The 55,320-nt window shown below is 58.7% G+C and carries 68 protein-coding genes and 2 tRNA genes (2 of these 70 cut by a window edge); 60 read left to right on the top strand and 10 right to left on the bottom strand.

Going from position 1 to position 55,320, the window contains the following annotated elements; translation table 11 throughout:
* Positions 1-749, top strand: partial view of a tyrosine-type recombinase/integrase gene (locus tag BBCT_RS04100; RefSeq protein WP_003835013.1) — the 3' portion only. Its footprint begins 472 nt before the window's first position; 749 of the gene's 1,221 nt are visible here — the last part of the coding sequence; the start codon falls outside the window, past its left edge; the stop codon is at positions 747-749.
* Positions 750-837: 88 nt separating this feature from the next.
* The gene (locus BBCT_RS09260; protein ID WP_003835012.1) at positions 838-1,254 is read left to right on the top strand and encodes a hypothetical protein; all 417 of its coding nucleotides are present in this window, start codon (positions 838-840) and stop codon (positions 1,252-1,254) included.
* 397 nt (positions 1,255-1,651) lie between these two features.
* Here BBCT_RS09260 and BBCT_RS04110 read toward each other — a convergent pair whose 3' ends face one another.
* The 6 genes from BBCT_RS04110 to BBCT_RS04130 form a co-directional block, all read right to left on the bottom strand.
* Positions 1,652-2,359, bottom strand: coding sequence for a hypothetical protein (locus tag BBCT_RS04110; protein ID WP_003835009.1), 708 nt, complete (start codon positions 2,357-2,359; stop codon positions 1,652-1,654).
* Positions 2,356-2,577: a type I restriction-modification system subunit M N-terminal domain-containing protein gene (locus BBCT_RS04115; RefSeq protein ID WP_003835006.1), complete on the bottom strand. Its 222-nt coding sequence runs from the start codon at positions 2,575-2,577 to the stop codon at positions 2,356-2,358. The genes BBCT_RS04110 and BBCT_RS04115 overlap by 4 nt, the downstream gene beginning before the upstream one ends.
* A gap of 51 nt (positions 2,578-2,628) precedes the next feature.
* Positions 2,629-3,903, bottom strand: a complete 1,275-nt coding sequence (locus BBCT_RS04120; protein ID WP_003835005.1) for a DUF262 domain-containing protein — start codon at positions 3,901-3,903, stop codon at positions 2,629-2,631.
* A 175-nt stretch (positions 3,904-4,078) separates the two neighbouring features.
* Positions 4,079-4,228: a hypothetical protein gene (locus BBCT_RS09120; RefSeq protein WP_231858092.1), complete on the bottom strand. Its 150-nt coding sequence runs from the start codon at positions 4,226-4,228 to the stop codon at positions 4,079-4,081.
* 93 nt (positions 4,229-4,321) lie between these two features.
* Positions 4,322-5,410, bottom strand: coding sequence for a type I restriction endonuclease (locus BBCT_RS04125; RefSeq protein WP_003835002.1), 1,089 nt, complete (start codon positions 5,408-5,410; stop codon positions 4,322-4,324).
* A gap of 15 nt (positions 5,411-5,425) precedes the next feature.
* Positions 5,426-5,773: a helix-turn-helix domain-containing protein gene (locus BBCT_RS04130; protein WP_003835001.1), complete on the bottom strand. Its 348-nt coding sequence runs from the start codon at positions 5,771-5,773 to the stop codon at positions 5,426-5,428.
* Positions 5,774-5,906: 133 nt separating this feature from the next.
* On the opposite strand from BBCT_RS04130, the gene BBCT_RS04135 reads away from it, so the two are divergent.
* From BBCT_RS04135 to BBCT_RS04140, 3 genes are all read left to right on the top strand, one after another.
* Positions 5,907-6,101, top strand: coding sequence for a helix-turn-helix domain-containing protein (locus tag BBCT_RS04135; RefSeq protein WP_128805887.1), 195 nt, complete (start codon positions 5,907-5,909; stop codon positions 6,099-6,101).
* 17 nt (positions 6,102-6,118) lie between these two features.
* Positions 6,119-6,241 (top strand): hypothetical protein, encoded by a 123-nt coding sequence (locus BBCT_RS09605; RefSeq protein ID WP_269447014.1) that lies wholly within the window; start codon positions 6,119-6,121, stop codon positions 6,239-6,241.
* Between the two features lie 141 nt (positions 6,242-6,382).
* A complete protein-coding gene (locus BBCT_RS04140) occupies positions 6,383-6,700 on the top strand; it encodes a hypothetical protein (RefSeq protein WP_003834998.1) in 318 nt (105 codons plus the stop codon).
* A 45-nt stretch (positions 6,701-6,745) separates the two neighbouring features.
* Here BBCT_RS04140 and BBCT_RS09125 read toward each other — a convergent pair whose 3' ends face one another.
* Positions 6,746-7,138 (bottom strand): hypothetical protein, encoded by a 393-nt coding sequence (locus BBCT_RS09125; RefSeq protein ID WP_128805886.1) that lies wholly within the window; start codon positions 7,136-7,138, stop codon positions 6,746-6,748.
* 673 nt (positions 7,139-7,811) lie between these two features.
* Between BBCT_RS09125 and BBCT_RS04155 the strand changes: the two genes are divergently transcribed.
* Genes BBCT_RS04155 through BBCT_RS04165 form a run of 3 tightly spaced genes read left to right on the top strand, consistent with a single transcriptional unit; the run spans position 7,812 to position 9,267 of the window.
* On the top strand, positions 7,812-8,114 hold the full coding sequence (locus BBCT_RS04155) for a hypothetical protein (protein ID WP_003834995.1): 303 nt from the start codon (positions 7,812-7,814) through the stop codon (positions 8,112-8,114).
* Positions 8,111-8,947, top strand: coding sequence for a phage antirepressor N-terminal domain-containing protein (locus BBCT_RS04160; RefSeq protein ID WP_003834994.1), 837 nt, complete (start codon positions 8,111-8,113; stop codon positions 8,945-8,947). The genes BBCT_RS04155 and BBCT_RS04160 overlap by 4 nt, the downstream gene beginning before the upstream one ends.
* A complete protein-coding gene (locus BBCT_RS04165; protein WP_047750623.1) occupies positions 8,947-9,267 on the top strand; it encodes a hypothetical protein in 321 nt (106 codons plus the stop codon). Before BBCT_RS04160 ends, BBCT_RS04165 begins: the two co-directional genes overlap by 1 nt.
* Here BBCT_RS04165 and BBCT_RS04170 read toward each other — a convergent pair.
* Complete coding sequence (locus BBCT_RS04170; RefSeq protein WP_003834992.1) at positions 9,191-9,868, bottom strand: hypothetical protein; 678 nt, start codon at positions 9,866-9,868, stop codon at positions 9,191-9,193. The two genes, BBCT_RS04165 and BBCT_RS04170, sit on opposite strands and share 77 nt — an antisense overlap.
* A 120-nt stretch (positions 9,869-9,988) precedes the next feature.
* On the opposite strand from BBCT_RS04170, the gene BBCT_RS04175 reads away from it, so the two are divergent.
* The 52 genes from BBCT_RS04175 to pyrE all read left to right on the top strand — a co-directional run bounded on the left by BBCT_RS04175 (position 9,989) and on the right by pyrE (position 53,026).
* Positions 9,989-10,222: a MerR family transcriptional regulator gene (locus BBCT_RS04175; RefSeq protein ID WP_003820448.1), complete on the top strand. Its 234-nt coding sequence runs from the start codon at positions 9,989-9,991 to the stop codon at positions 10,220-10,222.
* Positions 10,223-10,224: 2 nt separating this feature from the next.
* Positions 10,225-10,449: a hypothetical protein gene (locus BBCT_RS04180; RefSeq protein ID WP_003834991.1), complete on the top strand. Its 225-nt coding sequence runs from the start codon at positions 10,225-10,227 to the stop codon at positions 10,447-10,449.
* Positions 10,450-10,609: 160 nt separating this feature from the next.
* Positions 10,610-11,326 (top strand): hypothetical protein, encoded by a 717-nt coding sequence (locus tag BBCT_RS04185; protein WP_128805884.1) that lies wholly within the window; start codon positions 10,610-10,612, stop codon positions 11,324-11,326.
* Positions 11,326-11,859, top strand: coding sequence for a single-stranded DNA-binding protein (locus BBCT_RS04190; protein ID WP_003834989.1), 534 nt, complete (start codon positions 11,326-11,328; stop codon positions 11,857-11,859). Before BBCT_RS04185 ends, BBCT_RS04190 begins: the two co-directional genes overlap by 1 nt.
* 9 nt (positions 11,860-11,868) lie before the next feature.
* Positions 11,869-12,777, top strand: coding sequence for a helix-turn-helix domain-containing protein (locus tag BBCT_RS04195; protein ID WP_003834988.1), 909 nt, complete (start codon positions 11,869-11,871; stop codon positions 12,775-12,777).
* Positions 12,774-12,965, top strand: coding sequence for a hypothetical protein (locus tag BBCT_RS04200; RefSeq protein WP_003834987.1), 192 nt, complete (start codon positions 12,774-12,776; stop codon positions 12,963-12,965). Before BBCT_RS04195 ends, BBCT_RS04200 begins: the two co-directional genes overlap by 4 nt.
* Positions 12,962-13,366, top strand: a complete 405-nt coding sequence (locus BBCT_RS04205) for a hypothetical protein (RefSeq protein ID WP_003834986.1) — start codon at positions 12,962-12,964, stop codon at positions 13,364-13,366. The genes BBCT_RS04200 and BBCT_RS04205 overlap by 4 nt, the downstream gene beginning before the upstream one ends.
* The gene (locus tag BBCT_RS04210) at positions 13,363-13,941 is read left to right on the top strand and encodes a 3'-5' exonuclease family protein (protein WP_003834985.1); all 579 of its coding nucleotides are present in this window, start codon (positions 13,363-13,365) and stop codon (positions 13,939-13,941) included. The genes BBCT_RS04205 and BBCT_RS04210 overlap by 4 nt, the downstream gene beginning before the upstream one ends.
* A gap of 64 nt (positions 13,942-14,005) precedes the next feature.
* Entirely contained in the window at positions 14,006-14,257 is a 252-nt protein-coding gene (locus tag BBCT_RS04215) for a hypothetical protein (RefSeq protein WP_003834984.1), read from the top strand.
* Between the two features lie 521 nt (positions 14,258-14,778).
* The gene (locus BBCT_RS04225; protein ID WP_231858093.1) at positions 14,779-14,916 is read left to right on the top strand and encodes an antitoxin; all 138 of its coding nucleotides are present in this window, start codon (positions 14,779-14,781) and stop codon (positions 14,914-14,916) included.
* Between the two features lie 71 nt (positions 14,917-14,987).
* Positions 14,988-15,848: a hypothetical protein gene (locus BBCT_RS04230; RefSeq protein WP_003834980.1), complete on the top strand. Its 861-nt coding sequence runs from the start codon at positions 14,988-14,990 to the stop codon at positions 15,846-15,848.
* Between the two features lie 245 nt (positions 15,849-16,093).
* A tRNA-OTHER gene (locus tag BBCT_RS09130) sits at positions 16,094-16,196 on the top strand.
* A gap of 25 nt (positions 16,197-16,221) precedes the next feature.
* Positions 16,222-16,395 (top strand): hypothetical protein, encoded by a 174-nt coding sequence (locus BBCT_RS09135; protein ID WP_155812146.1) that lies wholly within the window; start codon positions 16,222-16,224, stop codon positions 16,393-16,395.
* On the top strand, positions 16,396-16,731 hold the full coding sequence (locus BBCT_RS09610) for an HNH endonuclease (protein WP_033512883.1): 336 nt from the start codon (positions 16,396-16,398) through the stop codon (positions 16,729-16,731).
* 121 nt (positions 16,732-16,852) lie between these two features.
* The gene (locus tag BBCT_RS04240) at positions 16,853-17,272 is read left to right on the top strand and encodes a hypothetical protein (protein WP_003834978.1); all 420 of its coding nucleotides are present in this window, start codon (positions 16,853-16,855) and stop codon (positions 17,270-17,272) included.
* A complete protein-coding gene (locus BBCT_RS04245) occupies positions 17,250-18,683 on the top strand; it encodes a hypothetical protein (RefSeq protein WP_003834977.1) in 1,434 nt (477 codons plus the stop codon). The genes BBCT_RS04240 and BBCT_RS04245 overlap by 23 nt, the downstream gene beginning before the upstream one ends.
* A 5-nt stretch (positions 18,684-18,688) precedes the next feature.
* The gene (locus tag BBCT_RS04250; RefSeq protein WP_157835507.1) at positions 18,689-20,149 is read left to right on the top strand and encodes a phage portal protein; all 1,461 of its coding nucleotides are present in this window, start codon (positions 18,689-18,691) and stop codon (positions 20,147-20,149) included.
* Complete coding sequence (locus tag BBCT_RS09140) at positions 20,146-20,286, top strand: hypothetical protein (protein WP_003834975.1); 141 nt, start codon at positions 20,146-20,148, stop codon at positions 20,284-20,286. Before BBCT_RS04250 ends, BBCT_RS09140 begins: the two co-directional genes overlap by 4 nt.
* Positions 20,287-20,307: 21 nt before the next feature.
* Positions 20,308-21,576 (top strand): VG15 protein, encoded by a 1,269-nt coding sequence (locus BBCT_RS04255; protein ID WP_003834974.1) that lies wholly within the window; start codon positions 20,308-20,310, stop codon positions 21,574-21,576.
* Positions 21,577-21,662: 86 nt separating this feature from the next.
* Positions 21,663-21,744 (top strand) — tRNA-Tyr (locus BBCT_RS04260).
* A 61-nt stretch (positions 21,745-21,805) separates the two neighbouring features.
* Positions 21,806-22,309 carry a hypothetical protein gene (locus tag BBCT_RS04265; protein ID WP_047750629.1) on the top strand — a complete coding sequence of 168 codons (504 nt, stop codon included), beginning with the start codon at positions 21,806-21,808 and terminating at the stop codon, positions 22,307-22,309.
* Between the two features lie 22 nt (positions 22,310-22,331).
* Positions 22,332-23,345 (top strand): phage major capsid protein, encoded by a 1,014-nt coding sequence (locus BBCT_RS04270; protein ID WP_003834972.1) that lies wholly within the window; start codon positions 22,332-22,334, stop codon positions 23,343-23,345.
* Positions 23,345-23,734, top strand: coding sequence for a Gp19/Gp15/Gp42 family protein (locus tag BBCT_RS04275; RefSeq protein ID WP_003834971.1), 390 nt, complete (start codon positions 23,345-23,347; stop codon positions 23,732-23,734). Before BBCT_RS04270 ends, BBCT_RS04275 begins: the two co-directional genes overlap by 1 nt.
* Entirely contained in the window at positions 23,727-24,068 is a 342-nt protein-coding gene (locus tag BBCT_RS04280) for a hypothetical protein (RefSeq protein ID WP_003834970.1), read from the top strand. The genes BBCT_RS04275 and BBCT_RS04280 overlap by 8 nt, the downstream gene beginning before the upstream one ends.
* Positions 24,069-24,071: 3 nt before the next feature.
* Positions 24,072-24,392: a hypothetical protein gene (locus BBCT_RS04285; protein WP_003834969.1), complete on the top strand. Its 321-nt coding sequence runs from the start codon at positions 24,072-24,074 to the stop codon at positions 24,390-24,392.
* A gap of 78 nt (positions 24,393-24,470) precedes the next feature.
* Entirely contained in the window at positions 24,471-24,806 is a 336-nt protein-coding gene (locus BBCT_RS04290; protein ID WP_128805883.1) for a hypothetical protein, read from the top strand.
* Between the two features lie 9 nt (positions 24,807-24,815).
* A complete protein-coding gene (locus tag BBCT_RS08600; protein WP_003834967.1) occupies positions 24,816-25,439 on the top strand; it encodes a phage tail tube protein in 624 nt (207 codons plus the stop codon).
* Positions 25,440-25,555: 116 nt separating this feature from the next.
* Entirely contained in the window at positions 25,556-25,891 is a 336-nt protein-coding gene (locus BBCT_RS04300) for a hypothetical protein (protein WP_003834966.1), read from the top strand.
* A gap of 44 nt (positions 25,892-25,935) precedes the next feature.
* Entirely contained in the window at positions 25,936-26,301 is a 366-nt protein-coding gene (locus BBCT_RS04305; protein ID WP_003834965.1) for a hypothetical protein, read from the top strand.
* A 20-nt stretch (positions 26,302-26,321) separates the two neighbouring features.
* Positions 26,322-30,368 carry a tape measure protein gene (locus BBCT_RS09445; protein ID WP_128805882.1) on the top strand — a complete coding sequence of 1,349 codons (4,047 nt, stop codon included), beginning with the start codon at positions 26,322-26,324 and terminating at the stop codon, positions 30,366-30,368.
* Between the two features lie 10 nt (positions 30,369-30,378).
* Positions 30,379-31,260: a hypothetical protein gene (locus BBCT_RS04315; RefSeq protein WP_003834963.1), complete on the top strand. Its 882-nt coding sequence runs from the start codon at positions 30,379-30,381 to the stop codon at positions 31,258-31,260.
* A 29-nt stretch (positions 31,261-31,289) separates the two neighbouring features.
* Positions 31,290-32,237, top strand: coding sequence for a hypothetical protein (locus BBCT_RS04320; protein WP_003834962.1), 948 nt, complete (start codon positions 31,290-31,292; stop codon positions 32,235-32,237).
* A gap of 10 nt (positions 32,238-32,247) precedes the next feature.
* Positions 32,248-33,465 (top strand): hypothetical protein, encoded by a 1,218-nt coding sequence (locus BBCT_RS04325; protein WP_003834961.1) that lies wholly within the window; start codon positions 32,248-32,250, stop codon positions 33,463-33,465.
* 16 nt (positions 33,466-33,481) lie between these two features.
* The gene (locus BBCT_RS04330; RefSeq protein WP_034248599.1) at positions 33,482-35,731 is read left to right on the top strand and encodes a hypothetical protein; all 2,250 of its coding nucleotides are present in this window, start codon (positions 33,482-33,484) and stop codon (positions 35,729-35,731) included.
* 22 nt (positions 35,732-35,753) lie between these two features.
* The gene (locus tag BBCT_RS04335; RefSeq protein ID WP_033512881.1) at positions 35,754-36,041 is read left to right on the top strand and encodes a hypothetical protein; all 288 of its coding nucleotides are present in this window, start codon (positions 35,754-35,756) and stop codon (positions 36,039-36,041) included.
* Between the two features lie 75 nt (positions 36,042-36,116).
* Positions 36,117-36,269: a hypothetical protein gene (locus tag BBCT_RS09145; RefSeq protein WP_155812145.1), complete on the top strand. Its 153-nt coding sequence runs from the start codon at positions 36,117-36,119 to the stop codon at positions 36,267-36,269.
* Entirely contained in the window at positions 36,244-36,651 is a 408-nt protein-coding gene (locus BBCT_RS04340; RefSeq protein WP_003834958.1) for a hypothetical protein, read from the top strand. The genes BBCT_RS09145 and BBCT_RS04340 overlap by 26 nt, the downstream gene beginning before the upstream one ends.
* The gene (locus BBCT_RS04345; protein WP_003834957.1) at positions 36,648-37,301 is read left to right on the top strand and encodes a hypothetical protein; all 654 of its coding nucleotides are present in this window, start codon (positions 36,648-36,650) and stop codon (positions 37,299-37,301) included. The genes BBCT_RS04340 and BBCT_RS04345 overlap by 4 nt, the downstream gene beginning before the upstream one ends.
* 63 nt (positions 37,302-37,364) lie before the next feature.
* Positions 37,365-38,009, top strand: coding sequence for a hypothetical protein (locus BBCT_RS04350; protein ID WP_003834956.1), 645 nt, complete (start codon positions 37,365-37,367; stop codon positions 38,007-38,009).
* Between the two features lie 15 nt (positions 38,010-38,024).
* On the top strand, positions 38,025-38,279 hold the full coding sequence (locus BBCT_RS04355) for a hypothetical protein (RefSeq protein WP_003834955.1): 255 nt from the start codon (positions 38,025-38,027) through the stop codon (positions 38,277-38,279).
* A 165-nt stretch (positions 38,280-38,444) separates the two neighbouring features.
* Positions 38,445-38,882: a phage holin gene (locus BBCT_RS04360; RefSeq protein ID WP_003834954.1), complete on the top strand. Its 438-nt coding sequence runs from the start codon at positions 38,445-38,447 to the stop codon at positions 38,880-38,882.
* Positions 38,883-38,974: 92 nt separating this feature from the next.
* Positions 38,975-39,790, top strand: coding sequence for a peptidoglycan recognition protein family protein (locus BBCT_RS04365; protein WP_231858095.1), 816 nt, complete (start codon positions 38,975-38,977; stop codon positions 39,788-39,790).
* 373 nt (positions 39,791-40,163) lie between these two features.
* A complete protein-coding gene (metE, locus tag BBCT_RS04370; RefSeq protein WP_003834952.1) occupies positions 40,164-42,470 on the top strand; it encodes a 5-methyltetrahydropteroyltriglutamate--homocysteine S-methyltransferase in 2,307 nt (768 codons plus the stop codon).
* Positions 42,471-42,499: 29 nt separating this feature from the next.
* Entirely contained in the window at positions 42,500-43,339 is an 840-nt protein-coding gene (gene metF, locus BBCT_RS04375; RefSeq protein ID WP_033512877.1) for a methylenetetrahydrofolate reductase [NAD(P)H], read from the top strand.
* Between the two features lie 91 nt (positions 43,340-43,430).
* Positions 43,431-46,523, top strand: coding sequence for a bifunctional [glutamine synthetase] adenylyltransferase/[glutamine synthetase]-adenylyl-L-tyrosine phosphorylase (locus BBCT_RS04380; protein WP_081450281.1), 3,093 nt, complete (start codon positions 43,431-43,433; stop codon positions 46,521-46,523).
* Positions 46,524-46,632: 109 nt separating this feature from the next.
* Positions 46,633-47,646: an aspartate carbamoyltransferase gene (gene pyrB, locus BBCT_RS04385; protein ID WP_003834949.1), complete on the top strand. Its 1,014-nt coding sequence runs from the start codon at positions 46,633-46,635 to the stop codon at positions 47,644-47,646.
* Positions 47,646-48,071, top strand: coding sequence for an aspartate carbamoyltransferase regulatory subunit (locus tag BBCT_RS04390; protein WP_003834948.1), 426 nt, complete (start codon positions 47,646-47,648; stop codon positions 48,069-48,071). The genes pyrB and BBCT_RS04390 overlap by 1 nt, the downstream gene beginning before the upstream one ends.
* 3 nt (positions 48,072-48,074) lie before the next feature.
* Positions 48,075-49,493: a dihydroorotase gene (locus BBCT_RS04395; protein ID WP_003834947.1), complete on the top strand. Its 1,419-nt coding sequence runs from the start codon at positions 48,075-48,077 to the stop codon at positions 49,491-49,493.
* Positions 49,493-50,455 carry an orotidine-5'-phosphate decarboxylase gene (pyrF, locus tag BBCT_RS04400; protein WP_003834946.1) on the top strand — a complete coding sequence of 321 codons (963 nt, stop codon included), beginning with the start codon at positions 49,493-49,495 and terminating at the stop codon, positions 50,453-50,455. The genes BBCT_RS04395 and pyrF overlap by 1 nt, the downstream gene beginning before the upstream one ends.
* A gap of 76 nt (positions 50,456-50,531) precedes the next feature.
* A complete protein-coding gene (locus BBCT_RS04405; RefSeq protein WP_033512874.1) occupies positions 50,532-51,350 on the top strand; it encodes a dihydroorotate dehydrogenase electron transfer subunit in 819 nt (272 codons plus the stop codon).
* 1 nt (position 51,351) lies between these two features.
* A complete protein-coding gene (locus tag BBCT_RS04410; RefSeq protein WP_003834944.1) occupies positions 51,352-52,302 on the top strand; it encodes a dihydroorotate dehydrogenase in 951 nt (316 codons plus the stop codon).
* Positions 52,303-52,330: 28 nt separating this feature from the next.
* Positions 52,331-53,026 carry an orotate phosphoribosyltransferase gene (gene pyrE / locus BBCT_RS04415; RefSeq protein ID WP_003834943.1) on the top strand — a complete coding sequence of 232 codons (696 nt, stop codon included), beginning with the start codon at positions 52,331-52,333 and terminating at the stop codon, positions 53,024-53,026.
* A 126-nt stretch (positions 53,027-53,152) separates the two neighbouring features.
* Here the strand turns inward: pyrE and BBCT_RS04420 are convergent, their stop codons facing one another.
* Together BBCT_RS04420 and thiC are read right to left on the bottom strand one after the other, a co-directional pair.
* Positions 53,153-54,076, bottom strand: a complete 924-nt coding sequence (locus BBCT_RS04420; protein WP_003834942.1) for a LysR family transcriptional regulator — start codon at positions 54,074-54,076, stop codon at positions 53,153-53,155.
* Between the two features lie 445 nt (positions 54,077-54,521).
* Positions 54,522-55,320, bottom strand: the 3' end of a protein-coding gene (gene thiC, locus BBCT_RS04425; protein WP_128805900.1) for a phosphomethylpyrimidine synthase ThiC. Its footprint extends 1,844 nt past the window's final position; 799 of the gene's 2,643 nt are visible here — the last part of the coding sequence; its start codon lies beyond the right edge, outside the window; it ends in the stop codon at positions 54,522-54,524.

Below are 55,320 nucleotides of genomic sequence, written 5' to 3' on the forward strand. Positions count from 1 at the left end.
ACGGACTCATCGCCGACGACCCGATGGAAAACGTCGGACGAATGCCGGAGGACCGGTACGAACGCCCCATCCTCGACGTCGCCGACCCAGCGAAGGTCATCGAGGCCGCGCTCGCCGAGCCCGATCCGGCGGTCGCAGTGTTCGACAGTCCGGACGAGCGTGAGAAGTGGGCACTCATGTTCGAACTTGCCTTCACCACGGGCATGCGGCCGGGGGAGAGGTATGGCCTGATGCCCTACCAGCTGGAACTGCATCATGGGATTCCCGTCATCAACGTGTGCCAGCAGGCCAAGCCGATACCAGCTGGCGCTACGATTCCGGATTGGATGGAAGCCGAGCATCTGGATGGGGCGATCTGGCTGACCAAACCGAAGACCGCCAAAGGCGTGCGGACGGTTCCCATTCCGCAGGGGCTTTGGGACCGGCTTTGGGCGCATATCGTCAAATGGGGCGTGCCGTCCCATGGATTGGTGTTCACCAATCTTTACGGCCGTCCGATCAGGCGGGACAACGAGGAGAAGCGTTGGCGCCGCGCCCTGAAGATGGCGGGACTGCCGTACGTCGACATCTACAGCGCGCGGCACTGGCTCGCCACCGAACTCGCGGCTGCCGGCGCGAGCGACGAGGAGCGCACCGCCATCATGGGCCACACCGACATCCACACCACTAGCGTGTACACGCATTGGAGGGAACGGCGGCTCGCCAAGACGCTCGACGCCGCCCTGCCAGACCTCCGCGACGGCCAGTGACGGACGTCGACGGCTTTTCCGCAACACGAAAGAGTATTGACACACCCCGCGCTCGCCGGTAGATTGAGATACGAAACAAGGAGGTGCCGTGGACGATGAGCATGAAGACGATGATGAGAATGATGACGATTCCAGGACTGAGCGGGACGCATCAGCTGGAGAACCGTCGCATGGAGTCGATGAGGAACGCGCAGGCGAACCTGTCACGGCAGACGAGAAGCCGTCTCGTGACGTCGGCGATCAGCCGGATGAAGGTGGAGAAAGACAAGGCGAGATAACGCAGCCGAACGACGAGGAGCTGGTCCGCGCCATATCCATGCTGGTGCAATCCGGAATCTCGGAATCCTACTCGGGCATGCTCCCGCGGCCAAGCGATTTCAACAAGTATCCGGCTGACATCCAGGAACGTATGTGCAGATGGAACGACGCCTTCACGGTCGACGAATCGAACCGGCAGAACCAGCTCGTCAAGGCGGAGATAGATCAGAGCCGCAAAGGCATGTGAGTCAGCGCAGGTTTATTCGCGGTCGCATTGCTGATGAGCTTCATATCGTTCTTGGTCACATCGAGTTCATGGTCGTTTGGTTTCCTGGCGGTTCCGGTGGCGACTATAATCGCCAACCTGTTCGAGCCGATCGCGTCAAGAAGTAGCCGCGACAAGGAAAAACGCACCGAACGCGAACCGGGGAAAGAAGACCGACAAAACGCGTGACGTTCACTTCATGAATGAGACAGAAGACCCCGGCGCTCGCGGTATGCGGGCGCCAGGGTCTAGATTTATTTGGGGTATGTAAAATTACTGGTTGAAGGTTGTTAAATTGCTGGTTGGAGGTCGGGAAGAGCATTGGATATCTTCAACCTTGGATTTAACAAACAAATCTATTAGAGATTCAACCCGATATTTAACAAATATGTTCTCTATTTCGAAGCGGTCGAAAATCGGTGACGCCAATCCTATCGAACCCCTTTTTGCTCGAGTATTCTCGATTCCTCTCAGGGCATTCCTTCACGAATCTGGCGACGCCTTTCGCCATCCGCGATATCAACCCTTCAAGGCTGACGACGCAGTCGTAGGAGCAATTCTCGAGCTGCTCTATCCCGTTCGCCGTATGCCCGAATTGCGCAACGAGCTTGTCTGCTCCGAACCCTGCGGACACGCCGATGACCCGATAAGGGCTGTAAGCAGAGCCTTTGCCGTCGATAGAGGAAGAACCTGCATGAACGACCGCGCAGCGAAGCTGGTAGAGATCCGAGGCCGTGAAGATGCCGTTCGATAGAATCTCGTCGAACCCGCGCTCGACATCTGCCTCAGATTTCAAATCATTCCTCTCGTCGTCCATTCTCTTGCCGTCGTTTTCTAGATGCAAGTACTCCGCCGCCCATGTCCGGTAATCCGTGCCGTCTATGCGGGAGCAGACGTCGGGAACCGTCACTACGAGCGTTAAGGCGGCAAGTACCAGCCCGTCGTCGTAAGCCATCTCGCATTCTCTCATGAGGTTCACCGGAGTTCTCGGGACGACGGTCGGCAGACCGAAGGCGTTCTCTCGGCTTTGGAGCCCAGGAGAAGGTTTCGGGCACCAGCAGTCGATCGCGTCGGCTTCCTCGCTCATTCGAGCACCTCCCCAGTGTCGGCGTCGTCCCACATGGCGGCCTTCTTGCGGGCGAGCACCTTGTCGCGGGTGGGCTCGAGCGCACACTCGAATCGGCGCAGCACCGCAAAGGGAAGGATGAGCTTGTTGTAATCGGCGGGGCGGATGACGTCGCGGACGTAGTCGGCTATGGACCAGATGTCGTTGACGTAGTCGAAGGCCTTCTTCTCGGCAGCCATGGCGGACCTTTCGGTTGGTTGTCTTTCCAACCCACTTATTTTACATACCCTTTATTTGGCTATGTTGTGCGCGGTGTAGTATTCGAAAGCGGAGTCGAACGATTCGGTGAACATGCGTCGTAGAATCTCGATTGCGTCGACGTATGCGGTGCGGGAGGATACGCGAGATGTGCTCCAGAACAAGGCTCGGTACACGCATGCCTTCCGCGTCTCGAAGTTCTCTTTGTCTAGGGTGTATTCGTCTCCGAAATATTTCGAGAAAGCCACTTGATCGGAGTCGCTGGTGTTGAACGCGGCAAGCTTTGACGACAATTCGCAGACGGCCTGCAATCTGGAGAATGCATCTGTTGTGGAGAAGTATCCGGGAGCATGCAGCGCCAATCCAAAGACGAGTTTGAGCATGCGTTTGGACGATCTGATCTTCTGCACTGCGCCAGGCAGTTGAGAGATCGCGATGATTCCGGAGTTCAGATTGTTGATATGCGCAATCTGGGTTTCGGTGAGGTCCGGCATGTTCTCTACGAAGGAGATTACAGTTTTGTCACTGGCATTGAGCTGGATCTTGTCGAACCATGCGCCAAGGACGGAATAGTAGATTTTCTCCAGTTCCGCACGTTTGAAGCTCGAGCATCCCGTCCTCGCAAGGAACGCCTCGGCTGGAATCCGGTCGAAGTATGTGCTCATCGGATTGTCCGGAAGCGCGTTGATGATCTCCCCGGCTCGTAGCTTCTCCTGATTCTGCAGGACCTTGAAATAGTTGCGGATCTGTGCGGGGTCAGCGGCTTGCATTGTGTACACGGGAATGTTGTATGCGTTGAAGTTCATCTGGATGCTGCTTGGCAGGTCGGAGAATGCCAGGCGTTTCGCCCTGTGCATGCGAGCGAGCCCGTCGGGGTCGGAGTCTCCGACGATGCGGTCGATGATTTCCTTGGCCTGGTCCGATGTCTTTTTGCTGAGCTGGAACCAGTCATCGTAGCTGTCGAGCCATTGTCCGACGTTGCCGCCCTCCATAAAACGGAAGATGGTGGTGAGGCGTTGCTTGCCATCCACGAGTTCCTGTTTGGCATTGCGCTGGTTAGGCTGGTTGAGGTAGTTGATGACGATGTTGCCGATTGGGTAGTTCAGGATGATGCTGAGGATGAGCTGGTCCTTGTACTCGTTCGACCAGATGTATCCTCGCTGGTAGTCGGGTGACAGGTCGAGGCCGTTAGCCCTGACGTTTTTGATGGATGCGATGAGGGAGATGATCGGCATCGATGACGGGGTGATATTCAACTTTTGGAAGACCACGTGCCGTTTGCGGGAATTGTAAGGAGTTTCGTTCATATTTATGACTATAACACATTGCTTAGAATCTAAGCTATAAAAACTTTTAGATTCTAAGGATTGATAGCTGGAAACATTGAAAATACGGCGATAAGGACTACTGTGTGTAAGCACATGAAATATGTAGAATCTCTAACGTTCCGGCATTCGTAATATACGAGTGCCGGGGATTTCTTCACTGCACGCACACGCCGGAATCGTACAATAGCTGCCGGTAGTCGTTCAACACTTGGATGGTGACTCTCAATTCCACTGCCATCATCCACGTGTTGCCCTCGTACACCGTTTCGGCCATGCCGTAATCCACCGGCGATATCAACGCCAACGCGGTATTCGTAGGCGCGGGCGGCTTTTAAGGTAGAGTCCCGACATTCATTGAGCTGTACATCGGGACTCGAACTATTTTCAAATGATGCTGTTATAGAAGGCGGCGCACCTCTTCGCGAATCTGCTCAGAGTAGGCATAGATACCATTAAGCGTATTGATAGGCATGCGCTCGCAGTTCTTGTTTTCGTCGAAAACACCGAGATATTTCTGCTTAGTGTTGAAATAAAGACGAACAATTGGCTTACGGTTGTTATCGTCGAGGAATATTGCGCAGTATTTCTTTGCATCTCTCATCGTTACACGTTCCGGATCCACATCGCTGCATGCGATGGCTTTGATGATTCGGTAACCGGCGATTTCCTCCTCGGTGGTGACGATTCCATCGTCGTCGTTGCCATTGGATTCGTCTTCGTCGTTTGTTTCCTCGTTTGCGTCTGGCTCAATTGTATCGATCTTGATATCATCCGCGCCGAGTGCCGTCTTGAGTCGATCGTTGACCTGATCTGACAGATACTGCTTCAGCGCCTTCGCCACCAATGGCCTGAACTTCTCCATGACCGACGCATAGAACGCGCCTTCGTACACGTGCGAGGCGAGCAGCTTCACGAACTCGTCCGACGGCTCTTTGAACTCGTCGCCGACGGCCCTCTTGAGTGCACCCACGTATTTGAGCTCTTCGGCACTGCTGGCGATGGAATCAAGGTCGAACGCCGGCTTGGTCAGCTTCTGCAACGCCGGGATTATTGTCGGGTCGATATCCAATAGATCCAGCACCAGGAACGGCTTCGAGTCCATGCGGTTCGGCTCATCGATGTCCATGTAGAAATTCCAAACCTGGCCATTGGTCAGAACGCCGATGCGCGCGTTCGTCACCGCGAAATACCGGTACAGCTGGCTTGCGTTCTCCAAGCTGAGCGGTACGCCGATCTTCTTGCATTCGATAAGAATCTGCACTTGATCGTCGTGCACGAGCGCGTAATCGACCTTTTCGCCTTTTTTGACTCCAACGTCGGCGGTGAATTCTGGTACGACTTCGGTTGGGTTGAATACGTCATAACCGAGTACCTGACCGATGAACGGCATGATGAACGCGTTCTTCGTGGCTTCCTCTGTTTCGATGCCCTCTTTGAGGTCGCGTACCTTTGCGGCGACCTGGTTAATGCTCTCTTCAAATTCCATTGTTGTTCTCCCTTCCTATCTGGTTTTAATGGAATCTTCGGTTCTGATGCGGTCGGCCCACTTATCGATGTCGATATTTTCGTGAGATGTCTCAAAATCGCTTATAACTTCTGGGTCTTTGCTGAGTTCATCAGCGTCGGTGATGATTTGCGATAGCGGCATCTTCAAAGCGTCCGCAATCCGATGCAGTTGCTCGTAATCGGCAACGGTGTTTAAATCAAATATTTTACGAAGCGTGCTGTATGGCACACCTGACTTCGCAGCCAACGCTGGGCCTTTGATCCCTCGCGTTGCCATTGCTCTCTTGATTGCTATCGATAGCGCCTTTGATTCGATAGTTGGGATTTTCTTTCCTGTTGCCATAAGTGCAACTTTAGACCCAATTGGGATATAGATAACTCATATGGGACACGCCGAAGTTGACATGAGTCATGTGTAATATAACATATCCCATATGGGAACAAATAAGCTCAATTCACAATATCTGGGAAAAGCTATGAAGTTTGCAATTAAGCAAGCTGGATTCACGCAGGACGAGGCTGGAATCAAAGCTGGTATTCCACGCAACAGTCTTAACCGCAAACTCAATGGTGGGACGTTCAACTTCGACGAGCTTGTCCGTATCGGTCAAGTCACCGGACGCAAGCTCTCCGACATCATCAAAGACGCCGAAGCGCTCGCTGACGCATGAATCGAAGGGAGAACCCAATGAACAACGAAATCCAACGATTCGATTTCAAAGACGCATCATTACCTGATGACGGACAAGGACAAGCCGCGCTCGCCAAGGAACTCGGCATGAGCGAGAAAACCGTCAGCGAACGACTGTGAGGCAAGGGAGCATTCGATACCGAGCAACTCGAAAAGACGGCGACGATGCTCGGCATGAACTCCACGCAACTCATCATGCTCCTCATCCAACCGATAGACGGCATCACCAAATTCCACGTCTGACACCAAAAAGGAACCACAATGACAAACCGCATCAATTACAAGACGCGACGAGCCATCGTCAACGCCATCATCAACGAAACAAAAGACCACGGCGACGCCATCCGACCACTCAACTGCGAACGATGGGACGACATCACCATAGATGAATACGAGCCGCACTGTCCCGTCATCACCGGTGAAATCATCATCGACCTCTACGACCTCGCGGACCTCATCCTCGACACCATCGGCAGGGAACCCTCCGACCGGTCCCCGGTCGGAGCCGACTCTCACGTCTCCGAACCGCTAGAACTCCTCACGGACGAAACCGGCATCATCGCTGCGAACCAGAGGTGATTGTGGTGACAATTCTGTTCTACCGAGCCAACAGGTGCATGGTTGTCAGTCCTGTTGAGGATTTTCGTCGAGTGTTGGATCTGCCAACTCCGAGTGTTCCAGGAGAACCTCGTCCACGAAATAATGCACTTCAACGTCTGTGGAACCGTATCCGAGGTCGTCGCTCCACTTCCTCATATATTCCCAGACAGCGCGTTTTTCCCGGATGTCCAGAAGACGCCGTGCTGGCAATCGATATGGCAGGAGGATGCGTCTGGATACGTGGGACTTCTCCAAACGGGTGGGTTCCTCTAGATATTCCAGGGTTACACGCACGGATTCCCGAGCAGTTTCGGAGGTCGGAAGAATGATTGCCACAAAAGCCTCTCCGGGTTTTAGCAGGGCCACGTCTTCCACTACCTCGAATCCCCTCTCGTATTGCGGGCCTTCGAGCATCATGAGGACTTCGCAGGAATCGTCACTCGACAGTTTGATCGCGTGCGCGGTTCCGTCTCCATCGTTCCGCCAGTCAACGAACAATGTGGGACGTCTAAACCCGCATATCGCGATCAAAGGCACAAGTCGTTTATCGGCATGCCGAAGAACGCCTTCTCGCGGATTGATAGCGACTCTTCCGCGAGTATGCCAAGGCCACCAGATGGTAACTCCAGTAAGGATTGCAGACACAATGGCAGCGATAATCGCGACCACGACACCGGCCCATGTGGCCACGACGGACGAATCCATAACCCACCAGCTTCCACGACAAAGGGACGACCAATGAGAACAACAGTACAGCAGAAGCACACCGACGGAACCATCGCGACCCTGCTCAGAACAGCCCTCGCCAACCGGCACGACGGAAACACGAAGGCATACCACCAAACCCTCAACACGCTACGCCTCGCCATCGAAGCCAACATCCCCAACCCCGAACCGGCACCACCCGAGGAACCGGAGGAACCCGGACTGTACATCACCTCCGGCGCACCATACTTCCTGCTCTTCCGCACCGCCGGAGGCGACTGGGTGCGGTACACGCTCGAATTCGGCGACGATGACGATCACAGCCACTCAGCCCCACCCATTCGTCAGGACGGGGCACACAACGACAACAAGCAAAGGAACCACAATGAAAGTCACCGCACCAAACGAAACCAGACAACAGAAGCTCAAATACCTCACCGACAACGGCTACCTGCACAATCTGCGAGGAGAGTTAGGCATGTCTACTAAAACGCTAAGCCTCCTCACAAAACTGCCAGATGACATGTTCACAGCCCTCATCCCAAATGATGCGAAGAACGGAGCTACTGGAAACGTGATTCTTCCAGAAGATTTGGTGAAAGCCATGCGCAGAGGCTCCAAAGAACTCCAAGCCAAATACAACACCACCGACATGATCGACATTCTCTACGCGGAGGCAACCAAATGAACGGCGATATCGTCGAAGTCCCATTCAACGGGAGCATGATGATCGCGCAAAGGTTCGATGACGGTGAAATCTACGCGGCATTGAAACCGATTTGCGAGAACATCGGCATCGCATACAACGGACAGTGGGAACGGCTCAACAGAACGCCATGGGCAACCGTTCGTATCATACGAACAGTTGGCGCAGACGGTAAACAACGTGACATGGTGGCAATCAGCCGCAAGACGTTGACCATGTGGCTCGCCACCATCGACACGAACCGACTCAGCGACGAGCAGGCACGCCATAACGTGACCGTCTACCAGAAGGAAGCCGCAGAAGCCCTCGACAAGTACTTCAACGAGGGTGGCGCAATCCGCGTTTCCGATGCTGATTCGGACGAGGACATCATGGCCCGTGCCGTGCTCGTCGCGCAGAAGACCATCAAACAAAAGAACCAGCAGATCGCTTCGCAGCAGTCGCGCATCGACGAACTCCAGCCCAAGGCGTCCGCGTGGGACAACTTCGTCGATATCGACGATGCGCTTTCCGTTCGTGATTCCGCGAAACTGCTCAGCAACCTGGGTAGGACTGTCGGGCAGACGGAACTGTTCGAATGGCTTGACCGGCATGACTGGATCTTCCGTGAGAACAAGCATTGGTCCGCGCGTCAGAGCCGTATCAACGCCGGGCATCTGATGATGGTTCCGTCGAAGTCGCATGGGACGCACAAGGACGGGACTCCGTTCGCGTTCCCGCCGACTGTGAAGGTCACGAGGAAGGGTCTTGCCCTGATCGCCCGCCGGTTCGGCGAGGAAACGCTCCAGCTCGAATATCCGAAGGCTGGTGCGTGATGCCGGTCGACAACTCTCTTATTCCGTGCCGTATCGACAAACCGAATCCGTTCGAGGCGATGTTCGCGCTGATCTACATGGGTGTCGGAGCGTTCTGCCTGATTGCCGGCCTCCGACGGATGGAACGTTGGGAGATCCTTTTCGGATTCGCGATGCTGATGATCGCCTCGCAGGCATCCAACAGGTTTCTCGCACGCAAGCGGCTCTACGAGGACTGCTTGGTGTTCTGCAAGCCGCCGGAAGTCACCCGGGAAGCTGAAGGAAAGATGCCCCGGACGCGACAAGCTGACGGGCACCCTCGGAAAGAAGCGCTGAAATGAACGGTTTCGCTATCTTGCTCTTCAGGTTCTCCCATACAGTGGGCTTCCCGGTCTGTGATTCCGCCATGTACAGCACTCCGAACAGGGCCTGCAGGGAGACCTTCAGGTCGAACTCTTTCCCGGCCGCGTATTCGTCGAGGTTCCTTCTCGCTTCGGAGATGAGGTCCAGTACGTACACTCGCAGCGATGTCGGCAGACTGTCATCCTCTCGGACCGCCTTCAACGCCTCGTCCAGGAACTCGGAGATTGTCTTGCGTTCCTCTTCGGCGATGGAGATCGGTAGCGATGGCGACTTGTCGGCGATGATCTCCAATGCCTGCGCCTCGGCCGCATCCAGAGGGATATCCCGTTGCTGGGAAGTCGAGAAACCGGCCCAGTATCCGGTTCCCGAAGAATTTGTGTATGACTCCCACAGCTTCTGCCATATCTGCGGCATGACGCTTTTCGTTGTGCCCAACCGTCTGACATTCATCTTGATCAGATTGTCCAAGCACGTTTCGGCGTCATGCATTCTGCTGAACGATGTGGATATCCCATCGTCGAATCCATCGTCCCTTTCCTCGATCTTGAAGAACTGCAGCATGTACTCGGCTGGGTTCATTGATTCTTCTCCTAACTGTTCGGCCCGCACGTCGCATATGCGGGATGGCACCGATTTTAGGAGGGGGCCGGGCGGTTCTCCTAACGCCGCCCGGCATCACACACGCAAAGGAGACGCGTGATGGTTTTGCAGAACGAGCTCAAGGATGCGAGCCGTATCCCGTTGAAGGACAGGCTCGCATGGACCATCCCGCAGGCCGCGAGCCTGTACGGGATCGACTACGACGGCCTCCGACAGGCTGTTAACCAGGGCGACATAGACACGTTTCGTCCGCCAAGCAAACGAGGAACGCCTTCCCGCCGTCACATCAGACGCGAGGAAATGGACCGATACGTCAAATCGTTGGAGGAGTAAACATGAACGACATGGTTGACGTCAACACGCTGCGCGACGAAATCCGCGACAGGCGTGCCCGCAGGAGGCTCGCGCTGCTGTGCGCGTGTTCGTTGATCGTGGGCGTCGGATTGACGTTGGCTTTGACGTGGAGGCCGGACTGGAGCGATTGGCTGAAGCTGGCCGTGATCGTGCTGCTTCCACTGTCGGGCGGCGTCGCTGGTGGCATGCTGTCCGGCGACCTGTGAAAGCCTCCGCCCCGCGAGGGCTGCGACAAGGCCAAGTCGTCAACACCGAAAAATCAAGCATGGCCGTGCGCGTGAATCCTTCTTCTGCCTAACTCACATCACGCGTATGGCCGCCCGCCGTGAATGGCCTGCCGTCCGCGTCCGGTCGCGGAACGGCCGCGTGGTTCGATTCCACGCCACGGCACGAAAACACAGCAGGAATCCGAAAGGAAGTGGATCGATGGCCAATTACAGCTACGAGACGTTGCAACGGATGAGCGCCCACCCATGGGAGGGACTCAAGCCCGGCCAGCGCAAGGCCGTACGCAACTTTAACAGGAAGGAGGGAGCGTCCGAACCGGACATGCTCGAGGCGGAACGCATCCTTGAGGAGCATCCGAACCTGAGCATGGACGAGGCCCTGAACACGAGCACGAACCCCTCGTACCGCAAGGCCAAGGCCGACACCGACAGGCGCATCGCGGAGACCCACGGCACCGCCAAGACACCCAAGCCAGCCAAGACGGAAAAGCCGAAGAAGGGCGTGGCGGAACTGGTCGGCGAGGCGTTGAACGCGAAGCCCGCGGCCACGTCGACCGGTCCCGACTGGCAGTGGATCGACAGCCTGCCCCACGACTGCGCGCCGGTTCCCGAGCAGGGCGTCTACGCGTCGCTCGCCGCGGCGATGCGCGCCAATCCCGGCATGTGGACCAAGATGCGCGGCTTCGCCCGCTGTGACCTCAAGTGCGCGCGCAGCCGTGCTCGCGCGCTGGCGAACCGCGTGAACTCCGGAGGCATTACGTCGATGCGTCCGAAGGGCTCCTTCGAGGGCGCGTTCCGCACTTTGGAGGACGGTTCCGCGGTCTGCTTCGCACGCTACGTGGGAGAGGGGGAGTGATGGCAGGGGAGACCGTCATTACGATCGTCGGCAATCTGACCGCGGATCCGGAGGTCCGCACGACGTCCGCGGGCGCGCAGGTCGCGTCGTTCACGATCGCCAGCACGCCGCGCTCCTGGAACCGTGGCACGAACCAGTTCGAGGATGGTCAGGCTTTGTTCCTGCGCTGCAGCGCGTGGCGCGATCTGGCCGAGCATTGCGCCCGCTCCCTCGCCAAGGGCATGCGTGTGATCGCCCAGGGCAGGCTTACGCAACGCTCCTACGAGGCGAAGGATGGCACGCAGCGCACGGTCGTGGAATTGCAGGTGGATGAGATCGGCCCAAGCCTGCGGTATGCGACGGCGCAGGTGGCCAAGTCGCAGCGGGGTACGGCTGGAGCGTATGGGAATCCGTCTTCCGCTCCGGCTGGCTATACGGGTGGCACCACCGCAGCTGCGGCTTCGTTGCCGCCTTCCGACCCGTGGGGTTCGGTTTCGGGTTCGTCGTCTTCGTTCGGTGATTTCGGCAAGCCGGAATCCGAACCGGATTTCTAAGGAGAAATCATGAGCATGAAAGCATTGGAGTGGGCCATGTACGACGTGCCCGCCGAAATGACCAAAGGAGCGCTTCTCCGCATCCTCCTCGCGCTCGCCGACCATGCCGACACCGAAGGAAACGGCGCGTTCCCATCCCAGAAACGCTTATGCGCGCTCACCGGGTACAGCCGCCGCACCATCCAGCACGGACTCCACGACCTGGAGGCATCCGGACTGATCGTCAAAGGCGACCAGAGACTCACCGAACACTACGGACGTCACCGACCGATCGTATGGAACCTCACCATGGAGGATTTCAGGGGCGTAAAAACTGCGCCCCTGAAAAAGAACGAATCCGAGGCGCAGCATACTACGCCTCAAAACAGCCAAGAGGCGCAATTAGGGGCGCAAAAAACAGTCGTTAGAGGCGCAATTAGGGGCGCAATACCACTACGCCCAAACCTATATAAGGAAGAAAGTTATATAGAACCTAGAGAGAGTAACGCGCGCGCGAGAAAACAAATCCCAATACCAGCCGACTGGAAACCCACCGAAGAACACCAGGCGCTCGCCGACAGGCTCGGCATCGACTGCGACGTCGAAGCGGGGAAGTTCAAGGACAGGGCACTCGACACCGGCGCCACATCGGCCGACTGGGACGCGAAATTCCGCATCTGGCTCATGCGCGGCCACGAACTCGGATACACCACCGTCAAAAACCAGCAATCAGCGAGGAAGTACACGTGGGCGAGCGACGAAGTGAAACGCGTCATCGGCACCGACCTCGAAGGCACCGACGACTACATGGAGCTCGCGTGCAAGGTCGCGGACCTGCTCAACCAGGGCGTGGACCCGGACATGCTGCGCCGTCAGCTCGCAAACGTGCCCGACACCGCGTGGGTCGAACAATTGTTCGAACAGGAGGCGGCGGCATGAACGCCATGACCATCGCACACATGGCCGGCGTCCTCACCTCGGCCATCCAAGACGCCGACCGATTGGAACTCGACGCGCTCAAAGGCCCAGCGCTCGCCGATATGGACCTTGACCGCATCCGCAATATCAAACGCGACTGCTCGACCTGCATCAACCTGCTCGACCAGCTCGGAAGGGAGCGACGATGAGCGACCGGCAATTCCAGGAATCGAAACGCGTCGCCTTGCAACGTCAGGGTTGGCATTGCATGCGTTGCGGACGCAACCTGCACGACCCGACCGTCTGGCCGGGCAGGAGCGGCCACCACCGGCAGTTGCGCCGTCGGGCCGACCCGACCGTGCGTGACCTGCCGTGCAACATCGTCGAACTGTGCGGGTCGGGCACGACCGGCTGTCATGGTTGGGCGCACGCGCATCCGGCCGAGGCGGAACGGTTCGGCTACATCATCCCGAGTTGGCGTGGTCCGCTCAACGCGCCGATACGCGACTGGAACGGCGACTGGTGGTGGCTGTTGGATGACGGCACGGCGCAACGGCTCACTCAAATCGAAATCATCGAATGGCAAAGCGATTGGAAGGAAGAATCATGAGGAAACAGGACGAAGACCGGAATGGGAAGCCGGAGGCGCTGCTCTGGCTCGACTTCGAAACGACCGGTACGGACAGGAATGACAGTCTGCCGTTGGAGGTCGGCATGGAATGCACCGACGTGCTGGGCGAGCATTCGTATGGATCCCTGCATCGCATCATCAGACCGGACTATCTCGACCTGTTGGACATGAGTCCGATGGCGTTCTCCATGCACACGGACAATGGTCTCCTGTTCGAACTGCTGAACGGCTCCGACAGGAACGACTGCGTGGAAGCGGTCGTGAACGCTGTGGAGGAGTATCTCGAATCCCTGTCGCAACGCTTCACCTTGGTTCCGGCCGGAACGAACGTGGACTTCGACCTCGACTTCCTGAAACGTCTCGACCTGAACCCGGACAGGTGGCTGTCCTACCGCAAGTTCGACCTGACCACGCTCCGCCGGTATTTGAGGTTCATCGACTGTCCCGAGGATCCGTACGAGGGGCATCGTGGCACGCACAGGGTGCGCGACTGCATCCGACGCGACATCAACGACTACATCCGATACCGCAAGCTCCTGAAGGGAGCATGGTGATGACAGCGGTCTCCATGATGCTCCTGTGCGCGGCCGTCCTGGTCGCTTGGATCGGAGGCCGGCCATGACGGTCCAGACGCATATGGCGTGGCGGTACCGGAATCCCGCCGACCTGATCGGCCGGCGATGCATCGCGCTCACCGGCATGGATGTCACGTTGGACGGCCCATTGGATCTGATCCGGTTGAGTCCGGTCCACGCGGTCCTGAAATACCGGGGCATAGGACTGCACGTCATCGACTGCGACCTACGCCATCACACGAACAAAACCTCGGACGGCATCCGCGCCGTCGTCATCACGGAAAGCAAACCATGAAACACACCACATCGCATGCCAGGAAATGGCATAGGACCAGTCCATGCCCATACTGCGGCACGAGGAAACCCGGCATCGAACCCTACGCCCGGATCATCGGAGCCAAGATGCACTGCATCTGGATCGCCAAATGCCATGGATGTCCGAACGCCGTCTGGATCACCACCCCGGACGACAGCATCAAAACCGCGATCCGCGGATGGAACCGATACGCCAACGGCGGATGGCGCAAACACCAGGAGGAAACGAAATGAGAAAAACAACACGCATCACACTCAAGGACACAAAATGAGCAATCGAAGTTATTTGGTGCCAAGGCCGCCAGCGTTCGACCATGAGCATCCCAGACCGAAGGAGGAAGGCGAGGTGCTGTACTGCGGAAATTGCCAAAAATGGTACGTATCATGGTTTCCCCTCACCGAAGTCAAAACCATATGGGGCCGCCGCCCCGAATGGTGGATACGCATCTTCCACCGCAAACCATACGAGACGATCATCCAGCAAATACGAAGGGAAACGAAATGAAAGTGAAGAAAACCCTCACGGACATGATCATCAAATGGCATCAGGCCGGATACAGCCTCGATGAGATCGCCCCACTGATGCCACAAGTCCCCAAAGAGGAAATCAAAGCCATCATTCAACAACACCACGAATAACAAGAAACCCGACCTTCCGGCCGGGCTCCTGACACCACCAGAAGACTACCACGCCGGAGGGAATCGAACAAATGAACGAACAAACCAACGAATCCCAACCAACACCAAACCAGACACAACCAGCACAAACCAACCAAAACAAGCCAGCGCTCGCCGGCGTGTGCCTCGTCTGCGGCGGAGAATGCGCTGTCGGCGACACCATGTGCGCGAGATGCGATGGGCTGATGCGCGGCTGGCTGCGGGAATATCCATCATGGTTGGATTCGCTGCATGAGTTCCTGGACTCGACCGCGCACTACGGAGGCCGCCAGCCTGGACGCGTCAACCTTCCATCCGCGCCTACGCCAATCCGATTGCCGGTGCTCGACCACATGCAGGCCATCGAGGATGCCGCAATCGCACTCTGGCGCCGGTTGTACGCTCCGCCCGCCATGCCTTGGGCTACCTGTGACGTGCATCCGCCGCTGGTGGACATGCTGCGTGCCTGCGCCGGCAGTCCTCGACTGCGCCGCATGCCTGACATCGCCGACTTCTACCATGAGTGGGAGTCGATGGTTCGAAAGACGCTGGACATCATCGACGTGCCGCCTGCGAAACATGGCATCGGAAGATGCCCGAACCCGCTGTGCGGAGTCGAATTGACAGCGGCGGTCGGCGCGGTAAGCGTTGCATGTCCCGTGTGCGGCAACACTTACCTTGTGGCGGATGTGCGGTTGGGGTTCCTGAGGGAATGCGTTCGGTCGGGACGCGCGTTCACGGCGGGGGAGTGTGCGGAACTGCTGCGCGAATGCGGATTCCAGTGCAACGCGAACACGATTCGCTCATGGCGCAAGCGCGGCAGGCTCCAACCGGTTGGTGAAAACGTGAAGGGGCAGCCGTTGTACAGGCTTTCCGACGTGCATGGACAGGTCGTGCGACGCGACTCGATTTGACAAAATCGAAAGTGCAACGCACAATTGTCAGTGGATTAGAGGGTTCAAACCGAGGCGACTTGGTTTGAACCCTTTTCATATCCACCTTGGATTCTCCTAACTCCTTGGGCTACGTAACACCGTCCTGTCTGAGCGGCATATCGGACACGCTCCGCCCACTCACGTCAGAGTGGGCATACACCAACAGTGGCAGGCAAGCCAATCCCGCGACTCGCGATGCAGTGAAGCTCAAACCGCCTGTCCATGCCTTCGTAGGAATCAGTGGCAGATCGCACCGGTCGCAGATCTTCGGATCCTCTTCCTTGCGGCCGTATGTATGCGCGGGTTCGACTCCCGCCGAAGGCACCAACCAATCCGAAGCAAAGGAGCAACAATGAAAGACGTACTTCAAGAGATTGCTCACCAGCTCAAACGCATCGCGGACCAAGGCGAGCAAACCACCATGCAGCTCAACCGCGAAGACGCCCTCGCCGCATGGGGACTCCGCATCTACCAAGCCGATTACCTGCGCGCACTCCAACAACTCGGCATCGACATCACGGATTAAATGCGCAGACAACACAAGCCAGACCCAAGAAAAACCAACGGCTGGAAACGCGCACAACTCCGAGCAAGAGTCCTCGCAGCATACGATGTGTGCGCCATCTGCGGCAAACCAGTCGACAAGACACTGAAGACACCACACCCAATGAGCGCCGAAGTCGACGAAATCATCCCAGTCAGCCGAGGCGGCGACCCACTCGCATGGAACAACGTCCAACTCACACACCGATGCTGCAATCAACACAAAAGCAACCATTCAAACGAATGGGCGAAACGCGAAGCCGCGGGCAAACCAACCATCAAACAAAGCTCAATGCCATTCAAAACCATCGGCATCTGACCGGACACCCACGGCAGGTGACCCTACCGCCCCGGTGCTGCCTGCCCCGCCGCATAGGGCTGATTTCTCCCCGAGATTTCAAAACGTGACGATAGGGAAAACGTGACGGAGGTATGACGTTATGAAATGTCTTGAATGCGGCAGGGAATTCCGTCCATCCGGCCGCGGCAAGCCAAGCAAGTACTGTTCAGGCGCATGCAAGGCAAAAGCCTATCGACGCAGGAAGAAGAACAGCGAGATCGTTGCCGTCCCGAAACCGAAGCAGGCGAAAGAGAATGATCCGGCAAGGATCCCGGAGCTTGACCGACGCAGCTTCGAACGGATGATGGACGATTCCTTCGAGGACGTGCTCCGGCACAACCGCGACCGCCTGCGCGCGGCATTGGACGACATCTCGACTCCAGCAAACGCCTTGCCGGCCATCAGCAGACAGCTGATCGCGGTCAGCGAACGGTTGGAGAACATGCAGGGCGGTGGCGGACTGTTCGATGACGATGATGTGACGGAGGTTTCGGAGGATGTCGGAGCGTCGATTGTCTGAACTCGCCCAACGGCTCGTGAAGCCGGAAGGCATCACGTCGAGCGATTTCGCGATGATTGACAAGGCCGCGTGCAAGGCCGGCATACACTTCGACCTGTGGCAGAAGGGCTTCCTCTACCTTCTATTCGGTAAACGCGCGGATGGCAAGTACGCATGCGGCTCCGGTGGCGCGGTATTATCCAGCTGCCGCCAGATCGGCAAGACGTTCACCGTCGGCAACGCGATTTTCATTCTGTGCGCCGGACGGGCGAACACGCTGGTGATCTGGACGGCGCATCATACGCGTACCTCGGACGAGACGTTCGCTGACATGTGCGATATGACGCATAATCCGAAGCTCGCCAGATATGTGGAGAACGTTCGCCGTGCGAACGGCCAGCAGGAGATTCGATTCACGAATGGCAGCCGCATCATGTTCGGCGCCCGTGAGAACGGCTTCGGCCGCGGCCTGCACTCCGCTGACATCGAAGTGTTCGATGAGGCGCAGATCCTCACCGTGAAGGCTTTGGACAATCTGATTCCGATCGTGAACACGAGTCCGAATCCTCTGGTCGTGTTCATGGGCAATCCGCCGAAGCCGGGCGACCAGTCCGAGGCGTTCGGCGAGAAACGCGATCTTGCGCTCGGCGGCGACGCCGAGGGCATGCTGTACGTCGAACTGGCGGCCGACCGTGATGCGGATTCCGACGACCGTGAGGCGTGGGCGAAAGCCAATCCAAGCTATCCGAAGCGCACCAGCGAACAGGCGATCATGCGAATGCGCAACCTGCTCGCCGAAGATTCGTTCAGACGCGAGGCCTTGGGCATCTGGGACGAGCATGTGGCGGTTCGCGCTATTGATCCGAAACTGTGGAAGCAGTCCGAGACCATGCAGGTGCCGGATGGAGGCATTCCGAGTTTCGCCTTGGACATGCCGCCGGACCGCAGCACGCTGGTCATCGGCAATGCCTTGAAGCTGCACGACGGCACGGCCTTGATCCAGATGGCCGCCATCGAGGACGCGCACCGCAACGGCACCCAATGGGCGGTCGAATGGCTGCGTGAACGTTGGCCGGAGACCGCCGCCGTCGTGATCGACGCGCAGTCGCCGGCCATGAGCCTGCTGTCCGAACTGCAGAAGGCTCATGTCCGAGTGACCATCACCTCGATGGCCGAGATGGGACGCGCCTACGGACGATTCCAGGACATGCTCAACGACGGACAGCTGAAACACCTGCCGGACGACGCGCAGCCGCAATTGGCCGCCGCCGTGCGAGGCGCGATCACTCGCAACCTTGGTGCCTCGGGCGCGTTGGCGTGGAACAAGCTCGGAGCCGACGTGGACATCAGCCCATTGGTGGCCTGCACGCTGGCCCTGTACGGTGCGTTCACATCGAAACGTGTTCCAGGACGCAAACAGAGAGTTGGATGATATTTATGGTTGAATTCTCCGCATTGGGGCCGATCTCCGGCATCCCCGACAGCGACATGGACACCGTGCAGCGCCTGTACCGGGTATGGATCAGGAAATACGAGCGCAACGCGTTGAGGACGGAATATTACAACGCCCACGAACGTGTGAAGAACCTCGGCATCGCGGTGCCGGACAAGCTCGCCAGCCGGTTTCACGCATGCGTGGGCTGGCCGGCGAAGGCGGTGAAGACTCTCGCCGACCTGTCCGTCTTCGACGGATTCCACCTACCGGACGGCGAGGATACGCACGGTGTCGAGCAGATCATGGACGCCAACCGCTTCGACCTGATCGTCCCAGAGACCATCATCAACGCCTACACGCACTCATGCGCGTTCCTCACCGTCTTCCAAGACCCGGACGACGGCCGCCGCGTCCGTGTGATACCACGGCCGGCCACATGGTCAGCGGCCATCTGGGACTACATGCGCAACCGCATCAAAGCCGCGTTGACCATCACCGACATCGATGAATACGGCGACGTGACCGACATGAACATATGGCTCCCTAACATGGTCTACCGCTGTTTCAGGAACCACGGCGCATGGAAGGCCGTCGCATGCCCGAACGACTGGCCATATCCAACAGTGGTGCCGGTCTGCTACGACCCGCAGGCCGAACGCCCGTTCGGACGATCACGCATCACCAGACCACTCATGGCACTGACCGACGCGGCCATAAGAACCATGCTCCGCATGGAGGTTGGAGCCGAGTTCTACTCGGCTCCAAGCCTCTGGTTCCTCGGCCTCGACCCAGAAGCGTTCCAGGACAAATGGAGCTCGCTGGTCAGCAGCATCAACTCGGTCAGCCGCGACCAGAACGACGAGATACCAACACTCCAGCAAGTGCGGCAGATGACCATGCAGCCGCACTCCGACATGCTGCGCACCATCGCGCTGATGGTATCCAGCGAGACCAGCATCCCGGTCAACGATCTGGGCATCACCATGGACAATCCAGCCAGCGCCGAGGCGATGATGGCTGCCGAACGCAAGCTCTCGCGCGAAGCCGACCGCCAAAACCACCTGTTCTCGTATGCTCTCGAGGAAACCATACGCATGGTCGTATGCCTCCAGGAACACATACCGCCGTCCGACATGCCAGACACGCTGACCGGGATACGCTGCCAATGGCAGCCGACAAAGGAAATCAGCATCGGAGCCCGAGCCGACGCGTTCAGCAAGATCGCCGGAGTGTCCGAAGCGTTCGCCCGGTCCGAGACCGGCTGGCGGTACGCGGGCTTCGACCACGACGACATCGCGGACATCATGGACACGATCCGCTCGCAGGACGCGCGCGGCATCCTGGACAGGCTCGTCGGCGATGCCGGCAAAGCCCAGAAGCAGGACTCCGAAACGCAGCAGGCCGATGCCACGGAAACCAGGAACGCCGGCGAGTCTGCGGATGTGGGGGGGCTAACGGCATGAAAGCCAAGTTCGATGCGCTGGGCGTCGCGGTCCGCGCCGGAGTCGACCCGGCCAACGCGGCCTCGCTCATCGGTTTGGATGGCGTCAGATTCACCGGACTCCAGCCCGTCTCCCTCAAGAACCCAGACGACGAATGAAACACATGATCGGAGGCCACGATGTCCGGTGACGCGAACCGCACGCCCGACCGCAGCCAGATCGACAGCCTGTCCCAGGCCCAAGCGCGCTCGACGGCGTTGGCGAAGCGCGAGCTTGGCAACGTCTGGGCGGAAATAGCCGATTGGGAGCCAGCCAGACAACGTGACGCGCTGCTCGAACTGGTGCCGGCGATCATCGACAAATACGCCGACACATCCAGCGTCGCGGCCGCCGAATGGTATCAGCGCGTGCGCGACAAGTGGATCTCCGACGATTTCAAAGCACACACGCCGGTAAAGGCGAACGATGACATCAGCAAGCTGATCCGCGCGAACGCCGGCGTCCTGTTCGGCGACGACGCGGACCCGGGGCGGATGCTCCGCTTCCTCAACGCCGTCGTGGACAAGGGCGTGAAGCAGGGAGGACGCGACACTATCCGCTACAACGCGAAACGCGATCCGAAGAAACCACGCTACGCGCGAGTCCCGTCCGGCGCGAAGACGTGCGCGTTCTGCGCCATGCTCGCGTCCCGCGGCTGGGTGTACGAATCAGCCGAAACCGCCGGCGCGATGAACAAATACCATTCCGACTGCGACTGCGAGATCGTACCCAGCTGGGACAAGGACAAGCCGAACATCGAAGGCTACGACCCAGAAAAGCTCTATGAGGACTATGAGAAGGCTTACAAGGCCGCAGGCGACAATCCCACAATGGAAGACGTTCTCGCGGCAATGCGGAGCCAGCCGGGGAAGTACACGGATGGCAGGCTGGTGCCCGTGAAGGTTCCGAAGGATTGGAAGCAGCCGCACGCCCAGAACGAGGATCGTCTGCTTTCGATGAAGGGATTGGCGGATGCCACCGACGCGGAATGGTATCGGCGTCAGGAACGGGCCGGGGTCCCGCATTCGGTGGATACGCTTTACCCGCAGGAGATCGTGTTCCTCGAACGTTTCCAGAATCTCGGCAACCATGTCGAATGGATACCAAGAGACAAGGAAAACGCAACGGCGACAAACGACTTCCGTTGGATTGAAACGAACGAATTGTGCGAATTGAAATCCATGGCGAAAGCAGATTTCGGCAAGATCGCAGACCGCATCACCAAGGCCGTTCGAAGCGCCAAGGAGAATCACGATGTCGTCAAGGACTGTTTCGTCATAGACCTCGGCCAGACGAAGCGTAAGGACAAACTCGTGCACCAATTGGAGAAATACAACGACCGCGAATGGAAAATCCGCAGGCTTTTCATCTTCGACGGTGAAGGGTTCTCGGAAATCGAATTGAAATAAAACAACCGGGAGCACCCCTCCGCTCATTGCGTGTTATTTCAACGCCGCAGAGGACCCCCGGTCTTTCCACATTCTATCACGCTTTTGGTGGGTTGGCCCAGCGGCGACGGCAGGAGCCTGTAAATCTCCGACACCGACACATCGCGGGTTCGAGTCCCGCACCCACCACTCACAGCCCCGGAACGAGGCTTTTTCAATGCCCTGGAACAGGGCGGAAGGAACAGAAGCAATGACCGACGCAGCCACCATCGACAACGCCCAACAGCCGCAGGGGGAGGGTTCGGAGGACGCCCAGTCCACCGAACCGCAGAAGTCTGTGGATTGGAAGGCGAAGTACGAGAACGCCATCAAGCACTCCCGCGAATGGGAGTCCCGCGCGAAGGCCAACAAGGACGCCGCCGACGAACTCGACAGGCTCAAGGAAAGTCAATTGTCCGAAACGGAGAAGCTGACCCGCAGAGCCGAACGAGCCGAGAGGGAACTGTCCGCATTGAAGACAGCCAATCAGGTCAACGCCTGGAAGAACGCGGCGGCCGAACAGTACGAAGTGCCCGCGTCGCTGCTGTTCGGCGCGACCGAGGACGAGATCAACGCGAACGCGAAGGCTCTCTCCGAATGGAAGAACCCGGAACGTTCCGGCGCTTCCGCGCTCGGCGACCCGTCAGGCCTGCCCCAGAAACCACCGAAAAGCGCCGACGACTGGATACGTTCGATCGCCCGGCACAACAAATAAACACTAACGGAAGGAGAAGCCCATGGCTTCCATCGTCAATCAGATGATTGGCTCCACCGACCTCGGCGGCGGCCTCATCCCCACCGAATACTCCAATCAGATCATCCAGGACATCCCGAAGCAGAGCGTCATGCTCTCCCGCGCACGCCAGATCACGATGAGCACCCGCACCCGCACCCAGCCGGTGCTGGACAGCAAGCCCATCGCCTATTGGGTCGGCGGCGACACCGGTTTGAAGCAGACCACGAAGATGAGCTGGAGCGGCCTGAACATCACCGCGGAGGAACTCGCCGCGATCGTGCCGATCCCGGAAGCCGTCATCAACGACGCCGGCATCCCCATCTGGAACGAGGTCATGCCGCGATTGACCGCCGCGATCGGCTACAAGCTCGACCAGGCATGCCTGTTCGGCACCGACAAGCCGTCGAGCTTTCCCGACGGCATCGTCCCGCAGGCCATTGCCGCCGGAAACAAACTCACCCAGGGCACGGACCTAGCGGCCGACGTGGCGACCATGGGCCAGAAGCTCGCCGAACAGGGGTTCGCGATGAACGGTTTCGCAAGCCAGCCTGGACTGAACTGGCAGCTCATCGGCCTGCGCGACAACAACGGCGCGCCAATCTACGTACCATCCCTCGCATCCGGCGCCCCGTCCACCCTGTACGGTTACGGCCTCAACGAAGTGGACAATGGCGCGTGGGATATGACCAAGGCCGTGCTGCTCGGCGCTGACTGGTCTAACTTCGTCATCGGCGTCCGTCAGGACATCACTTTCAAGATGCTCGACCAGGCGCCCATCACCGACGATAATGGCAAGGTCATCCTCAACCTCGCCCAGCAGGATTGCGTCGCCATGCGCGTCGTGTTCCGTGCCGGCTTCCAGATCGCCAATCCGATCAACGACGTGCAGCCGAACAAGTCGAAGCGTTTCCCGGCGTTCGTCATCCAACCGAAGTCCGTCGCCGCCTCCCAGTCGCAACAGACGGTGGAGGACCCACCGGCGTCCGTCATCCAACCGAAGTCCGTCGCCGACTGATGATGTCCGGCGACGACATGATCGCGTTCGCCACCGTCGACGATCTGGTCGCACGTTGGCGCGTCCTGTCCGATTCGGAGGAACGTCAGGCTGAAGTCCTGCTGGATGATGCGAGCGACCTGATCCGCACCGAATGCCCGAGATACGCGGCAGCGAATCCGATGACGTTGAAGCGCATCGCATGCGCGATCGTGAAAAGGGCCATGCTGACTGGTGACGATGCGGCTGGAATCAGCCAGTCCACCCAGACGGCAGGGCCTTTCTCGGAATCGCTCACGTATTCGAATCCGGCCGGCGACCTGTATTTGACGAGCGCTGAGAAGCGGTCTTTGGGATACGGCCGCCAGCGGGCGTTTTCCATCAGCTTGGATGGTGGTGCGGATGCTTGACGGTGAACAGGTTGTCGTGCTCCGTCCCTCCAAGACGGATGGTGGCGGGAAATACAATGCGCAGACCGTGAAATGGTCGGATGAACCGGTGTCCGGCGTGTTGCTGGGCGCGGCCACTCCGGCCGACGTGCAGGACAGCACGCTGCCGAACGCTTTGAGCGTCGACCTGACGGCCTATTTCCCACGAGGATATGACAAGCCACTTCGCGGCTGTCGTATCCGCGCGCGTGATCGTGTCTGGCAGGTCGTCGGCGATCCGATCCCCTTCGATGGCGGCATCAAGCCGACGAAATGGAATCTCGCGGTGAACCTGCATCGGACGGACGGAAGGTGAACTATGACGTGTTTCAAAGTCTCGAAAGAGTGGATGGAGAAGAACGTCCTCACGAATCCGGCCGTCACCGTGGCCTTGGATGCGAAGGCCCGACGCATCGCTCCCATCGTGCAGCGCATCGCCTTGAAGGAAGGCGACCGTGAATACGCGGAATCGGTGCGAATCCATTCAGGTCGCCGTCCGGGCGTGAAGTCCCCGACGCATATCGCGCGACCATACGCGCGGGTCATCATCGGCGACGAGCATGCCACGGAGAAGGAGTACGGTTCCAAGCATTATCCGAAGAAGGGTTTCCTTCGTCGGGCGGTCGCGGAAGCGGGCTGATGGCTTATGGCTTTGACTCTGAAAGGCTCATGGCCGGCGCCACTGCCCATCGTCATCCGATGGCTCGCAGACCACGATATGAAGGTTTTGACCGAGGTGCCGGAGAATCTGTCCGATTCTCTGCCGGTCGTGGTTGTGAGCCTCGCGCCGGGCGGAAGCCTCGACGTCGGCACCTACACGTCTGCTCCCAGCTTGGATGTGGACGTGTTCGCCGCCGACCATGATTCACTGGACGACCTCACGTGCAGGCTGACCGCCGCCCTGTCGACTTTGCAGGGCGCGGGAAACCAGTACGGGTACGTCGATTCCTCCACGCTCACGTCTTTTTCGGAAATCGCCGACGATGATCCGACCGTGCTCCGATGCACGGCCACCGTCACGCTTTCCCTCAGACCACAAAACATCAATATTTAAGGAGCATTAATGGCTGCAACAGATGTGGTCAGCATTCTCGACGACAACAACGGCAACGTCCGAAAGTGGGGTACCCAGCTGCTCGCATTGGCGGACTACTCCACCGCCATGCCGTCGGAATTCTTCGACAAGACCACGAACAAACCGAACGCCCTACCGGACGGTTTCAAGATTCTCGGATACATTTCAACCGATGGCATGAAGATCAGTCGAAGCATCGACTCCTCCGACGTGTCCGCCGTACAGGATCTGGAACCGGTTCGCTCCGACATCACCAGCAAGACCCGCACCCTGCAGGTCACGTTCCTGGAAATGAACGCGTGGGTGAAGGCCGTCGCCCATGGCGTCCCGGTCGCACAGTGGCCAGCCGACAAGAACAACGGCTTCGAATATTCCGATGGCGCGATCAGCGACTTTCCCTACTATCGTCTGCTCGTCCTCATGCAGGACGGCACCGGTGTCGGCGCGCATTACCGTGTCGAGGCGGGCTACAAGGCCAAGGTCACGAACCAGGGCGATCTGACCCATTCGCGCAGCGACGCGGAAGGCGAGGAGACCACGTTCACGTTCTATCGTGACCCGGCCGTAAACAAGAGCTACTACGAGGGCGAGAAGGTCTCGACCGAAGTCTGACAGCCGCTCTTTTTCTGATTCTTCCCCACGACGGCTTTTGTCCCTTTCACCGTCGTGGGGATTTTCTTCTCCATTGTTTGCCGCATGAAAGGGCCGTTTTTTATGAAAGGATTGAAATGGGAGCAAAATACAACCTTCAGGCAGTGAAGGCGAAGTACCTCGAATCGCATCCGACGATTCCGGAATGGATCGAATTCACTTTGGATGACGGCAAGGATGCCACCGTATTCAAAATCCATTCGCCAATCTTCCAGACGAACGAGGAGAAGCGCGCTTTCGTAAGGGCTCAGAAGGCCGATGACGAATTCGAACTGGCGAAAGCACTGCTTGGCGACCAGTGGGAGCGTTACGAGCAAGAGGGCGGTCAAGTGAGCCTGCTGCTCCTGCTGCTCAACGAGGTCGGTTCCGATCTGACCGAAACGGACGCCGAGGGAAACCCTACACGGCAGTAGACCTGCTGACGGCGAACGGGCATGCGGAGGAACTGGAGGCCGCCTTGTGCGCGGTCTACAGTCCACGCGACCCGATCGCCGAATACTGGCAGGGACGGTTGGGCCTTCGCGCATTGCATGCCCTCATCGTGAATATGCCGCCAGACAACGTGTTTTACCGGGCGGTGTCCGGCGATGGTTGGACGGAAGGCGAATGGCTCACGCATGACGTTGGTGAAATGCTCCGCGAACTGCAATTGACGATAGTCAATACGAATCCGCTGGTGGAACGCAAGATCACCGAAGAGGATATCCGGCCACGCATCCTGCCGCCCACGCGACGGCGGGACGAATCCGTGACGGAAGACCCTGACAGGGAATTGCGGATGCGCGAGCGGAAGGAACTCATGGCCTTGGCTTTGGGCCGGTGAGATTAGGAAGGTGAATGGTCATGGCCGGTACAGCCGCATGGATTGACGTGCTGCCGAATCTGAGCGCTTTCGGAACGAAACTGAATTCCGGTGTGACGGCCGCAGCGGCTTCGGCCGGCCGGAACGCCGGCAGGAAGTTCGCAGACTCGATGAACACTGCGGCCGGCACGAACGTGCTGGCGGAGCAGGTCAAGAACCTCGAAGGCGCCGAAAAGCGCGCGCAGAAGGCCGTGACCACCGCCACCGCGCAGATCGTGAAGGCGCGTGACGAGCAGAAGAGCGCCACGTTGCGCGTGCAGGCCGCCGAAACGAAGCTCAACGAGACCGTCGCGAAATACGGTGCAGCATCCTCCCAGGCGATCAGCGCGCAGGCACGATTGAATGACGCGCGGAGCAAGGCCCGTCAGAAGGACGAGGCGTACAAGAACGCCGAAGAGCAGATCCGCGCCGCGCAAAACGGTTTGAAGGAAACGCAGACGCAGCTGGCGGCCGCGCAGCAGAAAGCGAGCACCGCGACCGGCGGTTTCCGCAATGCCTTGCAGAAGTGGAAGCAGGCCGCCGATTTGGCGAAGTCCTCCACGAGCGGCCTGTCTGAAGCGCAATCGCGGTTCAGTGAGACCAGCCGTCGTATGACCGCGAGGTTCAGCGCGATGGCCGGCGCAGTCGGCGGCTTCACGTCCAGTGTCGTCGGCAAGGCGGTTTCCACTTTCGCGTCGCTTGGCTCTTCGATGGTCGACGCTTCGGATTCGGCGCAGAAGTTCGCCAGCACCATGAGCTTCGCGGGCGTGAGCGACAATACCATCAAGAAGCTGACCGCAAGCACGCAGGACTACGCCGATAAAACGGTCTTCAACCTTTCCGACATCCGCAACACCACGGCCCAGCTTGCGTCGAACGGCGTGAAGAACTACAGCAAGCTCGCCGAGGCCGCGGGCAACCTGACCGCAGTGGCGGGCGGCGGAGCCGAAGCATACAAGTCCGTCGCGATGGTAATGACGCAGACCGCCGGCGCCGGCAAGCTGACCACCGAGAACTGGAACCAGCTGTCCGACGCGATTCCTGGCGCGTCAGGCAAACTGCAGGACGCCATGAAGAAGGCCGGCGCATACACGGGCAATTTCCGTGATGCGATGGCCGGTGGCGAAATCACTGCCGAGGAATTCAACAAGGCGATTCTTCAGCTTGGCATGACCGACGTGGCCAAGCAGGCCGCCGAATCCACCACCACGTTCGAAGGCGCGATGGGCAATTGGGAGGCGGCCGTCCAGAAACTCGGCATGACCGCGCTCGACAAGGTCAAACCGCAGCTGACCGGCGCTTTGAACGCGATGACCGACCGTATCGGCCAGTTCACCGACTGGTTCAGCGGCGCGTGGGATGGTTTGGCAGCGTTCCTGTCGACCGGCAAGGTCAACAAGGCGTTCGCCGAGGCGTTCAAAATCGACAAAAGCTCCTATACGGGCATCGAGGACGCCTACCAGCGTATCAAGTGGGGGTACGCCGGACTGGTGAATTTCGTCAAGACCGGCGAATTCACCTACGAGTTCAACCGCGCTTTCGAGAATGTCGACCGTGACACGCTCATCAGCTTCAAGCAGAATCTGCTTGATTTGCGTGATGCGGCGAAGCAGGTCGTCGAGAACCTGCCGGGACTCAGTGCCTTCTTCGACGTTCCGTCGAAGGGCGACCATTCGAACTTGAACAAGGCCATCAAGGCGCTCAATGTCGCCTTGGAGGGCTTGAAGCCGATCATCCAGCTCATCGCCGACATCGAGAAGATGTGGAACAGTCTGAGCGCGGAACAGCAGGGAGCCATCTTTGACACGGCTATTTACCTGTGGCTCGGCAGCAAGGGCTTGAAGATCTTGAAGAACGTGTACGGCACTGGCAAGGACATCGCCACCGCGTTCAAGACCGGCGGCAAGGCGTTGAAGACGTTCGGCACCGTGCTGAAGGACCTCAAAGTCCCGAAGACGGTATCCTCCTTCATCGACAAGGTCGGCAAGACCGGCAGCAAGCTGCTGGGCAGCGCGGGCGGAACCCTCGCATTGGGTGGCAGCATGCTGGCCGGAGCTGCCAACAATCTGCAGAAGGGCACTCCGAAGACGCTTTGGAAGGCCATGCAGGGCGTCCAAGGCAAGGATACGAGTGACAAGGCATACGAGCAGTACCAGAAGCAGTACCAGCAGACGCAGGAGAATTCCTCCTTCCTTGGCGTCAAGAATTCAACTTGGCTGCATAATCTCAATCCGCTAAACTGGCCGAGCATGGCCAGTAACGCCATTTCGAGTGTCGGCGGAATGCAACAGTCCGGCGTGGATCAGGTCCAGCAGGCGTGGTCTGGATGCGTCGATTGGATCAGCGCGAAATGGCAGGGCCTGACCGACTGGTTCAGTGGATTGCCCGCGACTATCGGCAGCTTCTTCAGTGGTCTTCCATCGACGGTAGGTGGATGGTTCGACTCGGCCGGGCAATGGGTCGAATCCGGCTGGCAGGGTGTCTGCGACTGGTTCGGCGGCATTCCAAACGTGATCGGCGCATGGTTTTCCGGCATTCCTTCCGCGATCGGCGGATGGTTCTCGTCGGCCGGCAGTTTGGCGCAATCCGTCTGGAACGGCATCATCGCATGGTTCGGTGGTGTTCCGTGGCGCATAACCGGCTGGTTCTCCGGCATTCCGGGAACATTCTCCGGTATTTTCCAATCCGCGAAGAACGGCATAACCGGCATTTTCGGCAGTGTCGGCGGCTGGTTCAACCAGAACGTCAAAACGCCGATCAGCAATGCCGTGAACGCAATCGGCAACACTTTCAGCACCACGAAGGACTGGATCCGGTCAAGCTGGAATCAGGTCAAGGACGCCGCCAAATCGCCTGTGAGCTTCATCGTCAACACCGTTTATACCAATGGTATAAAGAAGATATGGAATTCCGTCGCGGGAGCCGTCGGATTGAACCTGAAGCTTCCGGACGTGAAATTCGCCGAGGGTGGCATCAATCCTGGCTACGCGCCAGGCGTTGATTCCATTCCGGCGATGACATCGCCCGGCGAGGCGTGGATGGTCCCAGAATGGACGCGTGCTGTAGGTGCGGCCAACATTTATCGCTGGAATCGTATCGCACGCCGTCAGGGTGTCGCGGCCGTCCGTGAGGACATGATGATGGGTGGGCTCAGGTTCGCCGGCGGCGGCATCGTCGGCAAGGTCGGCTCTGCGGTGTCCGGTGCGAAGAAATGGCTTGAGGACCTGTCCGAGACTGCGCAGAGCTTCGTGAAAAATCCGGGCGACTGGGTTGCGTCGAAGATCCTCTCGCCGGTCAAATCGCAGGTTGCCGGCATCGGCGGTGGCCAGTTCGGCATGATGGTCGGACAATTACCGGTCAAGGCCGCATCCGCTCTGGTCGACAAGGCGAAGAGCTTCGCCTCATCTCTGACCGACAAGTGGAAAAGCAAGAGCGAGAGCGGCCAATACCATGGGGCCGTGGGCGGAGGCGTCGAACAGTGGCGCAGTCTCGTCATCCGCGTTTTGAAGGAGCTTGGACAGGCTGAGAGCTGGGCGGATACCGTCCTTCGGCGCATGAATCAGGAGTCCGGCGGCAATCCGAACGCGATCAACAATTGGGATTCGAATGCTAAGGCCGGCCATCCGTCGCAGGGCCTGATGCAGACGATCCCAGGTACTTTCAACGCCTACGCGGGACCGTACCGCAGCTTGGGTATCACGAATCCACTCGCCAACATCTATGCTGGCGTGAACTACGCATTGCACCGTTATGGCAGCCTGTCGGCCCTAAACAGGGCCGGCGGCTACGCTTTCGGCGGCATCGTCGGGGATCGGCCGACCTTGTACGACCGTGGCGGCATCCTACCCCCCGGACGGCATCTCGTCGCCAATGAGACTAAGCAGCCTGAGCTCGTGCTGACGCGGGAGCAGGTCCTCAAGGTCTTCGGCGGCGAAGTCAGAGACAAGGGCGATCGGACCGTGAATCTCAACGTCAATATTCCGGAGCGTTCCGACCCGTGGGCGGATGCATCGATTCTCGTGCGAACCGCAAGGCACCAATTGCGATAAGGAGGCCGTCATGGCTTATTTTGCTGAATTGTCGGCCTCCGGCTTGGATCCGGTACGCTTCGAGGGCTCGGGTGATCTTGATTGCCTGTGCGTTGCGAAGGGTGGCATCGAGGGTTGGTGGTCGACTCCCGCCGCGAAGGTTAATGTGACGGCTCGCGGCCAAGGTGACGGTGGACACGACGTGGATGAGGATGACATCTCGTATGCGTCGCGTACCGTTACCCTGCACTGGAATGCCAATGCCTCCAGTCGTGACGCGCTCATCGCTTTGATCGACAGTGTCCGCAAGCTCGTGCATCGTCAGGTCACGATGCGTGTGGTCGACAGCGCCGAGGACACCTACTGCAGAGGTGGATACCTCACACTGACCCAACAGCCGGGTTACAGGTCCGGCAGCATTGCCGATTCGACCATCACGCTCGTTTTCGAGCGTCCCGAGCGCCTGTCCACGCTGGCGCACTCCGGCGAGGCCCGCGCGTCGGTGGTGCAGGCCGGAGGTCTGAGCTACGGCACCGGCAATGCCGGCCTTGCGTACCCGCTGTCGTATGGCGTGGTCTCCGATGGTGCGACGGTCATGCGTCTGCCGAACCAGGGCACTTCCCGCGCATATCCGACCTACGCGCTTAACGGTGAGTGGCCGAATGGCTGCACTCTTCGTCTGGCATGTGATGGGCTGGGCTCGACTCTTGCCTTCAACAGCGCGATTCACGCCGGCACACCGGTGCTCCTGGACACACGCTCGCGCACGGCGACGATGGGAGGCGTGGACGTGACGGCGAAGCTTTCGCAGCGTGGCTGGATGACGATACCCGCCGGCAGCGCGCTGACCGTCAATCTCACCACGCCCGGCAGCGGCTGGGTCACATGCGAATCACGTGACACGTATATCTAAACGTTTATCTGCTTGGAGGTTCAACACTTATGACCACGGCTTTAGGCATTCGTCCCGACGCGAAATCGCAGGGCGTCAGCCCTCAGGTGCATCGGCATATCATCAGCGCCCAGTGGGCCAGTGACGGCATCATTCAGGGGCTTACCGTGACCGGAGGCACAGGGCTCACCTACAGCGTGGCCGCGGGCACGGCGCTCATCCAGCCCGACGGCCAGAAGGGCGAGGCCGTGCTCGCGTACTGGCCGGGAGGCCAGACTCCCGCGGTGGCCGCCGGCAACGCCGGGCTGAGCAGATATGACATCATCTGGATGCGCGCGCACGACTTGGACAAGGGCGATGCGGACAACCAGGTCGTGCTCGGCGTCACGCAGGGCACCCCCGCCGCAGACCCCGACGTGCCGATAGACCAGGTGCCGAGCGACGTGGTGCGCCTGGCGGCCATGCTCGTGCCCGCCGGCATGACCCAGACAAAGTCGTGCAGCACGGATGGCGCGGAGCGCTACGCCATGCCCTATGGCGCGTCGAAGGGTCTGATAGCGCGCAACGTGCGCAACTACGAGGGCCCGTCGAACATCGCGGACGGCGACAAGGATTATTTCGAGCAGGATACCGTCTTTTATTTGCCGACCGACCGATTGGTGGAGCTTAGATACACCGCCACCGCGTGCGCCTGCCGGCATGACAATCCGAAGAAGCCCACCGAGGACGCCACCCAGATGGCCTGCTGGTACGTGGGCTTCCAGATCGACGGCAAAGACGTGCAGGGCGGCGGCGGCCAGTTCCAGGTAAGCCGCGCATGGCAGCAGGTGCACCTGAACGCCCTGGTGTCATTGCAGGCCGGGTGGCATACCGTGCGCACGAGGAATCATCGCGTCACGTGGGGCGAGAACGTCTATTTCATCTGCCATTCGGATGGCAAGGAGAACTATCCCGGACGCACCTTGGAGGTGTGGGATCGCGGCGTGAACGTCGGCTAAGGAGGTGCGCATGGCTTGGCGCGCATACGTGGTGGACACGATCAGCGGGCAATTGCTGTGCCCGATCGATCTGCCGAATTTCAGCTGGTCGGTCAGCGTGGCCGACTCGTCGCTTTCCACCACGAAGTCGAAGGGCGTGGGCCAGGACGAGACGAGCGGCCTGAAGCTCCCATGGACGGCGGTGCCGGCCGATTCGCCCGGCGAACGCTCCCGGCTCCTCGCGCCCGACCGGCGCAGCATCGCATTGTGCTGGACAAGCCCCCTCGATTCGGAGGATGCCATCGGCACACCAATATTGTGCGGACTGATAGGCCAGAGGAAGGACGGCCCGCTCGATACGGATTTCAGCCTGACAAGCCTGTACGGGCTCCTCGGCGATAGATACTTGGTGCGCGAGGGAGTCTACGGAGCCGCCAATGGCAGCACCAGCACGGATGTCATCAACTTCGGCAATCTATCCCTCCGCGCCATCGCGGCCGAGGCGGGCTGGCTGTGCACCAACGCCAAGCCGGGTGGCGGACTGCCCATCGACTGGCACTACAGGGGCGAGAAGGGCTCGCACCAGCGCGAATACGATTCGTGGGATATCCAGAATCTGAAATGCTCCGACGTGTGGAACAAGATCGCCAACGTGGAAAACGGGCCGGATCTGCAATTGCGGCCGAAACTGTCCGGCGACACGATCCGCTTCGACTTCGTCGCAGGTTCGGACGCGGATCCAGACATACTGCAGGACACCGTTATCGAACTCTCCAGCAGCCCGTATGGCGGGACGTTGGAGAACATCACCATCGACCACTTGGGTGCCGTCAGCCGCGTGTACGCGTCCGGCTCGGGCACAGACAAGGCGCAATTATGCCATCTGTCCGAAGACCTGAGCCTTGTGAATGGAAGTCACGAGCCGTTCCCGCTGCGGGAGATGACCTACAGCGACACCGACGCCGCCGACGCCGGTCTGCTCCGCCAGCAGGCGGACGGCGTGCTCGCCGCGAATCGCGCGCCGCTCATGCAGATCAAGGGCGAACTCCACGCCAACGACATGAGCGCGGACGGCACTCCATTGCATCCGCTCGGCAGTTTCTGGCCCGGCGAGACGATGCGGTTGGACATTCAAGGATTCCCGAGTCTCGCGGACGGCGTGTACGAGTGCCGGCTCATGCAGATGAGCGGCGATCAGACGGACAAGGTGAATCTGATATTCGACGCCATGGATGATCCCATGGTCTGACATTTTGGAGGTGGTCATGTCCTCTCACGTGGAACTGAATCCAGACGATTCGACGCTCGGCCTGAGCCTGGGCATGAAGGCCATGCGCCTCGCCCTGACCCAGAAGACCCACAGAATCGGCACCGTGCGCATCCCCACCCAGGGTGATACGGATGTCATCATTGGCGATGGCGCGCAGGATGGCGCGAATCGCATCGACCAGGATGGCAATCAGCTGCCGCTCGTGGACACGAGCGGCATCGACAAGGCCGCCCAGGACGCGCAGCAGAAGGCGGATGCCGCGGCGGCGAAGGCCGACCAGGTGCGTTCCGACTTGCAAGCTGAAGTGGACAAGGTAAGCGCGAAAGCGGATGACCTGGGCAAGACCGGCGACCAGTTGGCCGGCCAGATCACCGACATCAAAGGCACCGTCAACGGCCAGCAGACGAAACTGACCGAGTTCGGACAGAAGCTCGAAGGAGAGATCACGCGCGGCGACACGACGGTGAAGAGCGTGACCGAGCTGAAGCAGACAGTGAACGGCCTGTCGTCCACGGTGTCGCAGACCACGAAGACCGCTTCGGCGGCTTTGAGCAAGGCCACGAGCGTCGAGCAGACCGCGAACGGGCTGAAGGCCACGATCAGCAAGGATTATCAGACCACGAAGCAGGCCGACGGCAAATACAGCACGAAGGCGGAGTTGTCGGCCACGAGCGATTCGCTGTCCTCGAAGATAACGGAGACGACGAAGACCGCGAACGGCGCGATGGACAAGGCGTCCTCGGTCGAGCAGACCGCCAGCGGCCTGTCCGTGAGGATAACCGAGGCGGCATCCGAAGCCGCATCGGCGGTGCAGACCGCCAACAGCCTCAAAAGCACCGTGGAATCCAACACGGCGAACATCACTCAGGTGGGGAAAACAGCGGACGGCCTCGTCACGCGCACCAGCAGCCTCGAACAGAATCTGAGCGGTTTCAAAAGCGAAGTGTCGCAAACCTACGCCACCAAAACTGATTTCGACAATCTTTCGATTGGCGGGACGAACCTGCTTGCGGACTCGAACCTGATAAAAACATACATAGACCCGTCAACGGGAATGCCATCGGATGCGAACGCCTCCCAGTCCGACGACGATTGGACCGGGGACTCCTGCACCAAAACCCCAATATCCGTATCGCCGTCCACGCAATACACGCTGTCCGCCTACGACGATATGGCGGACGTCACCTTCACTGGGAGGATAAGCCAGCTCGACTCAGACGGGAATCTGATCGGCCTGCTCGTCGATTCGATAACTTTTCCTGGCCCGGATCACGTGACTTTCACGACTGCGGCGAACGCGGCCAGCATCCATGTCGGAATCTATTTAGCTCCGAAATGCAAGTGGAAGTTGGAGAAGGGCGGCAAGCCGACAGATTGGAGTCCCGCGCCGGAGGACTATTCCACAAAGTCATACGTCGACCAGCAGTCCAAGTCGATAGCGTTGGGTGTCGTGCAATCCTACAAGGGCGCGGACGGCAGCGGTCTCGCCACGAAATCCGACATCACCGTGGAGCATGAAAGGATCACCAGCGAGGTTTCCGGCAAGTATGCGACCAAGGATGGCGTGACGGAGGAGATCAGTTCCAAAGTCACGCAGAACAATGAGTCGCTTGATGTCAAGTTCGCCACGAAGGTCGAGAACCAGTCCACGCTGGACGCGGCGAACACCGCACAGTCGAACGCTTCCGACGCCCAATCGCGCGTCGGCACGCTGGAGGACTGCATCAGCCTCACTTCTGCAGGCGTCCGCGCCGGCCATCAGTCGAACGGCGTGTTCGACGGTGTGAGCGCCCTCGTGAACACCGACGGCAGTTTCGACCTGCTGGACAAGGACGGCAACCTGCTCACACGCATCGACCGGCACAGTTTCCAGGTGGCCGGTGACGATGGCGTCGGCTCCGGGCATCTGATCCTGTCGCAGGACGGTCTTGACATCACCGTGCAGCCCACGGCGAACGAGAAGGTCACCTATCATATCCAGCTCGGCGCGGGCGGCATCAGCATCACCGCGCCAGACGGGGCGCATGTCGAATGCTCGGCCCGGACCGGCCTGGATCTGGAGACGGTGAAATACGGCAAACTGTCCATCGGCTCCGGCGGCTTGCAGTTCACCAACGATCAGGGCTGGGGCTTGGCGCTCTCCGCCGCGGGCTGGAGTCTGAAATGGGCGGGGAACCACACGCTCGCCACGGGCCCGACCGCTGGCGCATTGTACATCGACGGACGTCAGATCGTCACAAGATGATTTTTGGAATATGGAGGTAAGTATGGATGATGTCGTCAAGACCGATGGAGTGCTGGATTTGCGTCCGGCGAAGGACAGTCTTGTCTATCAGCTCCTGCGGCTTGGACTGTCTTTCGACCACAAGGACGCGTCCGGCGAGACGTGGACCGACTACCGTCGTGGCGTGATCGTGACTTTCACGGGTCGTGATACGGCGACCGATGTCGTTGTCGCCGACATGGATACCAAGGATTCCAGGACGGTTGCCGTGTCCGACTTGGCGGATGTCACCGAGGTGAAGACCTGGCGCAGTGATGGCGTCGAGGGTTAGGCGTCCTGTTCCCTGATTGTCTGTTTTTTGTTGTTCCCGTCGTTTCAGGCGGGTTTTCTCTTTTTCTAGGAGGTTATGTTGACTCAGATTGATTTCGGTTTCGGCCATCCAAGCGCCGATGGCGTCGCGGACTTGGGTAGCGGACTGGTGCGTGTGGTGCCGACAGGACGTTTCGGGAACGGCAGTCGAAGAGGCTCGACCCATGGGGAAGCCGATGCCGCCGTTTGATCTCTCGAACACGGAATTCTGGGCGTCGCTGCTCGTCGCCTTGGTCGGGGGCGGTGGAGTGGGCGCCATCATCGGCGCGATCTCAAGCCGCCGCAAGGACACTGCCGACATCGCCGCGAAAGCCTGCGACATCCTGACCGATTCCGTCATCAAGCCATTGCGAGAGCAGGTGGAGTCGCAGGAGGAGCAGATACAGCACTTGGAGGTCCAGCAGCGCAAGTATTTCGCGTTGGCGGAGTACACGCGCCGTCTGTTCCATTGGCTTCAGCAGTTCTGCGAGGTCGTCGATCCCGACTTTCTTGAGCGGCATCCGAAACCGCATCTGCCGGACGAGCTGCGCGGCGACATCATGCCTGAATCATTCGGCAAGGAGGGACAATGACGAGGATACGATTTCGTTTCCGCAGGCCGGACGGTCTGACTGACGGCGGCTCATCTCCACGTGGACTGGTGGTCTGCTCGCCGACGAGCCGCGTCGTCCAAAAGGACGAGAGCATCATGCTGCCGTTGCCGTTCGTGGCGCGTCTGCCGGACGACGGGAGCGATCTGCTCGTTTCGTTGCAGCCGACCGGAAGGGACTGGTGCTGGACCATACGCGAGCAGGTCGGCGGTTACACGCACGTGCGGCGAGTGATCGTGCCGGACAGCGTGCAGACGTTGGATTACGCGACGCTTGGAGAGGCGTCGTGGGCTTCGTCCGCAACGGCTGGCGGTCTCGTGCACAGCATGCGGGTGTATTCCGGCGTCATCACGTCGGGCGCGCACGTGCCCGCCGCCGAATTGAAACCGTCCGACAATGTGACGGTCGGCGACACGTGCGTGGATTCGACCGGCAGGGTGTGGATGATAACCGGTCTTGTCGATTCGGACGCGGTGTTCGGCGTGGACACCGGGGTGACGCTCGGCGGCAGGGGCGAGCGTGGCGCGAGTTTCCTCAGCGGCATGGGTAGGCCGTCCGACCTGACGCAAGGCATCGTCGGCGATACTTACATCGATTTGACGACCGGCGACGTGTATCAGCTCCGGCTCTGAATTTTCTCACATCTCATATCTCACAAAATAAAATGATTCGATTTCCAAGGAGGAATTGCGAAAATGGCATGGACTGCGACTGGCGGCAACCTGAAAGGACCGAAGGGCGATCCGGGTACGAATGGCGCGAAGGGGGATGCGGGCACGAGCCTGCACGTCGCCAACATCACCGTCTCAAGCAACAGCGACGTGGCGACGAGCGTGCTCTCGCCATCCGCGCCGATGACGGTAGGAGATCTGATCTCCGACACCAATGGGAACCTGTTCACGGTCACTTCCATCGTCAACGACACGACCGTCCACGTGTCCAACGTGATCGGCGGCGTGAGCTTCAAGGGGCCGAAGGGAGAGAAGGGCGCGGACGGAGCGCCCGGCAAGGACGGTACCGGCGTCACCATCCTCGGCTCATACGCTTCCCTCGAAGCGTTGAAGGCCGAACATGCGACCGGCAATGCAGGCGACGCCTATCTTATCGGAGGCCACCTGTACGTGTGGGATACGGTCGGCGCGGACTGGAAGGACGTCGGCACCATCCAGGGGCCGAAGGGAGATAAGGGCGAACCCGGCATCAACGGCAAGGACGGTACGAACGGCGTGAACGGTCTCGGCTGGACTTATGGCCACGGCGTGCCGTCATTGACTGGGGTGCCGGTTGGCAGCCTGTATCTTGACCTCGATACCGGCAACGTGTACGCCTTCAACGCCTAGGAGGTGGTTGTGAATATGGCATGGTCCAATGTCGGGAATCTCAAAGGCCCCAAGGGTGATGTGGGCGACGCCGAGGGCAGTATCCAGCAGGGCGCGATTGTCTTCGCTTACGATTCCAGTCCAGCGGCAAAAGCGATGCTCGAAAGCGAGGAATGGGTCTTGTTGGGAAATTTCACCGTCTACGTAAACAGTTCGACACATGACATCAGCTTCTATCCGTCGCCGGCTGCTACCGACTCGCGCTGTTTATGCGTGTTCGCGAAGGCGTGATTTGGAGGACCGACAGTGACGCATCTCATGATCGCAATCGTAGCGTACCTGGTATTGCTCGTGCTTATCCTCATGTTCAATCACGGCGCGCATATGCATTTGTGACCACTATTTTCAAGGCCGTCTCCCCGGAGGCGGCCTTCCTTATGCCCGAAGGAGGCAATCATGGCGGAACACGCCAACGAAAAACAAACCACCAATCTTCCCGGATTGACCGGCGAGCGTGTCAAGGCCGGAGTGACCATCGTGGTCACGCTCTACGCTCTGGTCAACGCCGGCCTGTCCTTGGCCGGCATCAATCCGCTGCCTTTCACCAACGAGCAGGTCAGCGCTTCAATCTTCGGTGTCATCGGCATCGCCGGAACCATTTACGGCTGGTGGAAGAACCAGAACATCACCAGCGCGAGCCTTGCTGGCCAGCAGCTCGTGGATGCATTGAAGAAAGAGGGCGTGGTCAATGGCATCAGCGCAGCGAAGAGCGCGGCCTTGAGCGCCGCTTCCGCCGTGGCCAGGACCGAGCCGAAGGACGCCACGGACACCGCCACGGCCACCGCCGACACCACGGAAGCTGACGCTGATCTCGAGCCGGGCGGTACCGTCTGATGACCGGCGCAAGCTTCGCGAAATGGCGCGGCAGCCCGAATCACTACCAGGGGCGCAATGGCCTGCATGTCGACCACATCACCCTGCACATCATGGTCGGCCGATTGGCCGGCACGGACTCGTGCTTCATGCGCTCCAGCTTCCAAGCCGCCAGCCATTACGGGGTCGGCGGCGACGGCAGCGTCTACCAGTGGGTGGACGAGGCGAACGGCTCGTGGGCCGACGCCAACTGGCAATCCGATTGCAGCGGCATCACCATCGAGCATGAGGGCGGAATGGCCGGCGTTCCGGTCACCGACGCGGAGGTCGAGGCCAGCGCCAAGCTGTGCGCCGACATCGCACGCCGATACGGTTGGAAGACCCTCTGGCATGACGCCTCGGGCAATCGCGCCGGGAACATCGTCCTGCATCGAGAGGTGCCAGGCACTGACCACTTCGGCTGTCCCGACAGGTGCGTCAACGCGCTGCCGGTGGACAGGATCATCAAGAGAGCAAACGAATTATTGGGAGGAGACGACATGTCAGCTGAAGACGTGTGGAATTTTCGACAGAATGGTGTCCTGATGCGTGATCGCGTGCAGGGCACGGACGCGGCTGCGAACGCCACGAAGAAGGAGCTTTTCAGGCTTTCGCAGTGGGACAGGAACACCCACGCGTCCGCCTTGGGCAATCTCGTGGTCGAACAGCCGGTGCATGGTGGTGCAAAATTGGGCGACCGTGTGGCCGGCATCGACTCTAAGACCAGCCAGCTCATCACGCAGGTGACGGCTTTGACCGAGGCGGTCAAGACCCTCGCCGAGAGCAAGGGCGCCGACCCCGACCAGATCGCCGCCGCGGTCGAGAAGGCCGTCAAGGCCAAGCTCGACAAGCTCAGGATTACCGTCATGGACGGTTCCGACGAAAAATAAGCGTTGCACCTGTTTCAGGCACAACACTTAACCGTGAGTGATTTTCTGGTGTGAGAAAATTCCCGCATTCGAATGCTTGTGGAAATTTTTGCACCTGTTTTTTTAACACGCGCCCCTCTCTCAGCTGATGCTGGGGGAGGGGCGTTTTCGTGTTTCCGGCGGGTGTATCATACGGAGAAAGCAGAAAAATAGAGTCTACTTTGAGTGACACTCAGGTGGTGGAAACACGAAACTCCAAGCGTGGCAACGCATGTAGAAACCTCATTGCTATAAACCGTGCTTATAACGACACTCAAATTTTCTTAATGTCTTATAGCAAGACGATTTGTGATAGCTTGAGCGGGTTGCATTGTTTATATCAGATGGAGGATTCATGTCCGCTCTCACTTCCGTCTCCGGTTTCCCGCGCATCGGCCAGAACCGCGAGCTGAAGAAGATTATCGAAGCCTATTGGAAGGGTGCCGCCGCGCTTGACGACGTGCGTGCCACCGCCAAGGAACTGCGCGCCAAGCATTGGAAGCTGCAGCAGGCCGCCGGCATCGACCTGATTCCGAGCAACGACTTCAGCTATTACGACCAGATGCTCGACACTGCCATCCTGCTCAACGTCATTCCGCAGCGCTACCAGCGTCTCGCCTTCGAGAACCCGGAAGAGACCCTCTTCGCAATGGGCCGCGGCTATCAGGGCGAGAAGGGCGACGTGACCGCCCTGCCGATGAAGAAGTGGTTCACCACCAACTACCACTACCTGGTGCCGGAAGTCGATGAAGTCACCGACATCAAGCTCAACAGCACCAAGCCGTTCGACGAGTTCAACGAGGCGAAGGCGCTCGGCATCACCACCAAGCCGGTGCTCATCGGCCCGTACACTTTCCTCAAGCTCGCCCGCAACCCGCAAGCCGAAGAACTCGAATACGATAAGGGCCTGATCAACGCGGTCGCCGCCGTCTACGCCGAAGTCGTGGCTAAGTTCGCCGAACTGGGTGCCGAATGGATCCAGATTGACGAACCGTACCTCGTGCTCGACAAGGAACCGGGCGACGTCGAACTGTTCAAGAGCCTATACGCCAAGATCCTGCCCGCACGCGATGGCAAGATCAAGGTGCTGCTCAACACCTACTTCGGCCACATCGCCGACGTGTATGAGACTGTCAACCTGCTCGCCTTCGACGGCATCGGACTCGATCTCAACGAAGGCAAGGATGAGAATCTCGCCGCTGTTGAAAAGTTTGGCGTCGCAGAGAACACCACCATCTTCGCCGGCGTGGTCAACGGCCGCAACATCTGGCGCAACGATTACGCCGTCAGCCTCGGCCTCGTCGACGCGCTGAAGAAGGTCACCGACAGCGTAGCCGTCTCTACCGCAAGCTCCCTGCTGCACGTGCCGTTCAGCACCGAAGGTGAGGACGGTCTCGCCGACGACGTGCGCAAACATTTCGCCTTCGCCGTTGAAAAGCTTGGCGAACTGCACGACATCGCGGTCCTTGCCGACGCCAGCGAAGAAGCCAAGAAGGCATCCGAAGCGTTGGCCGCCAACCAGGCACTGTTCGACGGTACCCGCGTTGCCGCCGACAAGAACGTGGCGGAACGTCTCGCAGCCCTGACCGACGCGGACTTCGTACGCCAGCCGGCACGCGCCGAACGTCAGAAGGCACAGCGCGAGTCGTTGAACCTGCCATTGCTGCCGACCACCACCATCGGATCCTTCCCGCAAACCAAGGAAGTGCGCGCCGAACGCGCTAGGCTGCGCAAGGGTGAGATCACCAAGGCAGAATACGACGAATACATGAAGGCGCAGATTGACGCCTGCATCAAGCATCAGGAGCAGATCGGCCTCGACGTGCTTGTGCATGGCGAATTCGAACGTAACGACATGGTCGAATACTTCGGCCAGAACCTCAACGGTTTCCTGTTCACCAAGAACGCTTGGGTGCAGTCCTACGGCACCCGCTGCGTGAAGCCCCCGATCGTATGGGGCGACGTGTCCCGCGCCAACCCGATCACCGTTGAATGGAGCGCCTACGCTCAGTCCCGCACCAGCCATGTGATGAAGGGCATGCTCACCGGCCCGGTCACCATTCTCAACTGGTCCTGGCCGCGCGAGGACATCACCCACGAGCAGCAGACCCAGCAGCTGGCTCTCGCCATCCGCGACGAAGTGCTTGACCTCGAAGCTGCTGGCATCAAGGTCATCCAGATCGACGAGGCCGCCCTGCGCGAAAAGCTGCCGCTCAGGAAGACCGACTGGCACAAGAAGTACCTCGACTGGGCCATTCCGGCATTCCGACTGGTGCACTCCGCGGTCAAGCCGACCACGCAGATCCACACCCATATGTGCTACTCGGAGTTTAACGACATCATCACCGACATCGACGCTATGGACGCCGACGTGATCTCCTTCGAAGCCTCCCGCGGTGATCTTGTGGTGCTCGACGCCATTCACGACGCCAACTTCGAAACCGAAGCTGGCCCGGGCGTCTACGACATCCACTCGCCGCGCATCCCGTCCGAAGCGGAAATCGAGGAACGCATCTACGAAATCCTCAAGAAGATGGACATCGAAAAGGTGTGGATCAACCCCGACTGCGGTTTGAAGACACGCGGCAACGCCGAAACCTGGCCGAGCCTGGAGAACCTCGTCGCAGCGGCCAAGGCCGTGCGCGCCAAACTCGCCAAGTAAGGCGAAACGTTAGGAACAAGACAACAGCCATGCATTCGCCAATGTTCTCGCTCGAGGTGTTCCCTCCAAAGCGAACCTCCCCTGTGGGTACCATTTACGACACGTTGGATGGCCTGCAGGGGTTGGACCCCGATTTCATTTCCGTCACCTACGGCACCGGCAAATCATCCGACCGTACGCTGACAGCGCGCATCGCCCACACCGTGAGTGAATACGGCATCCCCAGTGTGGCCCATCTGACCGCGCAATATCTGAACAAGGATGACGTCGACCAGGCACTCGACATGTTCGAACAGGCCAAAGTCTCCGGCGTACTCGCCTTGCGTGGCGACCGCATCGACGGTGTCGAACCGGCAGGAGTGTTCGAACATGCCAGCGATCTGGCCGTGTATATCCGCCAGCAGCGTCCGGGCATGAAGATCTACGGCGCCTGCTATCCGGAAAAGCATCCGCAGGCGGCAACACTGGAAGAAGACATCGACAATCTCAAAAAGAAAGTCGACGCCGGCGTGACACACCTGATCTCGCAACTGTTCTACGATAACGAGGACTTCCTAAGATTCCTCGACAAAGCGAGGACTGCAGGCATCGACGTGCCGATCGAAGCGGGCATCATGCCAGTCATGAACGCGAAATCGGTGTTGAACATGTCGAGCAAATGTCAGTCGAAGATTCCCGAAAAACTCGGCATCATGCTCGATAAATGGGGAAGCGACAAGGCTTTGCTTAAAGAGGCGGGTATCGCTTACGCATCCGAGCAGATCTGCGATTTGGTAGCGCGGGGCGTCGACGGTGTGCACCTGTATACGATGAACCATCCATGCGTCAGTCGACGTATTTGGTCCAACGTCAAACCATTCTTCGTCTGATTTCAGGCGATGCAACAAACATCAGGGGCGGTTGCGGGTATTTCGCAACCGCCCCTGGTTTTATACGGTTACTATAGAAACCATGACTTCCATGCAACACAAGTTCGGAGCGCTCGATCTGATTCGAGCAGGGCTGCAAGATCTCGACAAAGCTCGCACATTGTTCGATGAGCTGCACAATGACGGCATTGACGATGACAGAATGCGACTGCTGCTGACAACGCTGGAAAAAGCATGCGATCCTGACGTCGCACTCAGCAACCTGGTGGACATCATCAAAGTGGTGCAAAGCCAAGGTGAGGATTTCACCAACATCATCGCCGATGAGAACTCTTTCATACGACTGATTACCGTGCTTGGCGTATCCGATGAAATGGGCAAGCTCATGCGATTCCGTCCCGAACTCGTGGAGGCCGCGGCCAATGACGCCTGCGAAAGCCATCTTTACAATCACGAACAGCGCAGAGCGCATGTGCTCAAATCGGTAGGAGCCGATCCCAATGACCATACCATGCCGACCGCAAGCCTGCCACTTGCCGAAGCTGCGACGGCGCTACGTAAAACCTATCGCAAACAACTCGCCGCAATCATGGCGCAAGATGCCACTGCGAACGATCCCATCACAATCCAACCGCGCATCAGCACCGAACTTTCCGACCTAGCGGACGCGGCGCTTGAAGGCGCGCTCGCCATCGCACGCCATGAAGTGGACGGCAGCGAACATGTGCGTTTCGCCATCATCGGCATGGGCAAACTGGGCGCACAGGAGCTCAACTATGTATCCGACGTGGACCTGATCTACGTGGTGGAACCCGCCGACGCGGATACCAATGGCATGACGCTCAGCCGAGTCGGAACCAAAATGGCGACCACCCTGCAACGCGTATGCCAATCCGTCATTATGGGTGTCGCCGAACCGACTCTCTGGCAGATTGACGGCGGACTGCGCCCCGAAGGCAAGGATGGTCCACTGGTACGCCGGCTCGAATCCCATGAAGCCTATTATGAGCAATGGGCGGAAAACTGGGAATTCCAAGCTCTGCTCAAAGCACGCCCGGTAGCCGGCGATTCTGACCTTGGTCAAGCGTATATGAGCATGACCCGACCGTTCGTCTGGACCGCATCCAAACGAGACAACTTCGTTTACGATTGCCAGCAGATGCGCAAACGTGTCGAAGATCTTATCCCCAACCCGCTCAAAGACCGCGAAATCAAACTCGGCAGGGGAGGTCTGCGCGACGTTGAATTCACCGTGCAGATGCTTCAACTCGTGCATGGGCGCTCCGACGAGGCATTGCGTACCAGCTCCACACTCGAATCCCTGCAAGCCTTGGCCGAAGGTGGATACGTCTCACGCAAACAAGCCAAAAAACTCTCATGGGACTACCGATTCGAACGAGTACTGGAACACCGACAGCAAATGTGGGCGCTCAAGCGCACCCACCTGTTCCCGGACCTCGGCAAAGCCAGCGCAGGAGGCCTTGAACGCAAACGAGACATCACCATCGACGAGCTGAACCAAAATATCGAACTACGTCGACTCGCACGCGCGTTCCACTTGCATCCCGAAGAACTCGTCAACAAATATGATGAGACGCGTCGCGAAGTACGCCACCTGCACATGGACATCTATTACAGGCCCATGCTGCCCATCAACGCGGGACTCGACGACGAACAGGTGGAACTGTCCACGAAAGCCACGCAAGAACGATTCGAATCCATCGGATTCGCCGACGCCGACGCGGCCATGCGCCACGTCACCGCACTCACCGCAGGCATCTCCCGAGCCGCGAAAATCAACCGCATCCTGCTGCCCGCAGTATTGCAATGGCTCGGCGAAGGGCAGAATCCAGACATGGGACTGCTCAACTGGCGCAAACTCGAAGAAAACTTCGGTTCCGAAAGCGAATACCTCGGATTCCTACGCGACTCGCCATCAGCGGCACAACGCCTATGTCACGTACTATCCAACTCACGATTCCTCGGCGACGCACTCAACAAATCCGTCGAATCCGTCACTTGGCTCGGCAACGACGAATCCCTGCAACCACGCTCGCGCGAAAGCCTCAATATCCAAACCAAGGCAACGCTCGAACGCAACGCCGGCAACATCAACGACTTCGCCAACTCCATCCGAGCCATGCGCAGACACGAAATCGAACGTATCGGCCTCGCATGGATGAGCGGCGTGATTGACGATGAAGCATCGCTCGCCGGCATGACCGACGTATACGACGCAGCCATCGAAGCGTCACTGCAATGGGCCATCCGGCATCGCATCAACGACATGCAGCTCGAACAAGCGCCCGCCGCAATCGCCATCATCGGCATGGGACGCTACGGCGGCAGGGAAGTTAACTTCAGCTCCGACGCCGACGTGATCATCATCTATCGGCCAGCCGAAGGCGCCGACGACACCCAAGCCAACCTCTTCGCACGCAAAGTACAGGAAGACCTGCGCGCGATCCTGCAAGGCCCAACCACATTCGAACCAAAAATCGAACTCGACATGGACTTGAGACCTGAAGGCAAAAACGGACCACTCGTACGTTCCTACGCATCCTGCGAGGAATACTACCGATCCTGGGCAAGCACATGGGAACACCAGGCACTGCTACGCGCCCGGTACGCAGCCGGTGACGCGGCGCTCGCCGAGGACTTCCTGATGAACATCGCCGATCCGCTTAGATATCCGAAGATCGATCTTACGGAAACACAAATTGCTGAAATCCGTAAGCTCAAGGCACGTATGGAAGCCGAACGTTTGCCGCGCGGCGTACGCAGGGATCGCCATCTGAAACTCGGCAAGGGTGGACTATCGGATGTTGAGTGGACGATTCAACTGCTGCAATTGCAGCATGCGGGAGACAACGCCAACCTGCGCGTCAACGGCACATTGCAGGCATTGGACGAGCTGGAACATCGCAAGCTGATCTCCGCCGGCGACGCCGTGGTGTTGCGTAAGGCATGGCGCATGTGCACTGCCGCGCGCAACGGCAGCTATTTGTGGAGCGGACGCGTCAATCAGGCCGATATTCTGCCGGACGATTCATATTCGCTGGGAGGTGTCGCCGTGTATCTCGGCTACGATGCGAATCGCGGTCAGCATTTCGAAAACGATCTGCTTGCAGTAATGCGCAAAGCCCGCGACGTAACGGAACGTATCTTCTACGGTCTTTCGTGACGCTCCCGTTGAAGCATGCTTCATGAACACGCGGTGAACTGATGGGGTCTGCATTTCAGGCTATAGTTGGCTAGGTCACTTCGGGTGGCCACCTTCAACCACAAGTTGCATGAAAGGTGAGCCGTTGTCTTCAGTACTCGAACAGGCGGTTGAAACGCCGATGGTCGGAAAAAGTGTCATCACATTAGATGATCTTTCCATTCGCCAGATTCAGGAATTGCTCCACAAGGCGCAGTACATTGATTCTCATCGTAAAGAAGTGGCGCATGCCTGCGACGGCAGGGTGCTCGCCACTTTGTTTTATGAGCCCAGCACCCGTACGCGTCTAAGCTTTGAAACCGCCATGCTCCGACTTGGCGGCAAGGTGATCGGCTTCGCCGGCGCCCAGCTCGCTTCCGTGACCAAGGGCGAAACCATTTCGGACACTCTGAAAACCGTGTCCAACTACGTAGACGTGGTGGCGATCCGCCACCCGAAGGAAGGCGCTGCTCTCGTGGCGTCCCGCGCGGCTTCCGTACCGGTCATCAATGCCGGCGACGGTGGACACATGCACCCCACGCAGACCTTGGCCGATTTGGCGACGCTGCAGTCGCGCTTCGGTCGCGTGAACAATCTGACCGTCGGTCTGTGCGGCGATCTTACCTTCGGTCGTACCGTACACTCCCTGATCGAAACCCTGTGCCGTTTCGGCAATGTGAACTTCGTGTTGGTCAGCCCGGACGAGCTCAAGACCCCACAGTACGTGCTCGACCGTATCAACGCCACCGACTCCTGCTCCTACACGGAAGTCAAGGATCTCGTTTCCGTGATCGGCGATCTCGACGTGCTGTACATGACCCGCGTGCAGAAGGAACGATTCTTCAACGAAGACGACTATCTGCGACTGCGCGACACTTACATTCTCGACGAAGCCAAGATGGCTTACGCCAAAAAAGACATGGCTGTGCTGCACCCGTTGCCGCGAGTCAACGAAATTGCCGTTGAAGTGGATGACGACCCACGCGCCGCCTACTTCGAACAGGTCAAGAACGGCATGCTCATGCGCATGGCATTGGAAAGCTCGGTGGTTGGAGACGAACTGCCGGGATACGAACCGCTTGAATCCAAGGAGGTTGCGGCCTGATGGAAGTTACCAGCATTCAGAACGGCATCATCATCGACCATGTGCCTGCCGGCACTGCGCTCAAGGTGCTCGAATACCTGAAAATTGATCCGGCTAAGACCAAGCTTGCGCTGATCATGAACACCGACAGCCACATGTTCGGCACCAAAGACATCATCAAGATCGAAAGCGAAGAGGAAGCCGAAACCATCGACCTTGACGTGCTTGGCCTTGTGGCACGCACCGCAACCGTCGGCATTGTGCGCGGCGGCAAAATCGTAGAGAAAAAGCAGCCTACACTGCCGGAACATGTGGTCAATATCATCAAATGCGTGAACCCGCGCTGCGTGACTACCACCGAGCCGGCCGTGCAGATGTTCCACCTGGTGCATTCCGACCGTCAGGAATACCGCTGCGACTACTGCGACGAGGAAGCGAAGTTCTGACCCATGACCCTCACCCTTCACGACATCAAGGTTTGGAACACCGGCGAAGTCATCGACCTGATCGTCCCATCCGACACTGATGAAACGGTGGACGCTTCGGTCATGACCATCGCCCCGGGATTCGAAGATCCCCACGTTCACTTCCGCGATCCGGGACAGACCTACAAGGAATCCATGGTTTCCGGCTGCGCGGCCGCCGCCTCTGGCGGATACACGAACGTGCTCATTATGCCGAACACCGTTCCCGCCATGGATGGCGTGAAGGTGACGGCGGAGGAACCGGGCGCCAGCGAAGTGCTTGACGCCGGTTTCGACACGGTCATCGACTATTTGCAGCATTACGAACAAGCCCATGATGTGACCTTGCCGGTGCGCTATGACCTGTGCGTATGCGCTTCCAAAGGGCGTGCAGGCAAGGAAGCGACCGACGTGGCCGACTGGGTCGGCTACCTGCCGGAACATGATGACGACAACAAGGATGCCTATCAGCTGTGCCACCCGGTGACTGCCATCAGCGATGACGGTTCCGCGGTAACACCGGAAATCCTCGATCAAGTGTTCGACAACGTCAAGGAATCAGGTTTGTACCTGATCGAGCATTGCGAACACCACGACACCGGAGCGGTCAACGAGGGTCCCGTATCACGAGAACTGGGCGTACCCGGCATTCCCGAAGACACCGAACTGAGGATCGTCGAACGCGATATCGAGATGGCGCGCAAAACCGGCGTGCACGTGCATTTCCAGCATGTCAGCACTGCGATTTCCTTCGACGCGATTCGCAAGGCCAAAGCTGAAGGATTACCGATCACGTGCGAAACCGCACCGCACTACATTGCGTTGTGCGATGAAGCGTTGCTGAAATACGGCACGCTCGCCAAGATGAATCCGCCGTTGCGCTCCGAAGAGGATCGCAAGGCAACCATCGCAGCCGTAGCTGACGGCACCGTCGATCTGTTGGCCACCGACCATGCACCGCACACCATGGAAGAGAAGGACCTTGGTTTCCTCGATGCTCCGAACGGCATCATTGGTCTTGAATGCGCGTATGGCGTATGCCACAAGATTCTTGTGGATGGCGGCTTTATCTCCGACGAACGCTTGATTGAACTCATGTCGACTGCGCCAGCAGAACTTATGGGTCACATCAAGGCCGACATCACAGCGTTGCTTGACGAATACGCAGACGCCGTCCCCGGAGACGACGACACTAAACGTGTGCTGGACCTCGGCAAGGTTCCTGCAGAAGACCGCGCGGATCTGGTAGTGCTCAACATCGACGAGAAATGGACCGTGGATCCCGAACGTTTCCATTCCTCGGCTCGAAACACCCCATTCGGCGGATGGCAGGTCACCGGCCGGCCGCTCGCCACCATCATCGGTTCGAAACTGGTCTTCAGTCGTATTAACAAGGAGGATTGATGGATCGCCTGATCGAAGCAATCGAAGCCAAGCAGAATCCAAGCGTTGTAGGACTTGACCCGACCGAAGCGCTCGTGCCAGCGCAAATCGTGGCCAGCTTCGCCGAGGAGATCAGCGAGCAGGTTGAAGATCCGGCGGAAGCACCTGCCATGCAGCTTTCCGTGGCCTTCTTCGAATTCAACCGCGCCATCATCGACGCCGTCGCAGACATCGTTCCCGCGGTCAAACCGCAGATCGCCATGTATGAGGCGCTCGGTCCGGCAGGCATCGACGCTTACACCATGACCTGCGAATACGCCAAGCAGAAGGGATTGTATGTGCTTGGCGACGTCAAGCGCGGAGACATCGGCTCCACCGCAGCCGCATATGCTCATCACCTCAGCGGTGTAGGATTGGACGACACCGCCTACGATCCATGGCATGAGGATGCGGTGACCGTGAACCCATACCTCGGCACCGATGGCATCACACCGTTCATCGATGCCGCCACCGCCAACGACAAAGACATCTTCGTGCTCGTGCGTACCTCCAACCCATCCAGCAGCGAACTGCAGGAACTTGAACTCGCCTCCGGCGAACGCGTATACGAGCATGTTGCCGATCTAGTGGAAGGTTGGGGCGCCGAAACCATTGGCAAGAACGGCTATTCGCACGTTGGCGCGGTGGTCGGAGCCACCCACCCGGAGGAAGGTAAGGCATTGCGTGCGCGCATGCCGCACACATTCTTCCTAGTGCCGGGCTACGGTGCCCAGGGCGGTACCGCACAGGGCGTGGCCGGCATGTTCGACCGCGACGGCATGGGCGCTCTCGTCAACTCGTCTCGAGGCATTATCGGAGCATGGAAGAAGTCCGACAAGTATTCCGAATCCATGAGTGCCGACGATGCTTTGGACCTGGTTGCCGAATCGGCACGTGAAGCAGCCAAAGACATGCGTGACAATCTGCGTGCGGTCCTGCCGTAACTTGCCGACTGGCCAACTGTTCAATCTGAAAGAAAAAACAACCATCAAACCATCGAACGTAACAGAGAGGGAGTTCATGACCACCGCAACAACGTTCGTTCCGACCGTTGCCGAGGCGACTGCGGCAGGCTTTTTCCCGAGCCGGCATGAAGTCGAGGTCGTTGACAATCGGGAACTGGCCGACGGTGTGTACCGTTTGACGTTCCGTGACGAATACATCGCCAGCCATGCAAGGCCGGCACAATTCGTTGACGTATATTCCAACGATCCAAGCAAGCTGATGCCGCGTCCGTTCGGCGTTTGCGAAACCGATGGCGACGAAGTCAGCCTCATGTTCGCCGTGGTAGGCAAGGGCACCGCCGAATTCGCGCAGCTGAAGCCGGGAGACACCATTCGTGTGATGGGTCCGCTTGGCAATTCGTTCAAAACCAAGGAGCCGGCCAATTATGTGCTGGTGGCTGGTGGCCTTGGTGTGCCTCCGCTCGTGCATGCGGCGCAGCATATTGCCGGCGTCGAAGGCGCGGTCAGCACCGCGGTGTTCGGCTACCGTAATGTGCATTTCGGCGACGAATACGTGGGCAAGTATGCCGACAAGGTGTACAGCATCGACGAGAGCGAAGGCAATGTGATTACCCTGCTCGACCGTATCGAAGACGAGTTGCTCGGTGGCGAGCTTAAGCCGGTGATTCTGACCTGCGGACCTCTACCGATGATGAAAGCCGTGGCCGCATGGGCCGCGAAGCGTGACATGGCATGCCAACTGAGTTTGGAACAGCGCATGGGCTGTGGTTATGGCACTTGCGTGCTGTGCACGGTCGACACGTTGGATGGACGTTTGAAGGTCTGCTCCGACGGTCCGGTATTTACTCGTGAACGTTTGGGATGGGGTGAATGAGATGATCGACGATACCCAGCATGAGAACCTGTACGGTTCGTACGAATGGAAGCACTCCACGCAGGTGGCGGGCGTGCCGTGGAAGAATCCGGTCGCCACGGCTTCCGGCACCTTCCAGTATGCGGCGGTCCGCTGGTTCTACGACGTGAGCCAACTGGGCGCGGTCACCACCAAGGGCGTCTCCCCGGTGCCATGGGAAGGCAATCCCGGCATCCGTACCGCTGAAGGCCCATCCAGCAACATCAACGCGGTCGGCCTGCAGAACCCGGGCGTGGACCATTATTTGGAAGACGACCTGCCCAAGCTCAAGGCCATCAACGCTACGGTCATCGCCAATGTGGCCGGCCACTGCGATGACGACTATGTCGAAGTCGTGTCCAAGCTGAACGATTCGCCTGCCGACATGCTGGAAATCAACGTGAGCTGCCCGAACGTGTCCGCCGGAGGTATGAGCGTCGGCACCGATCCGGTGGCATTGAGCCGTCTGATCACCAGACTGCGCAAGCTCACCGACAAGAAGATGATTGTCAAGCTCACGCCGAACGTCACCGACATCACCGTGCCTGCCCGAGCGGCCGTGGAAAGCGGCGCCGACGCGCTGAGCATGATCAACACACTGCTTGGCATGCGCATTAACATTCGCACTGGAGAGCCGATCATCGACCATGTGACCGGCGGCGTTTCCGGACCGGCCGTGCTGCCGATGGGACTCGTGGCCGTGTGGAAGACCCGCTCCGCATTACCGAAAACTCCGATCATCGGCATCGGCGGCATCGATTCCGGTGAGAAGGCGCTCGAATACCTGTATGCCGGCGCGAACGCCGTGGAAGTCGGCGCAGCCGCACTGTTCGAACCGACCGCACCATTGCGCGTGGCCCGCGAACTCGACGACCTACTCGACGCACGCCCCGAACTCGCAGACAAGCTCGCCAAGGGCGAAACTTGGCGCTGACCTCGATTATTCATCAAAGGAGCATGACATGACTGAATCCCTCGACCACCGTTTTACCAAGTTCCTGCTGGAAGCACAGGCACTGAAATTCGGCGAGTTCACGCTGAAGTCCGGTCGCAAGTCGCCGTATTTCATCAATGCTGGCGCATTCAACGACGGACGTAAGATCGCCACACTCGGCGCATTCTATGCGGAGAAGATCGCGGCAGAAATCGAAGCAGGCAATCTACCGGACGACATCGACACCATTTTCGGCCCTGCCTACAAGGGCATTCCGCTGGGCGTCTCCACCGCAATCGCTCTGACTTCCGACCACGGTATGGAAGTCGGCTACACCTTCGACCGCAAGGAGAAGAAGGATCATGGCGACGGCGGCATGATGGTCGGCACCCAGTTGACCGACGGTATGAAGGTGCTGCTCGTCGACGATGTGATGACCGCAGGCACCGCAGTACGCGAGGTCATTCCCAAGCTCAAAGCCGAAGCGAATGTGGAGGTCGTTGGCTTGGTGCTTTCCGTGGATCGTATGGAAAAGACCAAGGATTCCGACATGTCCGCGGTGAAGGCAGTCGAAGCAGAGTTCGGCTTCCCGGTGTTCGCCATCGCCAATGTGCGTGAGATCTTCGAAGCCGGCCAGCATATCGAAACCGCTGACGGCACCGCGTACGTGACCGACGATATCAAGGCCGCTGCCGACGCCTATCTGAAGCAGTATGGCGCCTGAATTCCATAGGTGAATCGTATAGGATCCTATAGTCGAACATGTAAAAAAGTGCCTCGCACCAATCGAAAGCATCGGTGCGAGGCACTTTTCATATCTCATAGCAGAGTGCATCCAGTCGATGTGCACTCAGTCGATCAGGTTGTATCCATGGTCGGCCACCACCGACTTGAGCTTCTCCAAATAGTTTTCCGCGGCCTTCGACAGCTTTGCACGCTCGTTCGTGATCCAGCCGACCAGCATGGTCTCATCGGTGTCAAGCGGTACGGTCACGATTTTCTCATTGTTGAGATCGCCGTTATCGATGCCGGTGCACACGGTATAGCCGTTCAGACCGATGATGAAGTTCAGAATCGTCGCACGGTCGGTCACGTTGATCTGCTTGGGAGAGTATTCCGGCCAGACCGCCTCTTCGGCGAAGAAGAAGCTGCCCTCCTCGCCCTGCTCGTACTGGATGAACGGGAACGGCTTCAGATCGTCCATCGTGACTTTCTTCTTGCCGGCCAGCGGATTGCTGCGCGAAATGAACACATGCAACGGGGCGCGGAACAGTGGATGGAATTCCAAATGCTTTTCGCGCAACATCTTGCCGATCACGTCCTTGTTGAAATCGGACAGATAGATGATGCCGATTTCGGAAAGCATGTTCGCCACTTGGTTGATGATGTCTTTGGTGCGCGTCTCACGAATGGTGAACTCGTATTCGTCGGATTTGATGGAGTTGATCATTTCCACGAACGCTTCGACAGCGAACATGTAATGCTGTGTGGACACGGAGCACAGCTGCTTGCGTGGCTTCGCGTTCTTGTAACGTTCTTCGAGCAGCGACGCTTGGTCGAGCACCTGGCGCGCGTAGGTGAGGAATTCCGCTCCGTCCACGGTCAAGGCGATGCCTTGCGACGAGCGGGTGAAGATCTCGATGCCAAGCTCGTTCTCGAGTTCCTTCACAGATGAGCTCAACGCGGGCTGTGACACGTACAGTTCGTGCGAGGCTTCGTTCATGGAACCGCATTCCACGATCTTCACAATATATTTCAGCTGAAGAAGAGTCATAAACTCAGGTTAGAGCCATGTGCTGACTGTGGGGGAGCACTTATACCCTCTTGTCTGGATAGTGGACTACCGATCACACAGATCGAGGATACGGAAAACCAATTGCAGCAAAGCGAAATAGACGCGGTGCAGCAAGCGGTGACCGCGCAGACGCAGCTTTCCATCGCTCAAGCGTAGATTGACTCCGCATCATCCTAGTTGGTTTCCGTGCAAGTGTAGATTGACGAGGCCCGCACACAGTTGGAGACCACCAAAACCGTGCTCGACAAAACCAGCCAGATATTCGCTCAATGGAGACAGACCGGCTTGACGGGTCAGTCTTACACTCAAAAGAGTGTCTCTATCGGAGTGCTCCGTATCGCCATACAAGCAACAAAAAGGGATTGCCCGGCCTTCTACCACACCAGACAATCCCGTTCGTCACAAAAACCTACTACAGTTCGGTCTACTGGTACAGATGGCCGCCCTGCTCGCGGAAGCGCTCGCTCATGGCTTGCATGCCGGCAGCGATGGTTTGCGCGTCGGCGACGAGCTTCTCCTGTGCTTCGGCATTACCGAATTTTTTGCGGATGTTTTGGCTGATGGCCATGGAGCAGAACTTTGGACCGCACATCGAACAGAAATGCGCCATTTTCGCAGGCTCGGCCGGCAAAGTATCATCATGGAACGCGATGGCGGTGTCCGGATCGTAGCTCAGGTTGAACTGGTCGAGCCAACGGAATTCGAAACGTGCCTTGCTCATGGCATTGTCGCGGTCGATGGCATGCGGATGATGCTTGGCGATATCAGCTGCATGGCAGGCGATCTTGTATGCGATCACACCTTGCTTCACATCGTCCTTATTCGGCAACCCAAGATGTTCCTTCGGTGTCACATAACACAGCATGGCAGTACCATAGCGGGCGATTTCCACACCGCCGATCGCCGACGTGATGTGGTCGTAGCCGGGAGCGGTGTCAGTGGTGAGCGGTCCAAGCGTGTAGAATGGCGCGTCCTTGCAGATCGCCTTTTCCATTTCGATGTTCATGCGCACGGTGTCGAACGGAATATGGCCAGGCCCTTCGATCATCACCTGCACGTCGTGTTCCCATGCACGCTGGGTAAGCTCGCCCAAAGTCATCAGTTCGGCAAACTGTGCCGCATCGTTCGCATCGGCAAGCGATCCCGGACGAAGTCCATCACCCAGTGAGAACGCCACATCGTACTTGGCGAAGATCTCACACAATTCATCGAAATGCGTATAC

Origin of the sequence: Bifidobacterium catenulatum DSM 16992 = JCM 1194 = LMG 11043 (assembly GCF_001025195.1) — a bacterium.
Classification (GTDB): domain Bacteria; phylum Actinomycetota; class Actinomycetes; order Actinomycetales; family Bifidobacteriaceae; genus Bifidobacterium; species Bifidobacterium catenulatum.

Bases quoted from the DNA above. Each gene is read 5' to 3' on its own strand.
- BBCT_RS04110 (WP_003835009.1), bottom strand. From the start codon at position 2,359: ATGAGCGAGGAAGCCGACGCGATCGACTGCTGGTGCCCGAAACCTTCT.
- BBCT_RS04115 (WP_003835006.1), bottom strand. From the start codon at position 2,577: ATGGCTGCCGAGAAGAAGGCCTTCGACTACGTCAACGACATCTGGTCC.
- BBCT_RS04120 (WP_003835005.1), bottom strand. From the start codon at position 3,903: ATGAACGAAACTCCTTACAATTCCCGCAAACGGCACGTGGTCTTCCAA.
- BBCT_RS04125 (WP_003835002.1), bottom strand. From the start codon at position 5,410: ATGGAATTTGAAGAGAGCATTAACCAGGTCGCCGCAAAGGTACGCGAC.
- BBCT_RS04130 (WP_003835001.1), bottom strand. From the start codon at position 5,773: ATGGCAACAGGAAAGAAAATCCCAACTATCGAATCAAAGGCGCTATCG.
- BBCT_RS04135 (WP_128805887.1), top strand. From the start codon at position 5,907: ATGAAGTTTGCAATTAAGCAAGCTGGATTCACGCAGGACGAGGCTGGA.
- BBCT_RS09605 (WP_269447014.1), top strand. From the start codon at position 6,119: ATGAACAACGAAATCCAACGATTCGATTTCAAAGACGCATCATTACCT.
- BBCT_RS04140 (WP_003834998.1), top strand. From the start codon at position 6,383: ATGACAAACCGCATCAATTACAAGACGCGACGAGCCATCGTCAACGCC.
- BBCT_RS09125 (WP_128805886.1), bottom strand. From the start codon at position 7,138: ATGATGCTCGAAGGCCCGCAATACGAGAGGGGATTCGAGGTAGTGGAA.
- BBCT_RS04155 (WP_003834995.1), top strand. From the start codon at position 7,812: ATGAAAGTCACCGCACCAAACGAAACCAGACAACAGAAGCTCAAATAC.
- BBCT_RS04160 (WP_003834994.1), top strand. From the start codon at position 8,111: ATGAACGGCGATATCGTCGAAGTCCCATTCAACGGGAGCATGATGATC.
- BBCT_RS04165 (WP_047750623.1), top strand. From the start codon at position 8,947: ATGCCGGTCGACAACTCTCTTATTCCGTGCCGTATCGACAAACCGAAT.
- BBCT_RS04170 (WP_003834992.1), bottom strand. From the start codon at position 9,868: ATGAACCCAGCCGAGTACATGCTGCAGTTCTTCAAGATCGAGGAAAGG.
- BBCT_RS04175 (WP_003820448.1), top strand. From the start codon at position 9,989: ATGGTTTTGCAGAACGAGCTCAAGGATGCGAGCCGTATCCCGTTGAAG.
- BBCT_RS04180 (WP_003834991.1), top strand. From the start codon at position 10,225: ATGAACGACATGGTTGACGTCAACACGCTGCGCGACGAAATCCGCGAC.
- BBCT_RS04190 (WP_003834989.1), top strand. From the start codon at position 11,326: ATGGCAGGGGAGACCGTCATTACGATCGTCGGCAATCTGACCGCGGAT.
- BBCT_RS04195 (WP_003834988.1), top strand. From the start codon at position 11,869: ATGAGCATGAAAGCATTGGAGTGGGCCATGTACGACGTGCCCGCCGAA.
- BBCT_RS04200 (WP_003834987.1), top strand. From the start codon at position 12,774: ATGAACGCCATGACCATCGCACACATGGCCGGCGTCCTCACCTCGGCC.
- BBCT_RS04205 (WP_003834986.1), top strand. From the start codon at position 12,962: ATGAGCGACCGGCAATTCCAGGAATCGAAACGCGTCGCCTTGCAACGT.
- BBCT_RS04210 (WP_003834985.1), top strand. From the start codon at position 13,363: ATGAGGAAACAGGACGAAGACCGGAATGGGAAGCCGGAGGCGCTGCTC.
- BBCT_RS04215 (WP_003834984.1), top strand. From the start codon at position 14,006: ATGACGGTCCAGACGCATATGGCGTGGCGGTACCGGAATCCCGCCGAC.
- BBCT_RS04225 (WP_231858093.1), top strand. From the start codon at position 14,779: ATGAAAGTGAAGAAAACCCTCACGGACATGATCATCAAATGGCATCAG.
- BBCT_RS04230 (WP_003834980.1), top strand. From the start codon at position 14,988: ATGAACGAACAAACCAACGAATCCCAACCAACACCAAACCAGACACAA.
- BBCT_RS09135 (WP_155812146.1), top strand. From the start codon at position 16,222: ATGAAAGACGTACTTCAAGAGATTGCTCACCAGCTCAAACGCATCGCG.
- BBCT_RS09610 (WP_033512883.1), top strand. From the start codon at position 16,396: ATGCGCAGACAACACAAGCCAGACCCAAGAAAAACCAACGGCTGGAAA.
- BBCT_RS04240 (WP_003834978.1), top strand. From the start codon at position 16,853: ATGAAATGTCTTGAATGCGGCAGGGAATTCCGTCCATCCGGCCGCGGC.
- BBCT_RS04245 (WP_003834977.1), top strand. From the start codon at position 17,250: ATGTCGGAGCGTCGATTGTCTGAACTCGCCCAACGGCTCGTGAAGCCG.
- BBCT_RS04250 (WP_157835507.1), top strand. From the start codon at position 18,689: ATGGTTGAATTCTCCGCATTGGGGCCGATCTCCGGCATCCCCGACAGC.
- BBCT_RS09140 (WP_003834975.1), top strand. From the start codon at position 20,146: ATGAAAGCCAAGTTCGATGCGCTGGGCGTCGCGGTCCGCGCCGGAGTC.
- BBCT_RS04255 (WP_003834974.1), top strand. From the start codon at position 20,308: ATGTCCGGTGACGCGAACCGCACGCCCGACCGCAGCCAGATCGACAGC.
- BBCT_RS04265 (WP_047750629.1), top strand. From the start codon at position 21,806: ATGACCGACGCAGCCACCATCGACAACGCCCAACAGCCGCAGGGGGAG.
- BBCT_RS04270 (WP_003834972.1), top strand. From the start codon at position 22,332: ATGGCTTCCATCGTCAATCAGATGATTGGCTCCACCGACCTCGGCGGC.
- BBCT_RS04275 (WP_003834971.1), top strand. From the start codon at position 23,345: ATGATGTCCGGCGACGACATGATCGCGTTCGCCACCGTCGACGATCTG.
- BBCT_RS04280 (WP_003834970.1), top strand. From the start codon at position 23,727: ATGCTTGACGGTGAACAGGTTGTCGTGCTCCGTCCCTCCAAGACGGAT.
- BBCT_RS04285 (WP_003834969.1), top strand. From the start codon at position 24,072: ATGACGTGTTTCAAAGTCTCGAAAGAGTGGATGGAGAAGAACGTCCTC.
- BBCT_RS04290 (WP_128805883.1), top strand. From the start codon at position 24,471: ATGAAGGTTTTGACCGAGGTGCCGGAGAATCTGTCCGATTCTCTGCCG.
- BBCT_RS08600 (WP_003834967.1), top strand. From the start codon at position 24,816: ATGGCTGCAACAGATGTGGTCAGCATTCTCGACGACAACAACGGCAAC.
- BBCT_RS04300 (WP_003834966.1), top strand. From the start codon at position 25,556: ATGGGAGCAAAATACAACCTTCAGGCAGTGAAGGCGAAGTACCTCGAA.
- BBCT_RS09445 (WP_128805882.1), top strand. From the start codon at position 26,322: ATGGCCGGTACAGCCGCATGGATTGACGTGCTGCCGAATCTGAGCGCT.
- BBCT_RS04315 (WP_003834963.1), top strand. From the start codon at position 30,379: ATGGCTTATTTTGCTGAATTGTCGGCCTCCGGCTTGGATCCGGTACGC.
- BBCT_RS04320 (WP_003834962.1), top strand. From the start codon at position 31,290: ATGACCACGGCTTTAGGCATTCGTCCCGACGCGAAATCGCAGGGCGTC.
- BBCT_RS04325 (WP_003834961.1), top strand. From the start codon at position 32,248: ATGGCTTGGCGCGCATACGTGGTGGACACGATCAGCGGGCAATTGCTG.
- BBCT_RS04330 (WP_034248599.1), top strand. From the start codon at position 33,482: ATGTCCTCTCACGTGGAACTGAATCCAGACGATTCGACGCTCGGCCTG.
- BBCT_RS04335 (WP_033512881.1), top strand. From the start codon at position 35,754: ATGGATGATGTCGTCAAGACCGATGGAGTGCTGGATTTGCGTCCGGCG.
- BBCT_RS09145 (WP_155812145.1), top strand. From the start codon at position 36,117: ATGTTGACTCAGATTGATTTCGGTTTCGGCCATCCAAGCGCCGATGGC.
- BBCT_RS04340 (WP_003834958.1), top strand. From the start codon at position 36,244: ATGGGGAAGCCGATGCCGCCGTTTGATCTCTCGAACACGGAATTCTGG.
- BBCT_RS04345 (WP_003834957.1), top strand. From the start codon at position 36,648: ATGACGAGGATACGATTTCGTTTCCGCAGGCCGGACGGTCTGACTGAC.
- BBCT_RS04350 (WP_003834956.1), top strand. From the start codon at position 37,365: ATGGCATGGACTGCGACTGGCGGCAACCTGAAAGGACCGAAGGGCGAT.
- BBCT_RS04355 (WP_003834955.1), top strand. From the start codon at position 38,025: ATGGCATGGTCCAATGTCGGGAATCTCAAAGGCCCCAAGGGTGATGTG.
- BBCT_RS04360 (WP_003834954.1), top strand. From the start codon at position 38,445: ATGGCGGAACACGCCAACGAAAAACAAACCACCAATCTTCCCGGATTG.
- BBCT_RS04365 (WP_231858095.1), top strand. From the start codon at position 38,975: ATGGTCGGCCGATTGGCCGGCACGGACTCGTGCTTCATGCGCTCCAGC.
- metE (WP_003834952.1), top strand. From the start codon at position 40,164: ATGTCCGCTCTCACTTCCGTCTCCGGTTTCCCGCGCATCGGCCAGAAC.
- metF (WP_033512877.1), top strand. From the start codon at position 42,500: ATGCATTCGCCAATGTTCTCGCTCGAGGTGTTCCCTCCAAAGCGAACC.
- BBCT_RS04380 (WP_081450281.1), top strand. From the start codon at position 43,431: ATGCAACACAAGTTCGGAGCGCTCGATCTGATTCGAGCAGGGCTGCAA.
- pyrB (WP_003834949.1), top strand. From the start codon at position 46,633: ATGAAAGGTGAGCCGTTGTCTTCAGTACTCGAACAGGCGGTTGAAACG.
- BBCT_RS04390 (WP_003834948.1), top strand. From the start codon at position 47,646: ATGGAAGTTACCAGCATTCAGAACGGCATCATCATCGACCATGTGCCT.
- BBCT_RS04395 (WP_003834947.1), top strand. From the start codon at position 48,075: ATGACCCTCACCCTTCACGACATCAAGGTTTGGAACACCGGCGAAGTC.
- pyrF (WP_003834946.1), top strand. From the start codon at position 49,493: ATGGATCGCCTGATCGAAGCAATCGAAGCCAAGCAGAATCCAAGCGTT.
- BBCT_RS04405 (WP_033512874.1), top strand. From the start codon at position 50,532: ATGACCACCGCAACAACGTTCGTTCCGACCGTTGCCGAGGCGACTGCG.
- BBCT_RS04410 (WP_003834944.1), top strand. From the start codon at position 51,352: ATGATCGACGATACCCAGCATGAGAACCTGTACGGTTCGTACGAATGG.
- pyrE (WP_003834943.1), top strand. From the start codon at position 52,331: ATGACTGAATCCCTCGACCACCGTTTTACCAAGTTCCTGCTGGAAGCA.
- BBCT_RS04420 (WP_003834942.1), bottom strand. From the start codon at position 54,076: ATGACTCTTCTTCAGCTGAAATATATTGTGAAGATCGTGGAATGCGGT.